At 60.6% G+C, this 45,243-nt stretch carries 44 protein-coding genes (1 of these 44 only partly in view); 29 read left to right on the forward strand and 15 right to left on the reverse strand.

From position 1 onward, the window contains the following. From mnmE to glmS, 17 genes are all read left to right on the forward strand, one after another. On the forward strand, positions 1-305 hold the final stretch of the coding sequence (mnmE, locus tag CAG18_RS19780) for a tRNA uridine-5-carboxymethylaminomethyl(34) synthesis GTPase MnmE (RefSeq protein WP_015268404.1). The gene continues 1,066 nt to the left of window position 1, outside the view; the window shows 305 of its 1,371 coding nt (coding positions 1,067-1,371); its start codon lies off the left edge, out of view; its stop codon occupies positions 303-305. A gap of 570 nt (positions 306-875) precedes the next feature. Next, positions 876-2,768: a tRNA uridine-5-carboxymethylaminomethyl(34) synthesis enzyme MnmG gene (mnmG, locus tag CAG18_RS19785; RefSeq protein WP_015268403.1), complete on the forward strand. Its 1,893-nt coding sequence runs from the start codon at positions 876-878 to the stop codon at positions 2,766-2,768. Further along, positions 2,765-3,415, forward strand: coding sequence for a 16S rRNA (guanine(527)-N(7))-methyltransferase RsmG (gene rsmG, locus CAG18_RS19790; RefSeq protein WP_015268402.1), 651 nt, complete (start codon positions 2,765-2,767; stop codon positions 3,413-3,415). The genes mnmG and rsmG overlap by 4 nt, the downstream gene beginning before the upstream one ends. A gap of 18 nt (positions 3,416-3,433) precedes the next feature. Then, positions 3,434-4,225, forward strand: a complete 792-nt coding sequence (locus CAG18_RS19795; RefSeq protein WP_085721406.1) for a ParA family protein — start codon at positions 3,434-3,436, stop codon at positions 4,223-4,225. A gap of 9 nt (positions 4,226-4,234) precedes the next feature. Beyond that, positions 4,235-5,107, forward strand: a complete 873-nt coding sequence (locus tag CAG18_RS19800; RefSeq protein ID WP_003260029.1) for a ParB/RepB/Spo0J family partition protein — start codon at positions 4,235-4,237, stop codon at positions 5,105-5,107. A 149-nt stretch (positions 5,108-5,256) separates the two neighbouring features. Further along, complete coding sequence (locus CAG18_RS19805) at positions 5,257-5,664, forward strand: F0F1 ATP synthase subunit I (RefSeq protein WP_008092225.1); 408 nt, start codon at positions 5,257-5,259, stop codon at positions 5,662-5,664. A gap of 16 nt (positions 5,665-5,680) precedes the next feature. Further along, a complete protein-coding gene (gene atpB, locus CAG18_RS19810) occupies positions 5,681-6,550 on the forward strand; it encodes a F0F1 ATP synthase subunit A (RefSeq protein WP_003260030.1) in 870 nt (289 codons plus the stop codon). A gap of 144 nt (positions 6,551-6,694) precedes the next feature. After that, positions 6,695-6,952, forward strand: a complete 258-nt coding sequence (atpE, locus tag CAG18_RS19815; protein ID WP_003097235.1) for a F0F1 ATP synthase subunit C — start codon at positions 6,695-6,697, stop codon at positions 6,950-6,952. 56 nt (positions 6,953-7,008) lie between these two features. Then, the gene (locus tag CAG18_RS19820) at positions 7,009-7,479 is read left to right on the forward strand and encodes a F0F1 ATP synthase subunit B (RefSeq protein ID WP_003260032.1); all 471 of its coding nucleotides are present in this window, start codon (positions 7,009-7,011) and stop codon (positions 7,477-7,479) included. Between the two features lie 12 nt (positions 7,480-7,491). Further along, entirely contained in the window at positions 7,492-8,028 is a 537-nt protein-coding gene (locus tag CAG18_RS19825) for a F0F1 ATP synthase subunit delta (protein WP_003260034.1), read from the forward strand. Positions 8,029-8,049: 21 nt separating this feature from the next. Next, positions 8,050-9,594, forward strand: coding sequence for a F0F1 ATP synthase subunit alpha (gene atpA, locus CAG18_RS19830; protein ID WP_013974906.1), 1,545 nt, complete (start codon positions 8,050-8,052; stop codon positions 9,592-9,594). Between the two features lie 48 nt (positions 9,595-9,642). Continuing rightward, a complete protein-coding gene (gene atpG, locus CAG18_RS19835; protein WP_013974905.1) occupies positions 9,643-10,503 on the forward strand; it encodes a F0F1 ATP synthase subunit gamma in 861 nt (286 codons plus the stop codon). Positions 10,504-10,530: 27 nt separating this feature from the next. Further along, positions 10,531-11,907 carry a F0F1 ATP synthase subunit beta gene (gene atpD / locus CAG18_RS19840; RefSeq protein ID WP_013974904.1) on the forward strand — a complete coding sequence of 459 codons (1,377 nt, stop codon included), beginning with the start codon at positions 10,531-10,533 and terminating at the stop codon, positions 11,905-11,907. A 43-nt stretch (positions 11,908-11,950) separates the two neighbouring features. Further along, complete coding sequence (locus tag CAG18_RS19845) at positions 11,951-12,370, forward strand: F0F1 ATP synthase subunit epsilon (RefSeq protein ID WP_003260039.1); 420 nt, start codon at positions 11,951-11,953, stop codon at positions 12,368-12,370. 122 nt (positions 12,371-12,492) lie between these two features. Then, a complete protein-coding gene (gene glmU / locus CAG18_RS19850; protein WP_085721407.1) occupies positions 12,493-13,860 on the forward strand; it encodes a bifunctional UDP-N-acetylglucosamine diphosphorylase/glucosamine-1-phosphate N-acetyltransferase GlmU in 1,368 nt (455 codons plus the stop codon). Between the two features lie 306 nt (positions 13,861-14,166). Next, complete coding sequence (locus CAG18_RS19855) at positions 14,167-14,943, forward strand: DeoR/GlpR family DNA-binding transcription regulator (protein ID WP_015268400.1); 777 nt, start codon at positions 14,167-14,169, stop codon at positions 14,941-14,943. A 3-nt stretch (positions 14,944-14,946) separates the two neighbouring features. Further along, the gene (gene glmS / locus CAG18_RS19860) at positions 14,947-16,782 is read left to right on the forward strand and encodes a glutamine--fructose-6-phosphate transaminase (isomerizing) (protein ID WP_015268399.1); all 1,836 of its coding nucleotides are present in this window, start codon (positions 14,947-14,949) and stop codon (positions 16,780-16,782) included. Positions 16,783-16,824: 42 nt separating this feature from the next. On the opposite strand, the gene lpdA is transcribed toward glmS, so the two are convergent. Further along, entirely contained in the window at positions 16,825-18,225 is a 1,401-nt protein-coding gene (lpdA, locus tag CAG18_RS19865; protein WP_085721408.1) for a dihydrolipoyl dehydrogenase, read from the reverse strand. A 207-nt stretch (positions 18,226-18,432) separates the two neighbouring features. Here lpdA and cfaB point away from each other — a divergent pair, with 207 nt between their 5' ends. Continuing rightward, positions 18,433-19,617 (forward strand): C17 cyclopropane fatty acid synthase CfaB, encoded by a 1,185-nt coding sequence (cfaB, locus tag CAG18_RS19870; protein ID WP_015272376.1) that lies wholly within the window; start codon positions 18,433-18,435, stop codon positions 19,615-19,617. A 140-nt stretch (positions 19,618-19,757) separates the two neighbouring features. On the opposite strand, the gene cls is transcribed toward cfaB, so the two are convergent. Continuing rightward, positions 19,758-21,197 carry a cardiolipin synthase gene (gene cls / locus CAG18_RS19875; RefSeq protein WP_015272375.1) on the reverse strand — a complete coding sequence of 480 codons (1,440 nt, stop codon included), beginning with the start codon at positions 21,195-21,197 and terminating at the stop codon, positions 19,758-19,760. Between the two features lie 131 nt (positions 21,198-21,328). Here cls and CAG18_RS19880 point away from each other — a divergent pair, with 131 nt between their 5' ends. Then, positions 21,329-21,856, forward strand: coding sequence for a DUF3617 domain-containing protein (locus CAG18_RS19880; RefSeq protein ID WP_015272374.1), 528 nt, complete (start codon positions 21,329-21,331; stop codon positions 21,854-21,856). Here the strand turns inward: CAG18_RS19880 and folE2 are convergent. Further along, positions 21,840-22,745 (reverse strand): GTP cyclohydrolase FolE2, encoded by a 906-nt coding sequence (gene folE2, locus CAG18_RS19885; RefSeq protein WP_015272373.1) that lies wholly within the window; start codon positions 22,743-22,745, stop codon positions 21,840-21,842. The genes CAG18_RS19880 and folE2 overlap by 17 nt on opposite strands. Positions 22,746-22,947: 202 nt before the next feature. Between folE2 and zigA the strand changes: the two genes are divergently transcribed. From zigA to CAG18_RS19900, 3 genes are read left to right on the forward strand one after another with little or no spacing between them, the layout of a single operon-like run. Then, positions 22,948-24,156: a zinc metallochaperone GTPase ZigA gene (zigA, locus tag CAG18_RS19890; RefSeq protein ID WP_054572034.1), complete on the forward strand. Its 1,209-nt coding sequence runs from the start codon at positions 22,948-22,950 to the stop codon at positions 24,154-24,156. Beyond that, positions 24,153-24,779, forward strand: a complete 627-nt coding sequence (locus tag CAG18_RS19895) for a DUF1826 domain-containing protein (protein WP_054572033.1) — start codon at positions 24,153-24,155, stop codon at positions 24,777-24,779. The genes zigA and CAG18_RS19895 overlap by 4 nt, the downstream gene beginning before the upstream one ends. A 40-nt stretch (positions 24,780-24,819) precedes the next feature. Beyond that, on the forward strand, positions 24,820-25,791 hold the full coding sequence (locus CAG18_RS19900; protein WP_085721409.1) for a GTP-binding protein: 972 nt from the start codon (positions 24,820-24,822) through the stop codon (positions 25,789-25,791). On the opposite strand, the gene CAG18_RS19905 is transcribed toward CAG18_RS19900, so the two are convergent. Continuing rightward, positions 25,792-26,184 carry a DUF3301 domain-containing protein gene (locus CAG18_RS19905; protein ID WP_015272369.1) on the reverse strand — a complete coding sequence of 131 codons (393 nt, stop codon included), beginning with the start codon at positions 26,182-26,184 and terminating at the stop codon, positions 25,792-25,794. A gap of 120 nt (positions 26,185-26,304) precedes the next feature. On the opposite strand from CAG18_RS19905, the gene pdxY reads away from it, so the two are divergent. Further along, complete coding sequence (gene pdxY / locus CAG18_RS19910; protein WP_013974845.1) at positions 26,305-27,177, forward strand: pyridoxal kinase PdxY; 873 nt, start codon at positions 26,305-26,307, stop codon at positions 27,175-27,177. Here pdxY and CAG18_RS19915 read toward each other — a convergent pair. Then, on the reverse strand, positions 27,174-27,659 hold the full coding sequence (locus tag CAG18_RS19915; protein ID WP_003260046.1) for an acyl-CoA thioesterase: 486 nt from the start codon (positions 27,657-27,659) through the stop codon (positions 27,174-27,176). The genes pdxY and CAG18_RS19915 overlap by 4 nt on opposite strands. Before the next feature lie 343 nt (positions 27,660-28,002). Here CAG18_RS19915 and CAG18_RS19920 point away from each other — a divergent pair, with 343 nt between their 5' ends. Beyond that, entirely contained in the window at positions 28,003-29,763 is a 1,761-nt protein-coding gene (locus tag CAG18_RS19920; protein WP_085721410.1) for a cation:proton antiporter, read from the forward strand. Positions 29,764-30,024: 261 nt separating this feature from the next. On the opposite strand, the gene CAG18_RS19925 is transcribed toward CAG18_RS19920, so the two are convergent. The 5 genes from CAG18_RS19925 to zwf form a co-directional block, all read right to left on the reverse strand. Then, on the reverse strand, positions 30,025-30,432 hold the full coding sequence (locus CAG18_RS19925; protein ID WP_013974843.1) for an SMI1/KNR4 family protein: 408 nt from the start codon (positions 30,430-30,432) through the stop codon (positions 30,025-30,027). Positions 30,433-30,546: 114 nt separating this feature from the next. Then, positions 30,547-31,401, reverse strand: a complete 855-nt coding sequence (locus CAG18_RS19930; protein WP_061550218.1) for a Tim44 domain-containing protein — start codon at positions 31,399-31,401, stop codon at positions 30,547-30,549. A 292-nt stretch (positions 31,402-31,693) separates the two neighbouring features. Then, entirely contained in the window at positions 31,694-33,880 is a 2,187-nt protein-coding gene (gene uvrD / locus CAG18_RS19935; RefSeq protein WP_061550219.1) for a DNA helicase II, read from the reverse strand. 130 nt (positions 33,881-34,010) lie between these two features. After that, positions 34,011-34,325, reverse strand: coding sequence for a hypothetical protein (locus CAG18_RS19940; protein ID WP_061550220.1), 315 nt, complete (start codon positions 34,323-34,325; stop codon positions 34,011-34,013). 87 nt (positions 34,326-34,412) lie between these two features. Then, complete coding sequence (zwf, locus tag CAG18_RS19945) at positions 34,413-35,855, reverse strand: glucose-6-phosphate dehydrogenase (protein ID WP_061550221.1); 1,443 nt, start codon at positions 35,853-35,855, stop codon at positions 34,413-34,415. Between the two features lie 103 nt (positions 35,856-35,958). Here zwf and hexR point away from each other — a divergent pair, with 103 nt between their 5' ends. Together hexR and CAG18_RS27345 are read left to right on the forward strand one after the other, a co-directional pair. Then, entirely contained in the window at positions 35,959-36,825 is an 867-nt protein-coding gene (hexR, locus tag CAG18_RS19950; protein WP_011536461.1) for a transcriptional regulator HexR, read from the forward strand. Between the two features lie 149 nt (positions 36,826-36,974). After that, complete coding sequence (locus CAG18_RS27345; protein ID WP_080563834.1) at positions 36,975-37,193, forward strand: PA3496 family putative envelope integrity protein; 219 nt, start codon at positions 36,975-36,977, stop codon at positions 37,191-37,193. Here the strand turns inward: CAG18_RS27345 and CAG18_RS19960 are convergent. Further along, positions 37,135-38,097, reverse strand: coding sequence for a LysR family transcriptional regulator (locus CAG18_RS19960; RefSeq protein ID WP_015272364.1), 963 nt, complete (start codon positions 38,095-38,097; stop codon positions 37,135-37,137). The genes CAG18_RS27345 and CAG18_RS19960 overlap by 59 nt on opposite strands. A 189-nt stretch (positions 38,098-38,286) precedes the next feature. Here CAG18_RS19960 and CAG18_RS19965 point away from each other — a divergent pair, with 189 nt between their 5' ends. Together CAG18_RS19965 and oadA are read left to right on the forward strand one after the other, a co-directional pair. Next, positions 38,287-39,702 (forward strand): acetyl-CoA carboxylase biotin carboxylase subunit, encoded by a 1,416-nt coding sequence (locus CAG18_RS19965; RefSeq protein WP_013974837.1) that lies wholly within the window; start codon positions 38,287-38,289, stop codon positions 39,700-39,702. Positions 39,703-39,713: 11 nt separating this feature from the next. Continuing rightward, the gene (gene oadA / locus CAG18_RS19970) at positions 39,714-41,522 is read left to right on the forward strand and encodes a sodium-extruding oxaloacetate decarboxylase subunit alpha (RefSeq protein WP_013974836.1); all 1,809 of its coding nucleotides are present in this window, start codon (positions 39,714-39,716) and stop codon (positions 41,520-41,522) included. Between the two features lie 160 nt (positions 41,523-41,682). On the opposite strand, the gene CAG18_RS19975 is transcribed toward oadA, so the two are convergent. The 3 genes from CAG18_RS19975 to CAG18_RS19985 are packed head-to-tail and all read right to left on the reverse strand — an operon-like array spanning position 41,683 to position 43,450. Beyond that, the gene (locus CAG18_RS19975; protein WP_061550222.1) at positions 41,683-42,354 is read right to left on the reverse strand and encodes a GNAT family N-acetyltransferase; all 672 of its coding nucleotides are present in this window, start codon (positions 42,352-42,354) and stop codon (positions 41,683-41,685) included. 8 nt (positions 42,355-42,362) lie between these two features. Then, complete coding sequence (locus CAG18_RS19980) at positions 42,363-42,809, reverse strand: GNAT family N-acetyltransferase (protein ID WP_061304772.1); 447 nt, start codon at positions 42,807-42,809, stop codon at positions 42,363-42,365. A gap of 11 nt (positions 42,810-42,820) precedes the next feature. After that, positions 42,821-43,450, reverse strand: coding sequence for an FMN-binding negative transcriptional regulator (locus CAG18_RS19985; protein ID WP_015272361.1), 630 nt, complete (start codon positions 43,448-43,450; stop codon positions 42,821-42,823). Between the two features lie 90 nt (positions 43,451-43,540). On the opposite strand from CAG18_RS19985, the gene CAG18_RS19990 reads away from it, so the two are divergent. Beyond that, on the forward strand, positions 43,541-45,085 hold the full coding sequence (locus CAG18_RS19990; protein ID WP_043936034.1) for a PLP-dependent aminotransferase family protein: 1,545 nt from the start codon (positions 43,541-43,543) through the stop codon (positions 45,083-45,085). A gap of 86 nt (positions 45,086-45,171) precedes the next feature. Here the strand turns inward: CAG18_RS19990 and CAG18_RS27540 are convergent. Next, positions 45,172-45,243, reverse strand: a 72-nt coding sequence (locus CAG18_RS27540) for an IS3 family transposase (protein WP_371807316.1), incomplete at its 5' end; no start/stop codon positions are given.

Raw genomic sequence — 45,243 nt, forward strand, 5'->3', positions numbered from 1 at the left:
TCACCCTCAGTGCCAAAGGGGACGATGCAGGGCTGCAGTTGCTGCGTGACCACCTGAAGGCCTGCATGGGTTATGAACAGACGGCCGAGAGTGGCTTCAGCGCTCGCCGGCGCCATCTGGATGCCCTGCGCCAGGCCAGTGAGCACCTGGAACATGGCCGTGCACAACTGACCCTGGCTGGCGCGGGTGAGCTGTTGGCGGAAGACCTTCGGCAGGCGCAGCAGGCCCTGGGTGAGATTACCGGGGCATTCAGCTCTGATGACCTGCTGGGGCGGATTTTCTCCAGCTTCTGCATCGGTAAGTAATCCACAGCCGGGTAACACCAAGAGCCGCTCCTTCGGGAGCGGCTTTTTTTTTCCTCAAATTTCGCAGCTCTCACGGAAATCGCGCCACACCTGAAGACTCTGCAGATTCCTGTGGGAGCGGGTTCACCCGCGAAGAGGCCGGTGCAGGTTCACATTCTTTTCATTCACCTACCCCAATCTGCTCTCAGGAGCCCTGTGGAAAACTCGCCTTCAGCCCCGTTGATAAGCAGGCTTTTTTTCTGAGGACAAACGTGCTTGTGGGTAAACAGCCATTTAATCCACAGGCTAAATCGTGTTATCCATAACCCTCATGGTACTCCAGCCACAGGGTTTAATTTTGCTCTACACAGCATGGATAAAGGCCTGCATAAGCTTATCCACAGAAAGGCTTGTGCATAAGAATAAACATAAAAACAAAGCTTTTTTAAATTTCTCCTCTTTGATTTCTGTTGGCTGCCACTCATCCACAGACTGGTCAAAATTTGCTCAGACGGTTTCTTTAAAGGGTGTGAAGTCCCTATACTTGTCCGCTTACCTTCTCTATTCGCAAAAACAGGCACGAGGTGCGTGGTGGATTTCCCTTCCCGTTTTGAAGTGATCGTCATCGGCGGCGGCCATGCCGGTACCGAGGCTGCGCTTGCGTCTGCACGTATGGGTGTGAAAACCCTGCTGCTGACCCATAACGTGGAAACCCTCGGTCACATGAGCTGCAACCCCGCCATTGGCGGTATTGGCAAAAGCCATCTGGTCAAAGAGATCGATGCCCTCGGCGGCGCCATGGCGCTGGCCACCGACAAGAGCGGCATCCAGTTCCGCGTTCTGAACAACCGCAAGGGCCCGGCTGTACGCGCTACCCGTGCACAGGCCGACCGCGCCATCTACAAGGCAGTGGTGCGTGAAATCCTGGAAAACCAGCCGAACCTGTGGATATTCCAGCAGTCCTGCGACGACCTGATCGTCGAGCAGGACCAGGTCAAAGGCGTGGTGACCCAGATGGGCCTGCGTTTCTTCGCCGAATCGGTGGTACTGACCACCGGTACTTTCCTCGGCGGGCTTATTCACATTGGTTTGCAAAACCATTCCGGTGGTCGCGCCGGCGATCCGCCTTCGATCGCCTTGGCCCACCGCATGCGTGAACTGCCGCTGCGCGTCGGCCGCCTGAAAACCGGTACCCCGCCCCGCATCGACGGCCGTTCGGTGGACTTCTCGGTGATGACCGAGCAGCCAGGCGATACGCCGATTCCGGTTATGTCGTTCATGGGCAATGCCCAGATGCACCCGCGCCAAGTGAGCTGTTGGATCACCCACACCAATGCGCGCACCCACGAGATCATCGCCTCGAACCTCGACCGTTCGCCGATGTACTCGGGTGTCATCGAAGGTGTCGGCCCGCGCTACTGCCCGTCGATCGAAGACAAGATCCACCGCTTCGCCGACAAGGAAAGCCACCAGGTGTTCATCGAGCCGGAAGGCCTGACCACCCATGAGCTGTACCCCAACGGTATTTCCACTTCGCTGCCGTTCGACGTGCAGCTGGAGCTGGTGCGGTCGATCCGTGGCATGGAGAACGCCCACATCGTGCGCCCGGGCTATGCCATCGAATACGACTACTTCGACCCGCGTGACCTCAAGTACAGCCTCGAGACCAAAGTCATCGGCGGCCTGTTCTTCGCCGGCCAGATCAACGGCACCACCGGTTACGAAGAAGCCGGCGCCCAAGGTTTGCTGGCCGGGACCAACGCGGCCCTGCGGGCGCAGGGCCGAGACAGCTGGTGCCCGCGCCGCGACGAGGCATACATCGGCGTACTGGTCGACGACCTGATTACCCTGGGTACCCAGGAGCCGTACCGCATGTTCACTTCGCGTGCCGAGTACCGCCTGATCCTGCGCGAAGACAACGCCGACCTGCGGCTGACCGAAAAGGGCCGTGAACTCGGCCTGATCGACGACCAGCGTTGGGCCGCCTTCTGCGCCAAGCGCGACGGCATCGAACGCGAGGAGCAGCGCCTGAAGTCGACCTGGGTACGCCCGAACACCGAGCAAGGCCAGGCGATTGTGGATAAGTTCGGTACCCCGCTCAGCCACGAGTACAGCCTGCTCAACCTGCTGGCGCGCCCGGAAATCGACTACGCCGGCCTGATCGAGGCAACCGGCGGCGAAGCGATCGATCCACAGGTCGCCGAGCAGGTCGAAATTCGCACCAAGTACGCCGGCTACATCGACCGCCAGCAGGATGAAATCGCACGTCTGCGCGCCAGCGAAGACACCCGCCTGCCTGTGGATATCGATTACTCGACGATTTCCGGCCTGTCCAAGGAAATCCAGGGCAAGCTGGGCCAGACCCGTCCGGAAACCCTGGGTCAGGCTTCGCGTATCCCGGGCGTGACCCCGGCGGCGATTTCCCTGTTGCTGATTCACTTGAAAAAACGCGGCGCTGGCCGCGAATTGGAGCAAAGCGCTTGAGTTCCCTGGTCACCCCGCAACACGCTGAAGAGTTGTCCACAGGTGCGCGTCAGCTCGGTGTCGAGCTGAGCGCCGAGCATCACGAGATGCTGCTCGGCTACCTGGCCCTGTTGATCAAATGGAACAAAGCCTACAACCTCACCGCCGTGCGTGACCCCAACGAGATGGTGTCGCGTCACCTGCTCGACAGCCTCAGTGTCATGCCGTTTATCCACAGCGAGCGTGATAATTGGCTGGATGTCGGCAGTGGCGGTGGCATGCCCGGTATCCCGTTGGCTATCCTGCATCCACACAAGCGCGTGACGGTGCTGGACGCCAATGGCAAGAAGACCCGCTTCCTGACCCAGGTGAAAATGGAGCTCAAGTTGGACAACCTCACGGTTATCCACAGCCGGGTCGAAGCCTTCCAGCCGGCACAACCTTTCAGCGGAATCATCTCTCGCGCCTTCAGCAGCATGGAGAACTTCACCAACTGGACCCGCCACCTGGGCGACACCGGGACGCAATGGCTTGCAATGAAGGGGCTGCATCCTGCCGATGAACTGGTAGCATTGCCCGCAGACTTCACAGTGGAAAGCGAGCAGGCCCTGACCGTTCCAGGTTGCCAGGGCCAGCGCCATCTGCTGATACTGCGCCGCAAGGCATGACTGGGAACACACGCAACAATGGCTAAGGTATTCGCAATCGCGAACCAGAAAGGTGGTGTGGGCAAGACCACCACCTGTATCAATCTCGCTGCCTCGCTGTCCGCGACCAAGCGTCGTGTGCTGCTGATCGACCTCGATCCGCAGGGCAACGCCACCATGGGCAGCGGTGTGGACAAGCACGAGCTCGAGCACTCGGTCTACGACCTGTTGATCGGGGAATGCGACCTGGCCCAGGCCATGCATTACTCCGAGCACGGTGGTTTCCAGTTGCTGCCGGCCAACCGTGACCTGACAGCCGCCGAAGTGGTGCTGCTGGAAATGCAGGTCAAGGAGAGCCGCCTGCGCAACGCCTTGGCGCCTATCCGCGAGAACTACGACTACATCCTCATCGATTGCCCTCCGTCGCTGTCGATGCTGACGCTCAACGCACTGGTCGCTTCAGATGGCGTGATCATCCCGATGCAGTGCGAGTATTACGCACTGGAAGGTCTCAGCGACCTTGTGGATAACATCAAGCGCATCGCCGCCCGGTTGAACCCGGAGCTGAAGATCGAGGGCCTGCTGCGGACCATGTACGATCCGCGCCTGAGCCTGAACAACGATGTCTCGGCGCAGCTGAAGGAGCACTTTGGCCCGCAGCTGTACGACACGGTCATTCCGCGCAACATTCGCCTGGCCGAGGCCCCGAGCTTCGGCATGCCGGCCCTGGCCTACGACAAGCAATCGCGAGGCGCGCTGGCTTATCTGGCCCTGGCTGGGGAACTGGTACGCCGTCAACGCCGTCAATCACGCACTGCACAAACAACTTAAGGAATCCGTATGGCCGTCAAGAAACGGGGTCTCGGACGTGGGTTGGATGCACTGCTCAGTGGTCCTTCCGTCAGCGCGCTCGAAGAGCAGGCTGTGAAGATCGACCAGAAAGAACTGCAACACCTGCCGGTCGAGCTGATCCAGCGTGGCAAATACCAGCCGCGTCGGGACATGGACCCGGAGGCGCTGGAAGAGCTCGCGCACTCGATTCGCAACCATGGCGTGATGCAACCGATCGTGGTGCGCCCGATCGATGGCAACCGCTACGAGATCATCGCCGGTGAGCGCCGCTGGCGCGCCACCCAGCAGGCTGGCCTGGACAAGATCCCGGCGATGGTCCGCGAAGTGCCCGACGAAGCCGCCATCGCCATGGCGCTGATCGAGAACATCCAGCGTGAAGACCTTAACCCGCTGGAAGAGGCGCTGGCCCTGCAGCGCCTGCAGCAGGAGTTCGAACTCACCCAGCAACAGGTGGCCGATGCCGTAGGCAAGTCGCGGGTAACCGTGGCCAACCTGCTGCGCCTGATCACCCTGCCTGACGCGATCAAGACCATGCTTGCCCATGGCGACCTGGAGATGGGCCACGCCCGAGCATTGCTCGGCCTGGAAGAACACCGGCAGGAGGAGGGGGCGCGTCATGTTGTCGCACGTGGCCTCACCGTGCGCCAAACCGAGGCACTGGTTCGCCAGTGGCTCAGTGACAAACCTGATCCGGTCGAACCGAGCAAACCTGATCCGGATATCGCACGCCTTGAACAGCGGCTCGCAGAGCGCCTGGGCTCGGCCGTGCAGATACGCCATGGCAACAAGGGCAAAGGCCAATTGGTTATTCGCTACAACTCGCTTGACGAGTTGCAAGGCGTGCTTGCTCACATCCGCTGAAACAATTCCCGTTGTAGCGCGCAGTCGGAAATCACTACCGAATAGTTGAATAGGGGTTAATCCACCCCTATACTCTGCGCGCATTTTGTCGGCACAAATTATGCCAAGTCATAACTGACTTGCTGGTCGACTTCCGAGGAGCAGTTGTGATGGAAATCCGCACGCCAAACCGCCTGCCTTTCCATCGCTGGGCGGTTTTCCCGGTACTGCTGGCTCAATTCGTCGTACTGCTGCTGGCAACGTTGGTGTTGTGGCAGTGGAAAGGGGCGGTCAGTGGATATTCAGGCCTTTGCGGAGGTTTGATTGCCTGGCTACCCAATGTGTATTTCGCCTGGAAGGCTTTTCGCTTCAGTGGGGCCCGGGCGGCACAAGCCATCGTCAAGTCGTTCTACGCTGGCGAGGCAGGCAAGATGATTTTGACGGCAGTGCTTTTTGCACTGACCTTCGCAGGAGTGAAGCCACTGGCGCCGCTAGCAGTATTCGGCGTCTTCGTGTTGACCCTTTTGGTCAGCTGGTTCGCGCCCCTGCTGATGAATAAAAGACTTTCGAGACCTTAGGGCGTTTGAGGCAACCATGGCAGCAGAAACCGCTTCGGGCTATATCCAGCACCACTTGCAGAACCTGACCTACGGTCAACTACCAGACGGCAGCTGGGGCTTCGCCCATTCGGCTGCAGAAGCCAAGGCAATGGGCTTCTGGGCGTTCCACCTGGACACCCTGGGTTGGTCCGTCGCGCTGGGTCTGATCTTCCTGTTCATCTTCCGCATGGCGGCCAAGAAGGCGACTTCCGGCCAACCTGGCGGCCTGCAGAACTTCGTAGAAGTGATGGTGGACTTCGTCAACGGCAGCGTGAAGGACTCCTTCCACGGCCGTAGCCCAGTAATCGCTCCGCTGGCGCTGACCATTTTCGTCTGGGTATTCCTGATGAACGCCGTCGACCTGGTACCGGTCGACTGGATTCCTCAGCTGGCCATCCTGATCTCCGGTGACCCGCACATTCCGTTCCGCGCCGTGTCGACCACCGACCCGAACGCGACCCTGGCCATGGCCTTCTGCGTGTTCGCCCTGATCATCTTCTACAGCATCAAGGTCAAGGGCCTGGGCGGCTTCATCGGTGAGTTGACCCTGCACCCGTTCGGCAGCAAGAACATCTTCGTTCAGATCCTGCTGATTCCGGTCAACTTCCTGCTGGAATTCGTCACCCTGATCGCCAAGCCGATCTCGCTGGCACTGCGTCTGTTCGGCAACATGTACGCCGGCGAACTGGTGTTCATCCTGATCGCTGTAATGTTCGGCTCCGGCCTGCTGTGGCTCAGCGGCCTGGGTGTGGTGCTGCAATGGGCGTGGGCTGTGTTCCACATCCTGATCATCACCCTGCAAGCTTTCATCTTCATGATGCTGACCATCGTCTACCTGTCGATGGCTCACGAAGATAACCATTAAGACCGCCTGGCGTGTCTGATAGCCTTCCCCGCCTGTTCGGGGGGAGGGCTTAAAAAGTCCGCAAGGGCATGCTGTACCAAACGATTTGTTTTACCGCTTCAAACTAAAAACCTAACCAATACGACGTAAAAGTCGGGAGGAAAGATGGAAACTGTAGTTGGTCTGACCGCTATCGCTGTTGCTCTGCTGATCGGCCTGGGTGCTCTGGGTACCGCCATTGGTTTCGGCCTGCTGGGCGGCAAGTTCCTGGAAGGCGCTGCTCGTCAACCAGAAATGGTTCCGATGCTGCAGGTTAAAATGTTCATCGTTGCCGGTCTGCTCGACGCCGTAACCATGATCGGTGTTGGTATCGCTCTGTTCTTCACCTTCGCGAATCCGTTCGTTGGTCAGATCGCCGGCTAATCACTCGTCACCACGAGTTGATGGCTGTATGAATTAAGACCGAGCGAGGTGTTGGCGTGAACATTAATGCAACCCTGATTGGCCAATCCGTTGCTTTTCTGATTTTTGTACTCTTCTGCATGAAGTATGTGTGGCCTCCGGTCATCACTGCCCTGCAAGAGCGCCAAAAGAAGATTGCCGACGGCTTGGACGCTGCCAACCGCGCAGCTCGCGACCTGGAGCTGGCCCAAGAGAAAGCGGGTCAGCAACTGCGCGAAGCTAAAGCACAGGCAGCCGAAATCATCGAGCAAAGCAAGAAACGCGCTGCTCAGCTTGTCGAGGAAGCCCGTGATCAGGCCCGCGTCGAAGCTGACCGTGTGAAGGCTCAGGCTCTGGCCGAGATCGAACAGGAACTGAACAGCGCTAAAGACGCCCTGCGCGCCCAAGTGGGTGCCCTGGCCGTTGGTGGTGCTGAAAAGATCCTTGGCGCCACAATCGATCAAAACGCGCATGCGGAGCTGGTTAACAAACTGGCCGCTGAAATTTAAGCGAGGGCGATCATGGCAGAACTGACCACGTTGGCCCGACCTTACGCTAAGGCTGCCTTTGAGCATGCCCAGGCCCATCAGCAACTGGCCAATTGGTCAGCCATGCTCGGCCTGGCTGCTGCGGTGTCGCAAGACGACACCATGCAGCGCCTGCTCAAGGCCCCGCGACTGACGAGCGCAGAAAAGGCCGCCACGTTCATTGACGTGTGCGGTGACAAGTTCAATGCACAGGCACGGAATTTCATTCATGTTGCCGCGGAAAACGACCGTCTCCTGCTTCTGCCGGAGATTGCCGCCCTGTTCGACCTGTACAAGGCCGAGCAAGAGAAATCCGTGGACGTGGAAGTCACCAGTGCCTTCGCGTTGAACCAAGAACAGCAAGACAAACTCGCCAAGGTTCTCAGTGCACGGTTAGGCCAGGAAGTGCGCCTGCACGCGTCGGAGGATGCCAGCCTGATTGGCGGCGTCGTCATCCGCGCCGGTGACCTGGTAATCGATGGCTCTGTTCGCGGCAAAATCGCGAAACTGGCCGAAGCATTGAAATCTTGAGTTTGAAGGGGCAGCAGAGCAATGCAGCAACTCAATCCTTCCGAAATTAGTGAAATCATCAAGGGCCGCATCGACAACCTCGATGTGAGCTCCCAAGCCCGTAACGAAGGTACCGTTGTTTCGGTATCCGACGGTATCGTGCGGATCCACGGTCTGGCCGACGTCATGTACGGCGAAATGATCGAGTTCCCTGGCAGCGTATTCGGCATGGCCCTGAACCTGGAGCAAGACTCCGTAGGTGCAGTGATCCTGGGTGCCTATGACACCCTCGCCGAAGGCATGAGCGCCAAGTGTACCGGTCGCATCCTGGAAGTTCCGGTCGGCAAAGGCCTGCTGGGCCGCGTCGTCGACGCTCTGGGTAACCCGATCGATGGCAAAGGTCCTCTGACCACCACCGAAACCGACGCGGTCGAAAAGGTCGCTCCAGGCGTGATCTGGCGTAAGTCGGTAGACCAGCCTGTACAGACTGGCTACAAGTCCGTCGACGCCATGATCCCTGTCGGCCGTGGCCAGCGCGAGCTGATCATCGGTGACCGTCAGATCGGCAAGACCGCCATGGCCATCGACGCCATCATCAACCAGAAAGACTCCGGTATTTTCTGTGTTTATGTTGCTGTCGGCCAGAAGCGTTCCACCGTTGCCAACATCGTTCGCAAGCTGGAAGAAGCCGGCGCCCTGGCCAACACCATCGTGGTCGTTGCCAGTGCTTCGGAATCCGCCGCACTGCAGTTCCTGGCGCCATACGCCGGCTGCACCATGGGCGAGTTCTTCCGTGACCGCGGTGAAGACGCCCTGATCGTTTACGATGACCTGTCCAAGCAGGCCGTTGCCTACCGTCAGATCTCCCTGCTGCTGCGTCGTCCACCAGGACGTGAAGCGTACCCAGGTGACGTGTTCTATCTCCACTCCCGTCTGCTGGAGCGTGCATCGCGCGTTTCGGAAGAGTATGTCGAGAAGTTCACCAACGGCGCAGTCACTGGCAAGACCGGTTCCCTGACCGCCCTGCCGATCATCGAAACCCAGGCTGGCGACGTTTCCGCGTTCGTTCCGACCAACGTGATTTCCATCACCGACGGTCAGATCTTCCTGGAATCGGCCATGTTCAACTCGGGCATCCGCCCAGCAGTGAACGCCGGTGTTTCGGTATCCCGCGTAGGTGGTGCCGCTCAGACCAAGATCATCAAGAAGCTGTCCGGTGGTATCCGTACCGCTCTGGCTCAGTACCGTGAACTGGCTGCATTCGCCCAGTTCGCTTCCGATCTGGACGAAGCGACCCGCAAGCAGCTGGAGCATGGTCAGCGCGTTACCGAGCTGATGAAGCAGAAGCAGTACGCGCCGATGTCCATCGCGGACATGGCTCTGTCGCTGTACGCCGCTGAGCGTGGCTTCCTGACTGACGTAGAAGTCTCCAAGATCGGTAGCTTCGAGCAAGCACTGATCGCCTTCTTCAACCGTGATCACGCTGAACTGATGGCGAAGATCAACGTGAAGGGTGACTTCAACGACGAAATCGACGCAGGCCTGAAAGCCGGTATCGAGAAGTTCAAGGCCACCCAGACCTGGTAAGCCGCAGCGGGGGCTCAGGCCCCCGCTTGCTAACCTGATAGGTGATACATGGCAGGCGCAAAAGAGATTCGCAGTAAGATTGCGAGCATCAAAAGCACGCAAAAAATTACCAGCGCCATGGAGAAAGTGGCGGTCAGCAAGATGCGCAAGGCACAAATGCGCATGGCTGCTAGCCGTCCTTACGCGGAGCGTATCCGCCAGGTGATCGGTCATCTGGCCAACGCCAACCCGGAATACCGCCACCCGTTCATGATCGAGCGCCCTGTAAAGCGCGCCGGTTATATCGTGGTGAGCAGTGACCGTGGTCTGTGCGGTGGCTTGAACACCAACCTGTTCAAGGCCCTGGTCAAGGACATGAACGAAAACCGCGAACAGGGCGTGGAAATCGACCTGTGCGTGATCGGCAGCAAGGGTGCGACTTTCTTCCGCATCTTTGGCGGCAACGTCGTAGCCGCGATCAGCCACTTGGGCGAAGAGCCATCGATCAACGATCTGATCGGCTCCGTCAAAGTGATGCTGGACGCCTACCTGGACGGCCGTATCGATCGCCTCTCGGTGGTTTCGAACAAGTTCATCAACACCATGACCCAGAAGCCAACGGTCGAGCAATTGGTACCGTTGGTGGCAACCCCGGATCAGGATCTCAAGCATCACTGGGACTACCTGTACGAACCCGACGCAAAAGAGCTGCTGGACGGCTTGATGGTGCGTTACGTGGAGTCGCAGGTGTACCAGGCGGTGGTCGAGAACAACGCTGCTGAACAAGCGGCCCGGATGATCGCCATGAAGAACGCCACAGACAACGCCGGTGATTTGATCAAAGAGCTTCAGTTGATCTACAACAAGGCGCGTCAGGCTGCGATCACCCAGGAGATCTCGGAAATCGTCGGCGGCGCTGCCGCGGTTTAACGGTTCAAATATTCAGAGGATCCAGCTATGAGTAGCGGACGTATCGTTCAAATCATCGGCGCCGTCATCGACGTGGAATTCCCACGTGACGTCGTGCCGAGTGTTTACAACGCGCTGAAAGTACAAGGCGCGGAAACCACCCTGGAAGTTCAGCAGCAGCTGGGCGACGGCGTGGTTCGTACCATTGCGATGGGCTCGACCGAAGGCCTGAAGCGCGGTCTGGAAGTCGTTGACTCCGGCGCTGCCATTTCCGTTCCTGTTGGTAAGGCCACCCTGGGCCGTATCATGGACGTACTGGGCAACCCGATCGACGAGGCCGGCCCGATCGGCGAAGAAGAGCGTCGCGGTATCCACCAGCCAGCGCCTTCGTTCGCTGACCAGGCAGGCGGCAACGACCTGCTGGAAACCGGCATCAAGGTTATCGACCTGGTTTGCCCGTTCGCCAAGGGTGGTAAGGTTGGTCTGTTCGGTGGTGCCGGTGTCGGCAAGACCGTAAACATGATGGAACTGATCCGTAACATCGCCATGGAACACAGTGGTTACTCCGTGTTCGCTGGTGTGGGTGAGCGTACTCGTGAGGGTAACGACTTCTACCACGAGATGAAGGACTCCAACGTTCTCGACAAGGTAGCGCTGGTCTACGGTCAGATGAACGAGCCACCAGGAAACCGTCTGCGCGTAGCGCTGACCGGCCTGACCATGGCCGAGAAGTTCCGTGACGAAGGTAACGACGTTCTGCTGTTCGTCGACAACATCTATCGTTACACCCTGGCCGGTACCGAAGTATCCGCACTGCTGGGCCGTATGCCTTCGGCAGTAGGTTACCAGCCGACCCTGGCTGAAGAGATGGGCGTTCTGCAAGAGCGTATCACCTCCACCAAGGAAGGTTCGATCACCTCCGTTCAGGCCGTATACGTACCTGCGGACGACTTGACCGACCCGTCGCCTGCGACCACCTTCGCCCACTTGGACGCCACCGTCGTTCTGTCCCGTGACATCGCCTCCCTGGGTATCTACCCAGCGGTCGACCCACTGGACTCGACTTCGCGCCAGCTGGACCCGAACGTGATCGGCAACGAGCACTACGAGACCGCTCGTGGCGTTCAGTATGTTCTGCAGCGCTACAAAGAGCTGAAAGACATCATCGCGATCCTGGGTATGGACGAACTGTCCGAAGCCGACAAGCAACTGGTAGCCCGCGCTCGTAAGATCCAGCGCTTCCTGTCGCAGCCGTTCTTCGTGGCCGAAGTCTTCACCGGTTCGCCAGGCAAGTACGTTTCCCTGAAAGACACCATCGCTGGCTTCAGCGGCATCCTCAAAGGTGACTACGACCACCTGCCAGAACAAGCGTTCTACATGGTCGGCAGCATCGACGAAGCGATCGAGAAAGCCAAGAAACTGTAATTCCTGCGCCCCGCAAGGGGCGCTATCAGGTTGAGGCAAGCAGATGGCTATGACAGTCCATTGCGATATCGTCAGCGCGGAAGGAGAGATCTTCTCCGGCCTGGTCGAGATGGTAGTTGCGCACGGTAACCTGGGTGATCTTGGTATCGCTCCGGGTCACGCGCCGCTGATCACCAATCTCAAGCCTGGTCCGATCACGCTGACCAAGCAGGGTGGCGCCCAAGAGGTGTTCTACATCTCTGGTGGTTTCCTCGAGGTTCAGCCGAACATGGTCAAGGTGCTTGCCGATACCGTGCAACGTGCTGCAGACCTGGATGAAGCTCAGGCTCAGGAAGCCCTCAAGGCTGCCGAGAACGCCCTGAATCTGAAAGGCGCGGACTTCGACTACGGCGCCGCCGCCGCACGTCTGGCCGAGGCCGCAGCTCAGCTGCGTACCGTCCAGCAAATGCGCAGAGGCAAGTAATCGGCCCTCGGCTGATAACTTCTGTTGCGATTGAGTAAAAGGGTAGCCTCGGCTACCCTTTTTCTTTTTCTGATTTCTCTCCCCCGGTCATTTCACTGACCACCCAGGATTGGTAGCCAGTAATGTCACTCGATATCGTTATTCTCGCCGCCGGCCAAGGCACCCGCATGCGCTCGGCGCTGCCCAAGGTGCTGCACCCGGTTGCCGGCAACTCCATGCTCGGCCATGTTATCCACAGCGCGCGCCAGCTGCAGCCGCAAGGTATTCATGTGGTCATTGGCCATGGTGCCGAGCTGGTTCGCGAGCGCCTGGCCGCCGACGACCTGAACTTCGTCATGCAGGATAAGCAGCTGGGTACCGGCCATGCGGTTGCCCAGGCATTGCCGGCCTTGACCGCCGAAACCGTGCTGGTGCTGTACGGTGATGTGCCGTTGATTGAAGTGGAAACCCTGCAGCGCCTGCTGGCGAAGGCCAACGAGCAGCAGCTGGGCCTGCTCACGGTGACCCTCGACGACCCGACCGGTTATGGCCGTATCGTGCGTGACGAGCAGGGGAAGGTGACCGCCATCGTTGAGCACAAGGACGCCAACGATGCGCAGAAAGCGATCAAGGAAGGCAACACCGGTATTCTGGCCCTGCCGGTCGCGCGTCTGGCCGACTGGATGGGTCGCCTGTCGAACAACAATGCCCAGGGTGAGTATTACCTGACCGATGTCATCGCCATGGCTGTAGCTGACGGCCTGGTAGTGGCTACTGAACAGCCGCACGACCCGATGGAAGTGCAAGGTGCCAACGACCGTCGCCAGCTGTCCGAACTGGAGCGCCACTACCAGTTGCGTGAAGGCCGTCGCCTGATGGCCCAGGGCGTAACTTTGCGCGACCCGTCGCGCTTCGATGTCCGCGGTGAAGTGACCGTTGGCCGTGACGTGCTGATCGATATCAACGTGATTCTCGAAGGCAAGGTGGTCATCGAGGACGATGTGCAGATCGGCCCTAACTGCGTGATCAAGAACACCACCCTGCGCAAAGGCGCAGTGGTCAAGGCCAACAGCCACCTTGAAGGCGCCGTGATGGGCGAGGGCAGCGATGCCGGCCCGTTCGCCCGCCTGCGCCCGGGTAGCGTGCTGGACGCCAAGGCACATGTGGGTAACTTCGTCGAACTGAAGAACGCTCACCTGGGTGAGGGCGCCAAGGCCGGTCACCTGACTTATCTGGGCGATGCCGAAATCGGTGCTCGTACCAACATCGGCGCCGGCACCATCACCTGCAACTACGATGGCGCGAACAAGTTCAAGACCGTGATGGGCGAGGATGTATTCATCGGCTCGAACAACTCGTTGGTAGCGCCTGTGGAAATCAAGGCTGGTGCGACCACTGCAGCCGGTTCGACCATCACTCAGACCGTTGAGGCAGGCGATCTGGCGGTGGCTCGTGCACGTCAGCGCAACATCTCGGGTTGGAAGCGGCCGGAAAAGATCAAGAAGAGCTGAGTTATACACAGCTGTTTCGATCGAAAGCCGACTTATGTGAATAAGTCGGCTTTTTATTTTGCGGCATATCGCAGCCTCTGTAGGAGCGACCTTGTGTCGCGATGGACTGCAAAGTAGGCCCGACAATTTCTGTTTTGCCTCGAAAACCCTGGGGCCGCGCTGCGGCCCATCGCGACACAAGGCCGCTCCTACAGGGGCCGCGCCAGTGCAGAGAGAATCTATCCACAGGGCAGTGACGACTTGACGAATCGCTCATCTTAGGTTTTGATTGCCATCATTATCTTTCGAATCGAAACTTAAGCGCTCATGTCGAAACGAAACACCCCGCAGCGGCGGCACAACATCCTGGCTTTGCTCAGCGAGCAGGGCGAGGTGAGTGTGGACGCGTTGGCCAAGCGTTTCGCTACCTCGGAGGTCACCATCCGCAAGGACCTCGCTGCCCTGGAAACCAATGGCCTGTTGCTACGGCGTTATGGTGGCGCGGTCCCGGTGCCTCAAGAGCTGCTCGGTGAACCTGCCCAGCCGGTGTCTTCCTATAAAAAGGCCATCGCCCGCGCTGCTGTGGCGCGTATCCGCGAACATGCGCGCATCATCATCGACAGCGGCAGCACCACGGCAGCCATGATCCCTGAACTGGGCCGCCATCCTGGCCTGGTGGTGATGACCAATTCGATGAACGTGGCCCGCGCCATCTGCGACCTCGAACACGAGCCGGTGCTGCTGATGACCGGTGGCACCTGGGACCCGCATTCCGAGTCGTTCCAGGGCCAGGTGGCCGAGCAGGTGTTGCGCTCCTACGATTTCGACCAACTGTTCATCGGCGCCGACGGCATCGACCTCGGCCGCGGTACCACCACCTTCAACGAACTTCTCGGGCTGAGCCGGGTCATGGCCGAAGTCGCCCGTGAAGTGATCGTGATGGTCGAATCGGACAAGGTAGGGCGCAAGATCCCCAACCTCGAGCTGCCCTGGGGCAGCGTGCACACCCTTATTACTGACGAACGCCTGCCCGCAGCGGCACGCGAACAAATTCAAGCCCGCGGCATCAACCTGATCTGCGCCGCGATCAGCCAGGAGCAATAAACCATGTGTGGAATCGTTGGTGCCGTCGCCGAGCGCAACATCACAGCCATCCTGATCGAAGGCCTCAAGCGTCTTGAGTACCGCGGGTACGACAGCGCCGGCCTGGCCGTCCTCACCCAGAACGGTGAACTGCAGCGCCGTCGCCGTATCGGCAAGGTCAGTGAACTGGAAGCCGCTGTTGCCGCCGAGCCACTGGCCGGCCAGCTGGGCATCGCCCACACTCGCTGGGCCACCCACGGTGCGCCGACCGAGGGCAACGCCCACCCGCACTTCTCGGGCCATGAAGTGGCCGTGGTGCACAACGGCATCATCGAGAACCACGAAGAACTGCGCGAAGAGCTGAAGGGCCTTGGCTATGTCTTCACTTCGCAGACTGATACCGAAGTCATCGTCCACCTGATCCACCACACCCTGAAGAGCATTCCGGACCTGACCGATGCCCTGAAGGCTGCGGTGAAGCGCCTGCATGGTGCTTACGGCCTGGCGCTGATCAGTGCCAAGCAGCCTGACCGCCTGGTAGCCGCACGCAGTGGCAGCCCGCTGGTGATCGGCCTGGGCCTGGGCGAGAACTTCCTGGCGTCCGACCAGCTGGCCCTGCGCCAGGTCACCGACCGCTTCATGTACCTGGAAGAAGGCGACATCGCCGAAATCCGCCGTGACCAAGTCTCCATCTGGGACCAGGATGGCCACAAGGTCCAGCGCGAAACCGTGCAGTACCACGAAGGTGCCGAAGCTGCCGACAAAGGTACCTACCGCCACTTCATGCTCAAGGAAATCCACGAGCAGCCAAGCGTGGTGCAGCGCACCCTGGAAGGCCGCCTGGGCAAGGACAACGTTATGGTCCAGGCCTTCGGCCCGCAGGCTGCCGAACTGTTCGCCAAGGTGCGTAACGTGCAGATCGTTGCCTGCGGTACCAGCTACCACGCCGGCATGGTCGCCCGTTACTGGCTGGAAAGCCTGGCCGGGATCCCGTGCCAGGTCGAAGTGGCCAGCGAGTTCCGTTACCGCAAGGTGGTAGTGCAGCCGGACACCCTGTTCGTCTCCATCTCGCAGTCTGGCGAAACCGCCGACACCCTGGCCGCACTGCGCAACGCCAAGGAGCTGGGCTTCCTCGGCAGCCTGGCGATCTGCAACGTCGGTATCAGTTCGCTGGTGCGTGAGTCGGACCTGACCCTGCTGACTCTGGCCGGCCCGGAAATCGGCGTGGCTTCGACCAAGGCTTTCACCACCCAGCTTGTTTCGCTGATGCTGCTGACCCTGGCTCTGGGCCAGGTGCGCGGTACCCTGGAAGCCGGCGTCGAAGCCGAGCTGGTTGATGAACTGCGCCGCCTACCGGCCCGCCTGGGCGAAGCCCTGGCCATGGACGCCACCGTCGAGAAAATCGCCGAGCTGTTCGCCGACAAGCACCACACCCTGTTCCTCGGCCGTGGTGCGCAGTACCCGGTGGCGATGGAAGGTGCGCTCAAGCTCAAGGAAATCTCCTACATCCACGCCGAAGCCTACCCGGCAGGCGAGCTGAAGCACGGCCCGCTGGCTCTGGTGGACAACGACATGCCAGTGGTAACCGTTGCGCCGAATAACGAACTGCTGGAGAAGCTGAAGTCCAACCTGCAGGAAGTACGCGCCCGTGGTGGCGAGCTGGTAGTGTTTGCAGACGAGCAGGCCGGCATGACCAATGGCGAAGGTACCCACGTGATCAAGGTGCCGCACATCGCCGACGCCCTGGCACCAATCCTGTACACCATCCCGCTGCAGCTGCTGTCTTACTACGTGGCCGTGCTCAAGGGCACCGACGTGGACCAGCCGCGTAACCTAGCCAAGTCGGTTACGGTCGAGTAAGCCAGAAGCCAGGGGCGCTTTGCAGCCCCCGGCTATCTCACATCAAATCTGCATCGCCATCCCGTCCACATTCATCGCTGCCTGGCGCAAGGCCTCGGAGCGGGTCGGGTGGGGGTGGCAGGTGAGGGCGATGTCTTCCGCCGAGGCCGAGAACTCCATGGCCACGCAGAACTCACCAATCATCTCGCTGACACTTGGGCCTACCAGGTGCACACCCAGCACTTCGTCGGTCTCGGCATCGGCGATGACCTTGGCGAAGCCTTCGGTCTCGTGGTTGATCTTGGCCCGGCTGTTGGCCGTGAACGGGAACTTGCCGACTTTATAGGCACGCCCTTCGGCCTTGAGCTGCTCTTCGGTCTTGCCCACGGTGGCCAACTCGGGGCGGGTGTAGATCACGCCAGGGATAAGGTTGTAGTTGACCTCGTGGGGCTTGCCAGCGATGCGTTCGATGCAGGCCACCGCTTCGTCTTCGGCTTTGTGCGCCAGCATCGGGCCGGAGGTGACGTCGCCAATCACCCAGATACCCGGCACGGAAGTGCGGTGGTGGTCATTGCCGAGCATGCCGCGCTTGTCGGTTTCCAGGCCCACGCTTTCCAGGTTCAGCCCTCTGGTATAGGGGCGGCGACCGATGGCGACCAGTACATAGTCAGCCTGCAGCGTTTCTGCGGTGCCACCAGCTGCTGGCTCCAGGGTCAGGTTCACGCCATCGGCGCTGGCGTTCGCCTGGGTCACCTTGCTACCCAGCTTGAACACCATGCCTTGTTTGGCCAAGGCCTTCTGCAGGGTCTTGGCGGTTTCTTCGTCGGTGCCCGGACAGATGCGGTCGAGGTATTCGATGACCGTGACCTGGCTGCCCAGGCGGCGCCATACCGAACCCAACTCGAGGCCGATCACGCCAGCTCCGATGACGACCAAATGTTTGGGCACCTGTGGCAGCGACAGCGCGCCGGTCGAGTCGATGATGCGCTGGTTGTCGATGGTCACGCCCGGCAGGGCCGTAGGTTCGGAGCCGGTGGCAATGACGATATCTTTGGCCCGCAGTGCGGTTTCGCTGCCATCCTCAGCCTTGACCACGACCTTGCCGACGCCATCCAGGCGACCCCAGCCCTTGATCCAGTCGACTTTGTTCTTGCGGAACAGGTACTCGATGCCCTTGGTCAGGCCGGTCACGCTCTCGTCCTTCTGTTTCATCATCTGGGCGAGGTTGAGGGTAGGTTTGACTTCGATACCGAGGTGGGCGAACTCGTCACCACTGGCAGCTTCGTACAGCTCGGAAGCATGCAACAGTGCCTTGGAGGGCATGCAGCCCACGTTCAGGCAGGTGCCGCCCAAGGTCGAGCGGCCTTCCACGCAGGCTACGCTCAGGCCCAGTTGGCCGGCGCGGATGGCTGCGTTGTAGCCGCCAGGGCCACCGCCGATGATCACCACGTCATAGGATTTCATGGGTTCAACTCCAGGATGAAGAAGCGCAAGAGGGGCACAAGGTTAAGCTGAGATGCAAGAATTGTATACAATCCGAGGTGTGCATAAGACTAGTTGGTTCTAGACCATGGTCTCGTTTAGAGGAAACATCCCACGAATGAACTACTCTGATCCGGCGACGTTCGAAATATCAGGCGTCGTGGCCAAATACGGACAGGAGGGTCGTTCATGCTTGCGCAACTTCCACCGGCACTGCAGAGCCTGCATCTGCCGCTGCGGCTGAAACTGTGGGACGGTAACCAGTTCGATCTGGGGCCTAGCCCGCAGGTCACTATCCTGGTCAAGGAGCCACAGCTGATCAGCCAGTTGAGCCACCCGAGCATGGACCAACTGGGCACGGCATTCGTCGAAGGCAAGCTGGAGCTTGAAGGCGATATTGGTGAAGCCATCCGCGTATGCGATGAGCTGAGCGAAGCGCTAATGACCGACGAAGACGACACCCCACCGCAGCGTCAGGCCCACGACAAGAGCACCGACGCCGAAGCGATTTCCTACCATTACGATGTTTCAAACGCGTTCTACCAGCTATGGCTGGATCAGGACATGGCCTACTCGTGCGCCTACTTCCGTGAGCCGGACAACACGCTGGATCAGGCACAGCAGGACAAATTCGATCATCTGTGCCGCAAGCTACGCCTGGAAGCGGGTGATTACCTGCTCGACGTTGGCTGCGGCTGGGGTGGGCTGGCGCGTTTCGCTGCTCGCGAATATGGCGCCAAGGTGTTTGGTATCACCTTGAGCAAGGAGCAGCTCAAGCTCGGTCGCGAGCGGGTGAAGGCAGAGGGGTTGGCCGACAAGGTCGACCTGCAGATTCTCGACTACCGCGACCTGCCTCAGGACGGCCGCTTCGACAAGGTTGTCAGCGTTGGCATGTTCGAGCATGTCGGGCATGCCAACTTGGCGCTGTATAGCCAGAAGCTGTTCGGTGCCGTGAGGGAAGGGGGCCTGGTGATGAATCACGGTATTACCGCCAAGCATGTGGATGGTCGCCCGGTCGGGCGTGGCGCTGGCGAGTTCATCGATCGCTACGTGTTCCCCCATGGCGAGCTGCCGCACCTGTCGATGATCAGTGCCAGCATCTGTGAAGCGGGATTGGAGGTAGTAGACGTGGAGAGCCTGCGTTTGCACTACGCCAAGACCTTGCACCACTGGAGCGAGAACCTGGAGAACCAGCTGCACAAGGCGGCGGCGCTGGTGCCCGAGAAGACCTTGCGCATCTGGCGCCTGTACCTGGCCGGGTGTGCCTATGCCTTCCAGAAGGGCTGGATCAACCTGCATCAGATCCTGGCCGTGAAGCCGTACGCCGATGGGCACCATGACCTGCCTTGGACGCGTGAAGACCTGTATCGCTGAATTGCAACAAAGCACGCAAGCGCGACACCATACCCTGTGGAGCGGGTTTACCCGCGAATGCGTCGGTACAGCCACTGACGTCTTCGCGGGTAAACCCGCTCCCACAAGGTCCGCGATACCCTGCAACGGGCGCAGGCGCATCAGAGAATCGGCGAAATCAGCCGAGCAATCCGCATCCCCAGTTGCTGCAGCCGATGAGTATCGCGGCTGTCCTCCGCAGTAATTTCCCGTGCCTGTTCAAAGTCATTGTTCAGCATGTTCTCGACCTGGTCAGCGAAGCCGCGATCGACTGTCAACAGGGTGATTTCGAAGTTCAGGCGGAACGAGCGGTTGTCCAGGTTGGCACTGCCTATAGCGCTGACATCGTCATCCACCAGCACCACCTTCTGATGCAGGAAACCCGGTTGGTAGCGGAACATGCGTACACCCGCACGTACCGCTTCGAAGGCGAAAAGGCTGGAGGCGGCATAGACGATGCGATGGTCTGGGCGTGACGGAATCAGCACTCGCACATCGACCCCACGCAGTACCGCCAAACGCAACGCGGCGAACACCGCCTCGTCGGGGATGAAGTACGGGCTGGTGATCCACACGCGCCGGGTGGCTGAATGGATCGCCTCAAGGAAGAACAGCGAGCAGGTTTCCTGTGGATCGGCCGGGCCGCTGGCCAAGGCTTGGCACAGCACGCCGTTGTCAGGGTAGGCGTCCGGCAGAATCAGCGGCGGTAGTTGGCGCGTGGCCCAGTACCAGTCCTCGGCGAACGACTCCTGCAGGCAGGCTAGCACCGGCCCGCTGATCTGCACGTGGGTGTCGCGCCAAGGTGAAAGCTGCGGATGGCCACCGAGGTACTCATCGCCCACGTTGTGCCCGCCGATGAAACCGAGCAAGCCATCCACCACCACGATTTTGCGGTGGTTACGGAAATTAACCTGGAAGCGGTTGAACCAGCCCCGACGGGTTGCGAAGGCATGAATCTGTACACCACCGTCGCGCATCAACTGGCTGTAGCTTGCCGGCAAGGCATGGCTGCCGACACGGTCATACAGCACGAACACCCGCACCCCCTCGGCGGCTTTGCGAAGCAGCAGTTGCTGCAATGCTTTGCCAAGGTTGTCGTCATGGATGATGAAGAACTGCACCAACACCACGTCGCGGGCTTTTTCGATGGCGGCAAATATTGCATCGAATGTTGCCTTGCCATCGATCAGCAGCTTCACCTCGTTATTGGCAAGGCAGGGCATCCGCCCGAGTTTGGGCATGGCGCGCAAGGCCGCATAGCTTTCCGACTCGCGGGCGGTAAGGGCTTCTTCTACCCAAGGCCGCCAGTTGAGGTTGGCCATGGCCACATGCATTTCCTGGTTGGCCTGGCGCCGAGCCTTGATGTAGGCATAGAACGAGCGCGCACCGAAGATCAGGTAAGGGATCAGGGTGAGGTAGGGGATGAAGAACAACGGCATGGCCCAGGCGATTGCGCCCTGGGCAGTGCGCACGGTGAACAGTGCGTGTAATGCGGCGACAATACCCAGCAAATGAACCAGGCCGAGTAGGTAACCGAAGAAGTAGGGGCTGTGGTAGTCCATATGCATCCTGCTTGCCGAGTACACTTGAGTAACAGAACACGTTCCCGGTCCGCCTTGCAACCTGCAGGTGGATTTGGCGTCTAAGGCACAGACCGGCCCGCTTGGCCGGCTTTTTCCAGGAGCGTTCGTCCATGAAGATTCGTCTGCCACTGTTGGCGTTGGCCCTAGGTGTGAGCAGCCCGCTGGTGCATGCTCAGATGCTACAGCCAGGTTTGTGGGAGCTGACCACCAGCAACATGCAGGTCGATGGCAAGCCGTTACCCGATATGGAGTTCATGCTCGGCCAGTTGAAGAACCTGCCGCCAGAGCAGCGCGCGATGATGGAAGGGGTGCTGGCCAAGCAGGGAGTGACTGTTGGGGGTAAGGGGGTGCGCTCGTGCCTGACGCCAGAACAGGTGGCAACCAACGATATCCCCCTGCAGGACCCGAAGTCAGGTTGTACACAAAAGATAACCGACCGCACCGGCAATGTATGGAAGTTCCAGTTCAGCTGCCCCAAAGCGCAGGGCAGTGGCCAGGCGACTTTCCTCAGTGACCGGGAATTCACCACCCAGGTCAACGGTACATTCAACGCTTCGGGTGTACAGCAGCAAGGCAGCATGAACACCCGTGCCGTGTGGTTGGGTAATGACTGCGGCTCGGTCAAGCCGCGCAGCTGACATCCCATTGCCACTGGCTGGTCGCGACAGCATCGTGGGCATGCAGGCTTTCTGCATGTTCCACGCGCAGCTTGAAGGCCGTGCTCCATTCCATTTGCCGTAGCGCCTTGTGCAGGCGTCGTGCGGCGTCTTCGCAGAACATCAGATTCTGGCCGTTGGCCAAGGCAAAGGCTTGTTCGTCTGCGCGCTTAACTGCGGTCTGCACCGCTGTCCCCAGGCTTGCTTCTATGCGGTCGATCAACTCGGTGATTGGCAGAACCTGCTGATTGCTGCGCAGCCTTACCTGGATTTGCGCGCTACTACGTTGGCTATGGGGCGTCGCTACGATGCCTTCGGCGCTGCCAAGCCACTGCAGCACTGCAGATTTGTCGACCTGCTCTGCACTGAAATGCGCCTGGAACTGCTGCTGAATCAGTTGCCGTGCAAGTGCAGCCGAGCATGGGCAGGTCGAGGAGTAAGGGACAGAAACGGATAGTTCCACGTGGAACATTTCATTTTCGATCCTTGCATCGACTGTGACGGCATAGCTTTTCCAACCCTGCAGCGGGCTGATCAATGCAGGCCTTTTTAGCAAATGCTCGAAGCGCAGACGCAAATAGGCTGAGGAAGAAAGGCCTTCATGGCTGCTGAGGAAGTCAGTCAGCAGCTGGTGGATGGTGAGCGGCGTCAGGGGCTGGTGCTCCAACGACTCCAGGGCGAGATAAAGCCGTGACATATGGATACCGCGTGAGCTGCCGTCTACCAGGCTAACGCCGGCATCGACCGTGGCAGCTGCTGTGCGCCCCTCGAACTGCACAGGTTGGGCGATCCCGCACATACCCACCCAGTTCAAAGGTAAGGCGTATTCATGGGTTTGTGCGGCTATGTCGGGGAGCTTGAGCTGAGTCATCTGCTATTCCAAACAAAAGGGAGATCAGCGGCCACCACCGATCAAGCTGCAATGCCGGGAGGGGCACCCTGGCACGTGGCGGGTTCACTTTTCCTCCCGGTGGGCACTCATTCGTCACGAACGGCTTGGCGAAATTGTATTGTTACTTTATAACATTGTGCAATGCATCGTTTCGAATGCGCTCGCCTGAAGAGGTTTCGCCATGTCCAACCGTCTCCCTGTCACCGTGCTATCCGGCTTCCTTGGCGCCGGCAAGAGCACCTTGCTCAACCATGTGCTGCGTAACCGCGACAACCTGCGAGTCGCGGTCATCGTCAATGACATGAGCGAAATCAACATCGATGCGAGCGAGGTGCAGCGCAACGTAAGCCTCAACCGTGCCGAGGAGAAGTTGGTGGAAATGAGCAATGGCTGCATCTGCTGCACGCTGCGTGAAGACCTGCTCGAGGAAGTGGCGCGGCTGGCTGAAGAAGGGCGTTTCGATTATTTGCTGATCGAGTCCACGGGGATCTCGGAGCCACTGCCTGTGGCCGAGACCTTCACCTTCCGCGACGAACAGGGCCGTAGCCTGTCCGACATGGCGCGCCTGGACACCATGGTCACTGTGGTCGATGGCCTGAACTTCCTGCGTGATTACCAGGCAGCAGACAGCCTGGCCAGCCGTGGCGAAACCCTGGGTGAGGAAGACGAGCGCTCAATCAGTGACTTGCTGATCGAGCAGATCGAGTTCGCCGATGTACTGTTGCTGAGCAAGATCGACCTGATCAGCCAGCACGAGCGCGAAGAGCTCATGGCCATTCTGCGCAGCCTCAATGCTCGGGCGCAGATCGTGCCCATGGTCATGGGCCAGGTACCGCTGGACCGCATCCTCGACACCGGCCTGTTCGACTTCGACCAGGCCGCCCAGGCACCGGGCTGGCTGCAAGAGTTGCGCGGCGAGCATGTGCCGGAAACCGAAGAGTATGGCATTGCCGCCACCACCTGGCAGGCCCGGCGCCCCTTTCATCCACAGCGCTTTTTCGACTTTATCCACAAGCCCTGGAGCAATGGCCGCCTGCTGCGTTCGAAAGGTTTTTTCTGGCTGGCCAGCAAATACCAGGAAGCTGGAAGCTGGTCGCAGGCAGGCGGCATGATGCGCCATGGCTTGGCGGGCCGCTGGTGGCGTTTCGTGCCGCGCGAGCAGTGGCCACAGGATGTGGATAACACTGCCGCGATCTTGAAGAACTGGGTTGCCGAGAGCGGTGACTGCCGCCAGGAACTGGTGTTCATCGGGCAGAATATCGACTTCGAAAAATTATCCACAGCACTCGATGCATGCCTTTTGACCGATCAGGAAATGGAATTGGGGCACATGGGCTGGTTGCGCCTGCCCGATCCGTTCGGTTCATGGCATGAGGAGGCCGCAGCATGAACCCTGCACGCAAGCCTGTGGATATTTTCCAGGTATTTGGCGAGACACCGCAGGTGCTGACCGATGTGCTGCAGGATGGCGTAAACCTGGCGGTATGGCGCCGACGTTTGCCGCCGCAACTGGAGGACTTTGCCGCGCTGGTGGTTAGCCTCGGCCAGCCCTTGGCAGACCAGCGCGTCATCGATGTGGACGAGCGGCACATGCCGGTATTCACCGAACTCTTGCGCGAAGCGGCCGACTTGCACGGCTATGAGGCATTCGTGGCAGATGTGGCCTGGCTGGTGGCGGCCTATACCTGCCTGGTGGGTGCGCAGCGGGTTGGTTTGCGCCTGCGGGTACTGACCGGCCCTATGTGCCCGCGCTTCCATGTGGATAACGTACCGCTGCGTCTGCTCACTACCTACGCAGGTCCAGGTAGCGAGTGGTTGAAAGAGGACGCGAGCCCTCGTGGCAACTTACACACAGCAATACTTCCTGTGGATAACGTTCAGTACTTGCAAGCTGGCGATGTGGCGGTGCTCAAAGGTGAAAAGTGGCAGGGCAACGGAGGCGCGGGTCTGGTGCATCGGTCGCCATCGGGGCAGCAGGGGCGCCTGCTGCTCAGCCTTGACTGGCTGGCCTGACGGCGCATAGTGAGGCATCGCCATCGCCCGAAGCCTCCCCATGCTGCAGAACATTCCCACCCACGTGATTGCCGGCCCGCTGGGGGCCGGCAAGACCACCCTGATCCGTAACCTGCTGGCCCAGCGCCCGGCCAATGAGCGCTGGGCGGTATTGATCAACGAATTCGGCCTGGTAGGCCTGGATGCGGCCTTGCTCAGCCGTGACGAAGACGGCATCGCCATCGGCGAGGTCGCAGGTGGCTGCCTGTGCTGCGTCAATGGCATGCCGTTCCAGGTGGGCCTGGGCCGACTGCTGCGCAAATCCCGCCCTGACCGGCTGTTCATAGAGCCGTCCGGACTGGGTCATCCCTTGCAGTTGCTTGCTCAGTTGCAAAAAGCCCATTGGACTGGAGTGCTGACAATACAGCCATTGCTGATGGTCGTCGACGCGCAGTCGATGGTCCGGAACGAACAGCTTCCGGAGGCTCAACAGCAGGCGTTCGATGCTGCTGAGAGCGTTGTCTTGAACAAATCAGAGGCTGTGGATGAAAACACTAAGTTGTTGATAAATAAGAAATTTAATGAAAAGAAAATATTCTGGACCGTCCAAGGTTGGCTGCCCTTGTCGGACCTTCCGGCTGTACCCCATGGCATTGTCGACAGCTCGCTTGTGGATAACAGTATTGTCGACAATCTTGTAAATCCACCGGCAGCGCTATGGGCAGACCCCGGGCAGCCGATCTGTCTTGCACAGCAGGGAGAGGGGGGTTGGAGCATCGGCTGGCGCTGGCACCCTGGCCAGCAGTTTTATCCACAGCGGCTGCAGGCGTTCTTGCGGGCTTGGCCGTGGCGGCGCGCGAAAGGGGTTATCCACAGCGTGGAGGGCTGGCAATCATTCAATGGCCTGAATGGGGACATGCCCGCCTGGCAGGCCAGCGACTGGCGCAGGGATACGCGTATCGAGCTGATTTTCGACCAGCCGCAATCGCAATCCGCGCTGCAGGCCGGGTTGAGCGAATGTCGTGTCAACTGATCAGTTGCGCCAGCGGTTGTGCTCCTGGCGCCACTGCTGCATCTCGATGACATTGTCGGTGCGCGGTGGGGTCTTGATCTCGAACGGGTAGGGCGCCAGTTCAATCTGCACGCTGTGGGCGCCGAACTGGGTCACGGTACCGGGGTGGCGCTGCTCGCCCGTGACGGTGAACTCGAAGGCGTAGACGCGCGCCAGGCGCTTGCGGCCGTTGGCGTCACGGACAAAGGCGATACGCTTGAGTGCGACCGCGTCGTCGAGCAGTTCGAGGTCGAGCTTGGCGCAATGCTGTTTGACCCGTTCCAGGGCTTTCTCGCGCAACCCGTGGTTGTGCCACAACCAGGCGCCTGCCGTGGCGACCAGCATCAGGACGAAGAGGTTTTCCAGGGTCAACATTTGCATATGCTCCAAACAGGTCGATCCAGCTTAACTGCGTCCCTGGCCTGTCGTACAGGTGGCAATCGAGTTCATACTGCGTCGCGCACAATCCCTGAAACAGCTTTGGAAACCTCCCGCATGAAACGTACCCCGCACCTGCTCGCCATCCAGTCCCACGTGGTGTTCGGCCACGCCGGCAACAGCGCCGCGGTGTTTCCCATGCAGCGTATCGGGGTCAATGTGTGGCCGCTCAATACCGTGCAGTTCTCCAATCACACACAGTATGGCCAGTGGGCAGGTGAAGTGCTTGCCCCTGCGCAAATTCCTGCGTTGGTGGAAGGCATTTCCAACATCGGCGAGCTGGGCCATTGCGACGCGGTGCTGTCCGGTTACCTGGGCAGTGCCGAACAAGGTCGGGCGATTCTGGCCGGCGTCGAGCGGATCAAGGCAGTCAACCCAAAGGCTTTGTACCTTTGCGACCCGGTCATGGGGCACCCTGAGAAGGGCTGTATCGTGCCAGCGGAAGTGAGCGAGTTCCTGCTCGATGAGGCGGCTACCAGGGCCGACATCCTGTGCCCCAACCAGCTGGAGCTGGACAGCTTCTGTGGCCGCCGAGCGCAGTCGCTGGAGGACTGCGTGAACATGGCGCGCAGCCTGTTGCAGCGCGGGCCGCAGGTGGTGCTGGTCAAGCACCTTGCTTACCCCGGGCGCGCCGAGGACCAGTTCGAGATGCTGCTGGTGACCGCCGAGCAAAGCTGGCACCTGCGCCGCCCTCTGCTGGCGTTCCCGCGGCAGCCGGTAGGGGTGGGTGACCTGACCTCAGGCCTGTTCCTGGCCCGCGTCCTACTCGGCGACAGCTGGGTGCAGGCGTTCGAATTCACCGCTGCGGCCGTACACGAAGTGCTGCTCGAAACCCAGGCCTGCTCCAGCTATGAACTGCAACTGGTGCGGGCCCAGGACCGCATTGCGCACCCAAGGGTACGCTTCGAGGCACAGCTGCTGGCGCTTTAAATCGCGTCGGTTTTCAGGTCCTGGTAGCGCTTTTCCAGCTCCTGGCGGATCTGTCGGCGCTGCTGGCCCTGCAGGAAACGGCGCTTTTCTTCACTGCTTTGCGGCTGGCGCGGCGGCACCTGCACCGGGCGACGGTTGTCGTCGACCGCGACCATGGTGAAGAAGCAGCTGTTGGAATGGCGCACCGAGCGCTCGCGGATGTTCTCGGTCACCACCTTGATGCCCACCTCCATCGAGGTGTTGCCGGTGTAGTTTACCGACGCCAGGAAGGTCACAAGTTCACCCACGTGCACCGGCTCACGGAAGATCACCTGGTCGACCGACAGGGTGACTACATAGCTGCCGGCATAGCGGCTGGCGCACGCATAGGCCACTTCGTCGAGGTACTTGAGCAGGGTGCCGCCATGTACGTTGCCAGAAAAGTTGGCCATGTCCGGGGTCATCAGGACGGTCATGCTCAGCTGGGCGTTTCCAGGTTCCATAGTGTGCTCACGGTGAGGTTGCGCGGAATCGGGCGAATGGGGGGCATTATCTGCAGACACTTCTGTTCCCCTCTTTTGAATTTGCCTTCCTGGTACGGGACGTTGGCTGACGCTCCATCGTCACGCCGATCATGCCATCAGCGGCGCTTTTCCAGCCGATCTGTTTCTGCATATTGCACCGCCTCTTTGCGGCGGGGTGCGATGTTAACCTGACTGCACCCATGCAACATGGGCTTTTCCTGCATTCAAAACAGTATGTACTTGCTGCTCGCTCAGGGTTGCCTTGGCAGAGGAGCGGTCTGCCCAGGCATCCAGCAACGGACGAGAAAAGGAGTATCACGCCATGCATGCCATCAGCTTCATCCAGGACCTGGCAGTCATCATGCTGGTTGCTGGCGTGGTCACCATTCTCTTTCACCGCCTCAAGCAGCCCGTGGTGTTGGGCTACATCGTCGCCGGCTTCATCATCGGCCCGCACACCCCACCGTTCGGCCTGATCCACGATGAAGACACCATCAAGACCCTCGCCGAGCTGGGGGTGATCTTCCTGATGTTCTGCCTGGGGCTCGAATTCAGCCTGCGCAAGCTGTTCAAGGTAGGCGCCACGGCGTTCATCGCGGCATTCCTGGAAATCGTGCTGATGATCTGGATCGGTTTCGAGATAGGGCGCTGGTTCGGCTGGAGCACCATGGATTCGCTGTTCCTCGGTGCCATCCTGGCGATTTCCTCGACGACCATCATCGTCAAGGCGCTCAACGACCTGAAGATGAAGAACGAGCGTTTCGCCCAGCTGATATTCGGCGTGCTGATCGTCGAGGACATCCTCGGTATCGGCATCATCGCCCTGCTATCGGGCATCGCCGTCAGCGGCACGGTCAGCTCGGGCGAGGTGTTCTCCACTGTCGGCAAGCTGTCGCTGTTCATGATCGTCGCGCTGGTCATCGGCATCCTGCTGGTGCCGCGCCTGCTGGCCTACGTGGCCAAGTTCGAAAGCAACGAGATGCTGCTGATAACCGTATTGGGCCTGTGCTTCGGCTTCTGCCTGCTGGTGGTGAAGCTCGAGTACAGCATGGTGCTTGGCGCCTTCCTGATTGGCGCGATCATGGCCGAATCGCGCCAGTTGCTGAAGATCGAGAGCCTGATCGAACCGGTACGCGACCTGTTCAGCGCCATCTTCTTCGTCGCCATCGGCCTGATGATCGACCCTCAGGTGCTGATCGACTACGCCTGGCCAATCGTGGTCATTACCCTGGCGGTGGTGTTGGGCAAGATGTTGTCGTGTGGCATGGGCGCGTTCATTGCCGGAAATGACGGGCGCACATCACTGCGGGTGGGCATGGGGCTTTCGCAGATTGGCGAGTTTTCCTTCATCATCGCCGCGCTGGGCATGACTCTGCAGGTGACCAGCGACTTCCTCTACCCGGTGGCTGTGGCGGTATCGGCAATCACGACGCTGCTGACACCCTACCTGATCCGTGCCGCCGACCCGCTGTCGCTCAAGCTGGGCAAGGTGGTACCCAACCGCCTGGCGCGGGTGTTGTCGTTGTATGGCGAATGGTTGCGCAGCATCCAGCCGCAAGGCGAGAGCGCCATGCTCGCGGCGATGATCCGGCGCATCCTGTTGCAGGTTGGGGTGAACCTGGCGCTGGTGATCGCCATCTTCTTCAGTGGGGGCTATTTCGCCGAGCGGATCGGCAACTGGCTCAGCGAGTGGGTCAGCGATACCAGCCAACAGAAAGCGCTGATCTGGGGCGCAGCGCTATTGCTGTCGCTGCCATTCCTGATTGCCGCCTATCGAAAGCTCAAGGCGCTGTCGATGCTGTTGGCAGAGATGGGCGTCAAACCGGAAACGGCCGGACGGCATACTCAGCGCGTGCGCCGAGTTATTGCCGAGGTGATCCCGTTGTTGTCGCTGCTGGTGATTTTCCTGCTGCTGTCGGCGCTGTCGGCGAGCATTCTACCGACCAGCGAGCTGCTGCTGGTGATCGCCGTGGTGGCTGCGGTGGTGGTGGCCTTGCTGTGGCGCTGGTTTATCCGCGTGCATACGCGCATGCAGATTGCCTTGCTGGAGACGCTGGAGAACAGCCGCGAGAATACGCACTGAAGAGAGCAATGCTCCCTGCGCAAGATTTCACCGTCGTCCGAGGGGATGGAGCGGTAGCGATGTCGCCAGGCGCAGAAAGCCTGGCGATATTAACTATACCAGTGGCACTAGGCCATAAGTTTCCCATTTCTGGGCCGGCCTCTTCGCGGGTAAACCCGCTCCCACAGGTACTGCACAATGATCAGCACCTGTGCAAGACCTGTGGGAGCGGGTTTACCCGCGAAGAGGCCGGCACAAGCAGCACCAGATCAGAGATCGAAATCAGCTCTCCAGCCAGACATCCCGCGCCCAGTGCCACACCGATTCCCAGCTGTCTTCACCGACGATTTCCTCTTCGGCATCCCACAGCACCACGGTCCCATCCTCTTCGACGCAGTAGTAGTTGTCGCCGTCTTGGCACAGTGGAATCAGGTCACGCGGTACGCCGGCATCCCAGGCGTTGGCGGCGACGTCGGGCAGGTAGGTATGTGACTGTGGGTCGGTAACGGTCACCGGCTCCAGTGAGCCATACACCACGTCACTGACGGTCAGCAGGAACTCCTTGAACACGAAAGGAATGTTAATGAACAGCTCTTCTTCGATTTCGACCAGCAGGTCCTCGTCGGGAAGCTCAAGGGGCACCGGCACTGGCTCGTTGGCTTCACGGAGTTGTTCGATCACTTCTTCCACGGTTCACTTCCTCTGACCTAGATGACAACGCTGCGCGTTATACCCTAGTAGGCCACTCTGGCAAAAGCAAAAACCCCGGGACAGGCCCGGGGTTTTTTGTGCAGCACGCAGCGGTTAGCCGTTTTGACGGATACCGGCCACCAGCCAAGGCTGGTTTTCGCCCTGGGCGCGAACCATGTGCCAGCTTTCGCTGAACACTTCGCCCTGGTCGAAGCGCGAGTTCTTCGACACGCCACGGAAGGTCAGGGTGGCGTCGGTACGGTCGGCGCGGTCGTCAACACCGTCCAGCTGTACCTCGAGGTTGTCGATGTAGGTGGACTGGAAGCCATCACCCAGTTCGGCGCGCTCGCGCTTGAGGAACTCGAGCATCTGCGGGGTGACGAACTCGGCGATCATGTCCATCTCGTTGGCGTCCCAGTGCTGCTGCAGCGCCTGGAAGTGGTTACGGGCAGCAGCCAGGAAGTTCTGCTCGTTGAACCAGGCCGGGGCGTTGATCACCGGGGCGGCTGCGGCAGCAGGTGCGGCCGAACCACCGAAGATCGACGGCTGGGCCGGCTGCGCGTGAGTTTCACGCTGCATCGGCGCATGGCCCGGCATGGCCATTTGCGGCTGCTGCTGGCGACGGCGCGCGGCGATGAAGCGGAACACCAGGAAGGCGATGAGCGCCACGATCAGGAAGTCCATGATCTGGAAGCCTTCGAAACCGTCGCCCATGAACATGGAAGCCAGCAGGCCACCGGCGGCGAGGCCGGCCAGAGGGCCTAACCAGCGCGAAGCACCGCTGGCGGCCGGAGCGGCACGGCCAGGTGCGGTCGGCGCGGCGGCAGGCGTGGTTGGCGTGGCCTGGCGGGTCTGGTGAATAGGCGCGGAGCCCGAGCTCTTGCCGCCGCCAAAACGCTTGGCGTTGGCGTCCAGGCTCAGCGTCAGGCCGACGCAGAGCGCCAGAGCGATGCTAAGAAAACGTTGCATAAGTGGGATATCCCCTGTTGTGGATTGCACGCGCGTCATGGTGCACAGGTTCCCGGGCACATGACCAGCGACATAATGTTTCGAGCTTTTGCCTGAATGTTACAAACCCGGCACGACCTGCCCTCGGAATGCTGGCGCAATACTTGTGGGAGCGGCCTTGTGTCGCGATAGGGCTGCGAAGCAGCCCCGAGATATCAGCGTCAAAGCCACAATCGTGGGGCCGCTTTGCGGCCCTTTCGCGACACAAGGCCGCTCCCACAAAGGCCGCTCCTACAAGGGACCGCGCAGGCTTTCAGATGGCCTCGAGCTTGGCATACCCCAGCATCAGCCACTTGCTGCCTTCGGCAAAATTCACCTGCACACGCGCCTGGGCGCCGGAGCCCTCGAAGTTGAGGATCACACCCTCGCCAAACACCGCGTGCTGCACACGTTGGCCAAGGTTGAACGCGGTCTGCGGAATGCTGGCATTGGCGAACAGGTTGCTGTTCGTGGCCGTCTTGGCCCCGCCGAACGGTCGGCTGACGCTGTTGGACAGGCGCACTTCCTGAACCAGGCCTGCCGGAATTTCGCGTATGAAACGTGACACCTTGTTGTAGGTCTCGCTGCCATACAGGCGACGCGTTTCGGCGTAGGTCATGACCAGCTGGCGCATGGCGCGGGTGATACCCACATAAGCCAGGCGGCGTTCCTCTTCCAGGCGACCAGGCTCTTCCAGGCTCATCTTGTGCGGGAACAGGCCTTCTTCCATGCCCACCAGGAACACATACGGAAACTCCAGGCCCTTGGCACTGTGCAAGGTCATCAGCTGGACGCTGTCTTCATGCTCGTCGGCCTGTGTATCGCCTGCTTCGAGCGAGGCGTGGCCAAGGAATGCCGAGAGAGGCGAGAGGTCGGCGTCTTCGTCGGTAGACTCGAAGTTGCGCGCTGCGCTGACCAGTTCCTCAAGGTTTTCTACCCGTGCCTGGCCCTTCTCACCCTTTTCTTCCTGATGGTAGATGATCAGCCCGGACTGCTCGATGGTGGTTTGGGTCATGGTATGCAGCGGCATGTCCACGACCTTGGCAGCTAACCCTTCGATCAGCTCGATAAATGCACCCAGGGCACTGGCAGCGCGGCCTTTCAGGGCTTTGGCGGCAAGCAGCTGGCACATTGCTTCCCACATCGAAAGCTGGCTGTGGCGGGCGTGCTCGCGTATGGCTTCGACAGTTTTTTCGCCAATGCCACGTGGCGGCACGTTGATCACCCGTTCCAGGGCAGCATCGTTACCGCGGCCTTCTATCAGCCGCAGGTAAGCCATGGCGTTCTTGATTTCGGCGCGCTCGAAGAAGCGCTGGCCACCGTAGATGCGGTAGGGGATGCGTTCGCGCAGCAGGGCTTCTTCCAGCACCCGCGACTGGGCGTTGGAACGGTACAGTATGGCGATCTCGTTGCGCGCATTGCCCTTCTTGACCAGGCTCTCGATGGTTTCCACCACGTAGCGCGCTTCGTCGTGCTCGTTGTAGGCCGCATACAGGGTCAGCGGTTCGCCTTCACCCATGTCGGTCCACAGCTCTTTGCCCAGGCGCCCGCTGTTGTTGGCGATCAGTGCGTTCGCCGCCTTGAGGATGCCACCGGTGGAGCGGTAGTTCTGCTCCAGGCGGATCATCTCGGCGTCGGGGAAGTCGGCAGTGTACTGGTGAATGTTCTCGATCTTGGCACCGCGCCAGCCGTAGATCGACTGGTCGTCATCGCCCACCGCCATCAGGCTGTCACCGCCGCGCGCCAGCAGGCGCAGCCAGGCGTACTGCACGGCGTTGGTATCCTGGAACTCGTCCACCAGCACGTGGCGGAAGCGCCGCTGGTAGTGCTCCAGCAGGCCCGGGTGGTCGCGCCACAAGTCCAAGGCGCGCAGCAGCAGCTCGGAGAAGTCGATGACCCCGGCGCGCTCGCAGGCCTGCTCATAGGCGGTATAGACGTCGCGCATGGTCGACAGGAACAGGTCGCCCCCGGCCTGGATATGCTGTGGACGCAGGCCTTCGTCCTTTTGCCCGTTGATGAACCACTGGGCCTGGCGTGCCGGCCATTTCTGCTCGTCCAGGCCCAACTCGCGCATCACCCGCTTGATCAGGCGCTGCTGGTCGTCGCTGTCGAGGATCTGGAAGTTCTGCACCAGCCTCGCTTCCTGCCAATGGGCCCGCAGTAGGCGATGGGCCAGGCCGTGGAAGGTGCCGACCCACATGCCCGCCGGGTTGATACCCAGCAGTTGCTCGATACGCTGGCGCATTTCTGCCGCGGCCTTGTTGGTGAAGGTCACCGACAGGATCGAGTGCGGCGATGCCTGCTCCACCTGGATCAGCCAGGCAATGCGGTGCACCAGCACGCGGGTTTTACCGGAACCGGCGCCAGCAAGCACCAGTTGACGCCCGAGCGTGGCCGCTACGGCCTGGCGTTGGGCATCGTTGAGGGAGTTCAGCAGGAGGGAGAGGTCGTCTGTGCGCATCGGGCCATTCTAGGGCGCGGCAGGAAATGGGGCAAACCTCTACTGTATAAATATTCACCTGCCACATGTCCGTTCATCGAGCCGATGGAAGGTGCCAGGCCACCGCTCGGGCGACCTGGCCGGCAGCGGCTCAGTCAATCGCCTCGATGGTACGAATTTCGCAGCGCTGCGAACCGTCTGCATGAATGATCTCCACGGTTTTCCAGCCAGTGCCGCCTGCACGCTCGAAAGCCACGGTTTTTTCCGTCAGCACCTGCGGAGTGATTGCGCCGCTATCCAGAAGTTGAAGCTCAAGCACTTCCCAGCCACCCCTGTGGCGCAGCTTGGGTTCGACCAGCACCGGTTCTATGGCCGGGGAGGCGACCGTAACGGTGCCGTGAACCCTGAAAACCTGCTTGCCGTGGGCGATGTCGTTGATTGCAACGAGGTTGGTGATAGTAGCCATTGTCTGCTCCTGTCTCGGGTTGAAAGTAGCGCCAGTGCGCTGGGCTACTTTCTGCCCTTTGGCCTACCAGGGGAGCAGGGCAGTGCTTCAGCTATGCCAGTGCCTGCCGTGCCTGGCGAGCAGGCTGTTGGCTTGCTCTGGCCCATTACAGCCTGCCGGGTACGGTCGCGGCGCCTGGAAGTGCTCTTCACAGCCCTTGATGATCGGGTCGATCCAGGCCCAGGCCGCTTCCACTTCATCGCGGCGCATGAACAGCGTCGAGTCGCCCTCCAGCACATCCAGCAGCAGGCGCTCGTAGGCGTCCCAGCGGCGGGTCTGGCTGAACACCTGGGCCAGGTTCAGGTCCAGGTCCACAGGTTCCAGGCGCATGCCCTTGCCCGGGCTCTTGGTCATCATGCGCAGGCTGATGCGCTCGTCCGGTTGCAGCTGAATCAGCAGCTGGTTGACCTGGCCACCATTGAAAAGCTCGTGGGGCACCGGCTTGAACTGGATGACGATCTGCGATGAGCGCCGTGCCATGCGCTTGCCGGTACGCAGGTAGAAGGGCACGCCCGCCCAGCGCCAATTGTCGATGTGCGCCTCGATGGCGATGAAGGTTTCGGTGTCGCTGTCGTTGTCGACGTCCTTTTCGAAGTAATAAGCCGGCACTTCCTGGCCGCCGATGCGCCCGGCGCCATACTGGCCGCGTACGGTCTTGTCCTGCACGTCCTGGCCAGTGATGGGCTTGAGGGCCCGCAGGATCTTCACTTTCTCGTCACGCACCGCTTCGGCCTCGAACTGCGCGGGGGGCTCCATGGCCACCAGGCATAGCAGTTGAAGCAGGTGGTTCTGCAACATGTCGCGGGTCGCCCCGGCGCGGTCGTAGTAGGCACCACGGTTCTCTACACCCAGGGTCTCGCAAACGCTGATCTGAACGTGATCAACCTGGTTGTTGCGCCACACCGGCTCCAGTAGGGCGTTGGCAAAACGCAGGGCCATGAGGTTCTGCACGGTTTCCTTGCCCAGGTAGTGGTCGATGCGAAATACCTGGTTTTCCTCCAGCACTGCGCCAATCGCTTCGTTGATGGCGGTAGCCGATTCCAGCGAGTGGCCGATCGGCTTTTCCAGCACGATGCGCGCCTCAGTGTCTGCCAGGCCGGCGTTATGCAGGTGCTTGGCAATCGGCACGAACAGATTGGGGGCGGTGGCCAGGTAGAAGATGCGCGTCAAGCCGCCGGGTTCGCCCAGGTAGCGCGCCAGGCGACCGAAGTCGGCGCTTTGCGAAGCATCCATGGAGAAATAGTCGACCCGCGCGGAAAACCGCTGCCAGACCTCTTCGTCGAAGTCGTTGCGGGCAATCTGTGCCCGGCAATGGCGTTCGGCGAGCTTGAGATAATCGTTACGTGGCAAGTTGCGTCGTGCCAGCGCGATGATCCGCACGGCGTTGTTCAGACGGGCCTCGCGAAACAGGTGGTAGAGCGCCGGAAGCAGTTTGTGCAGGGCCAGATCGCCGGTGCCGCCGAAGACCAGAATGTCGCAAGGAATAGTCAAACCACCACTCTCCACGTTCGTTTAACTGGGCGGGTTGGCGTCCATGTAGTATAACTACAAGAAAGCTACAACCCGGCCAGCCGATCATAACCGAGTCCAGCCTGTGAATCTGTTGCAACATATCGCCCAATCGCGCCACCTGCTGCGCAAATCGGAACTCAAGGTAGCCGACCACGTGCTACTCGACCCGGCTGCCGTCATGCACAGCTCCATGGCCGATCTGGCGCACAGCGTGGGTATCAGCGAACCGACCATCGTGCGTTTCTGCCGCGCGATCGGTTGCTCGGGCTTCCAGGACCTGAAGCTGAAGCTGGCGCAGAGCCTGGCTGCGGGGGCGAGTTTCGGCCAGTTCGCCATCCATGAAGACGACTCGGTCGCCGACTACAGCCTGAAGATCTTCGACACCACGCTGCACACCCTGATGGAAGTGCGCGAGCACCTCGACCCACAGGCGCTGCAGCAGGCGGTGACTGCCATGGCCCAGGCGCAGCGTGTGGAGTTCTATGGCTTTGGCGCCTCCGGTGCGGTGGCGGCCGATGCTCAGCACAAATTCTTCCGTCTGTTGCTCAGCGCGGCAGCCTATTCCGACCCGCACATGCAGGCGATGTCGGCGGTGACCCTGAAACCAGGTGATGTCGCGGTATGCATTTCCCAGTCGGGCCGTTCCAAGGACCTGCTGATTACCGCCAACCTGGTCCGTGAGAGCGGCGCCAACCTGATTACCCTGTGCCCAAGCCAGACACCGCTGGCGGAGCTTTCGACTGTCAACCTGGCGATCGATGTGCATGAAGACACCGAAATCTACACCCCGCTGACCTCGCGTATCGCCCACCTGGTGGTGATCGACGTGCTGGCCATGGGCGTAGCCATGGCGCGCGGGCCGAGCCTGGTCAACCACCTGAAGAGCGTGAAGCGCAGCTTGCGCAGCCTGCGCTTGTCGCCCAAGTCGATCAAGGCTACCGACGACTGAATTCTCCCTGCGCCGGCCTCTTCGCGGGCTTGCTAGCGAATGGGCCGGTACAGGGAGTGAAAATTCACGATTCTGTCACCATTCCACAGCCAAACCGTAAACCACTCAAGCCAGTCTGAAACTCCCGCATCCTATCTGGGAGACAGGCAATGGCTCGTGACTTCGACGGTACGTACCAACCCAGCGCCAAGGCTCGCAAGCAGCAGGAAAAGGATCAGCGCCGCATGGAATACCGCCGCGCGATCGAGAGCTATTGCGACCAACGTCAACTGCTCCGCGAACTAGTAGACTACCCCGAACTGCAAGAGCTCACGGTCTGGCAGGCGTCGGCAGCAGCTTCCCCGAAAAACGCTCAACCAGCGCGCTGATCAGCGCACGTTCGCTGCGGATGAACGCCAGGAAAGCCAAGGCCACCGGCGACTGCCGTTTGGCCTTGGACTGCACCACGCACCAGCTGCGGTACAGCGGCAGTTCTTCCACCGGCAGCTCCCTCAATACACCGGTAGCCAGCTCCAGGTTGACCGCATGGCGGGTAAGCATGGCAATGCCCAGCCCGGCAATTACGCACTCGCGCTGGGCGTCGGCCGAGGCCACCTCCAGGGTCTGGGTGAAATGCACGCGCTTGTCCTTGAAGTATTCCTCGCAAGCCTTGCGCGTGCCCGAACCCTGTTCGCGGACCAGCAGGGTATGAGGCTCCAGGTCCTGCAGGCGCAGTTGCTCCAGCTTGCACAGCGGGTGCTCGGGCGGCGCCACCGCGATGATCGGGTTGTTGAGGAACGGCAGAAACTCCAGGCCCATGTCCTGCGGCACCATGGACATGATGATCAGGTCGTCGCGGTTGTCCGACAGGCGGCGGATGGCCTGGGCGCGATTGACCACCGTCAGGGTCAGGTTGACCTCCGGGTGACGCTGCTTGAAAGCCGCGAACAGGTGTGGCACGAAGTACTTGGCACTGGACTCGATCGCCAGTTTCAACTGCCCCTGCAATGAGCCCTGCATGTCCGAAAGCTGCATGTCCAGGCTCTCCAGGCGCCCGAAGATATCGCGGCTGGCGCGTTGCAGGGCCTCGGCAGCTTCGGTCAGGTAAAGCTTCTTACCCACGTACTCGAACAGCGGCTGACCGATCAGCTCTTCGAGCTGACGGATCTGTAGACTAACGGCGGGTTGCGTAAGCGCCATCTCTTCTGCCGCACGGCTGTATGAACGCAAATCGCACACCTCGTTGAAGATCTGCAGTTGACGCAAAGTCATACGCATCAAGGACTTACGCATTTTTATCCGCCCTTCGGCAACACCTTGTTACCGCACTATAAGCTTTTGCTAATACAGCCCCTAACAAATATTGATTTTTGTTTATCAACCTACAGCGCTAGGGTGAATGTGCGACTGGCCAGCAACGTCTGGTCACGCGCCGACCGGGAGAACCGGCTCGACTGTTCCTACGGCTTTGGGAAGACTCCAGTGATAAAAAAAATCCTGATCGCCAACCGAGGTGAAATTGCAGTTCGGATCGTGCGTGCGTGCGCCGAAATGGGCATTCGCTCGGTGGCGATCTATTCCGACGCCGACCGCCATGCGTTGCACGTCAAGCGTGCCGATGAAGCCCACAGCATTGGTGCCGAGCCGCTGGCCGGTTACCTGAACCCGCGCAAGCTGGTGAACCTGGCTGTGGAAACCGGCTGTGATGCCCTGCACCCAGGTTATGGTTTCCTGTCGGAAAATGCTGAACTGGCAGAGATCTGCGCCGAGCGCGGGATCAAGTTCATCGGCCCGGCCGCCGAGGTCATCCGCCGCATGGGCGACAAGACCGAAGCGCGTCGCACCATGATCGCCGCTGGTGTGCCGGTAACCCCGGGTACAGAAGGCAACGTTGCCGATATTCACGAAGCCCTGAGCGAAGGTGACCGCATCGGTTACCCGGTCATGCTCAAGGCCACCTCTGGTGGTGGCGGCCGTGGTATTCGCCGTTGCAACAGCCGTGAAGAACTGGAACAGAATTTCCCCCGCGTCATCTCCGAGGCTACCAAGGCCTTTGGTTCTGCGGAAGTGTTCCTGGAAAAGTGCATCGTCAACCCCAAGCACATCGAGGCGCAGATCCTCGGTGACAGCTTTGGCAACGTCGTGCACCTGTTCGAGCGCGACTGCTCGATCCAGCGCCGCAACCAGAAACTCATCGAAATTGCTCCGAGCCCCCAGCTCACCCCCGAACAGCGCGCCTACATCGGCGACCTGGCGGTGCGTGCGGCCAAGGCGGTGAACTACGAGAACGCCGGTACCGTGGAGTTCCTGCTCGCCGATGGCGAGGTGTACTTCATGGAAATGAACACCCGGGTGCAGGTGGAACACACCATCACCGAGGAAATCACCGGTATCGACATCGTCCGTGAGCAGATCCGCATTGCCTCGGGCCTGCCGCTGTCGGTCAAGCAGGAAGACATCCAGCACCGCGGTTACGCGCTGCAGTTCCGCATCAACGCCGAAGATCCGAAGAACAACTTCCTGCCCAGCTTCGGCAAGATCACCCGTTACTACGCACCCGGCGGCCCAGGCGTGCGTACCGACACAGCGATCTACACCGGCTACACCATCCCGCCGTTCTACGACTCCATGTGCCTGAAACTGGTGGTGTGGGCGTTGACCTGGGAAGAAGCCATGGACCGCGGCCTGCGGGCCCTGGACGACATGCGCGTGCAAGGGGTGAAGACCACCGCCGCGTACTACCAGGAAATCCTGCGCAATCCGGAATTCCGTAGCGGCCAGTTCAACACCAGCTTCGTCGAAAGCCACCCGGAACTGACCAATTACTCGATCAAGCGCAAACCCGAAGAGCTGGCCCTGGCCATCGCCGCCGCCATCGCCGCCCACGCAGGCCTGTGAGGAACCCCATAATGTCCAAGAAAATTCACGTAACCGACACGATCCTGCGCGACGCCCACCAGTCCCTGCTGGCCACCCGCATGCGTACCGAAGACATGCTGCCGATCTGCGACAAGCTCGACAAGGTCGGCTACTGGTCGCTGGAAGTCTGGGGTGGCGCCACCTTCGACGCCTGCGTGCGCTTCCTCAAGGAAGACCCGTGGGAGCGCCTGCGCAAGCTGCGCGCAGCGCTGCCCAACACCCGCCTGCAAATGCTGCTGCGCGGCCAGAACCTGCTGGGCTACCGCCACTACAGCGACGACGTGGTCAAGGCGTTCGTCGCCAAGGCCGCAGTCAACGGTATCGACGTATTCCGTATCTTCGATGCCATGAACGACGTGCGTAACCTGCGCGTGGCCATTGAAGCGGTCAAGGCTGCCGGCAAGCACGCTCAGGGCACCATCGCCTACACCACCAGCCCGGTGCACACCATCGAAGCCTTCGTGAACCAGGCCAAGCAGATGGAAGCCATGGGTTGCGACTCGATCGCGATCAAGGACATGGCCGGCCTGCTGACCCCGTTCGCCACCGGCGAACTGGTCAAGGCGCTGAAAGCCGAGCAGTCGCTGCCGGTGTTCATCCACTCCCACGACACTGCCGGCCTGGCCGCAATGTGTCAGCTGAAGGCTGTGGAAAACGGCGCCGATCACATCGACACCGCCATCTCCAGCTTCGCTTGGGGCACCAGCCACCCGGGTACCGAGTCGATGGTTGCCGCGCTCAAGGGCAGCGAATTCGATACTGGTCTGGACCTGGAACTGCTGCAGGAAATCGGCCTGTACTTCTATGCCGTGCGCAAGAAGTACCACCAGTTCGAAAGCGAGTTCACCGCCGTGGACACCCGCGTGCAGGTCAACCAGGTACCGGGCGGCATGATTTCCAACCTGGCCAACCAGCTCAAGGAACAGGGCGCCCTCAACCGCATGAACGAAGTGCTGGCTGAGATCCCGCGCGTGCGTGAAGACCTCGGCTTCCCACCGCTGGTGACCCCGACCTCGCAGATCGTCGGTACCCAGGCATTCTTCAACGTGTTGGCCGGCGAGCGCTACAAGACCATCACCAACGAGGTGAAGCTGTACCTGCAAGGCGGTTACGGCAAGGCTCCGGGCGTGGTCAATGAGCAGCTGCGCCGTCAGGCGATCGGCAGTGAAGAAGTGATCGACGTGCGCCCAGCCGACCTGTTGAAGCCGGAAATGGCCAAGCTGCGTGCCGATATCGGCGCCCTGGCCCGATGCGAAGAAGACGTGCTGACTTTCGCCATGTTCCCTGACATTGGCCGCAAGTTCCTCGAAGAGCGTGAAGCCGGCACCCTGACTCCCGAGGTTCTGCTGCCAATTCCTGAAGCGGGCGCAGTGGCGTCCCACAGCGGTGAAGGCGTACCGACCGAGTTCGTCATCGATGTGCACGGCGAAACCTACCGTGTCGACATCACCGGTGTGGGCGTGAAGGCCGAAGGCAAGCGCCACTTCTACCTGTCGATCGACGGCATGCCGGAAGAAGTGGTGTTCGAGCCGCTCAACGAATTCGTCGGCGGCGGCAGCAGCAAGCGCAAGCAGGCCAGTGCCCCGGGCCACGTCAGCACCACCATGCCAGGCAACATCGTCGATGTGCTGGTCAAGGAAGGCGACATGGTCAAGACCGGCCAGGCCGTGCTGATCACCGAAGCCATGAAGATGGAGACCGAAGTGCAGGCGGGTATCGCTGGCAAGGTCGTGGCCATCCACGTGGCCAAGGGCGACCGTGTGACTCCGGGCGAGATCCTGATCGAGATCGAGGGCTGAGATAAGCCCTCATCTACAAGCGGTTAACCTCTGGGGAGCGGATGCTCCCCTTTTTTTGCGTTGAATCTGACGGCCTCTTCGCAGCACAAGGCTGCTCCTACAGGCCCCCGCAAGCCTGAGGTCAGTACCCGCGAAGAGGCCGGCGGATCCAACACAACTCTCAACCTTTACGGCATGCCTCAAGTGTTTCTACCTGACCTCCAGGTTGTTGGTTGGTATCGCTCAACCACCGCTCGAACCCGGCGGCCACCGCTGGCCACTCATCATCGGTAATCGAATACCACGCCGTATCCCGATTGTGGTCCTTCACCACAAGGTGCTTGCGGAACACTCCTTCATAGACAAAGCCAAACCGCTCCGCAGCACGCTTGGAGCGGGCGTTGGCGTTGTTGCACTTCCACTCCAGCCGGCGGTTGCCCAGCTCGAAGCCCAGCTTGCCCAGCAGGTACACCGCCTCGGTGCCCTTGGGTGTACGCTGCATGGCGGCGCCGAAGGCGATGTGGCCAATTTCGATGCGACCGTGGTCGGGCACGATCGACATCAGGCTGAGGATGCCCTGGGCCTGGCCGCTGGTGCGGTCGATGACGGTGTAGAACAGCGGGTCGCGGCCGGCGGCGTTGCCTTCCAGCCAACGGTCGAAGGCGGCACGCTCGGCAAATGGGCCATAGGGCAAGTAGTCCCACAGTACCGGATCGGCAGCCGGGCCTTGCAACACCTCCCAGAGGTCGTCGCCATGTCGCGCCGGGTCAAGCTTTTCGAGGCGGATGAAACGGCCGTCGATAGGGTCGGCCTGTGGGACTGCGGCGGGTTTCCAGTTCAATGCGTCGGTCATGTTCGGCCTTAGAACTCTTTGCGGAATTGGATGAAGCCCGAGCGCTCGGCAACCTGTTGGTACAGGCTGATGGCGGTGGCGTTGGTCTCATGGGTCACCCAGTACACCTTGATGCAGTTGTCGGTCTTGGCTTGGGCGTAGACGTGCTCGATCAGCTGGCGGCCGATGCCCAGGCAGCGCTGCCCGCTTTCCACGTACAGGTCCTGCAGGTAGCAGGCGTTGCCAATGCTCCAGTTGGAACGATGGTAGATGAAGTTGACCATGCCCACCGCCTTGCCATCGACCCAGGCCAAGGCTGAATGGGTCGGTTCGTTTGGGTCGAGCAGGCGTTGCCAGGTGCTGAGGCTGACCTCATCGGCCAATTCGGATTCATAGAAGTGCAAGTAGGCCTGCCACAGGGCGAGCCAGGCAGCATGGTCTTGGGTGGTGACAGGACGCAGGGTAACGCTGGACATGGGCTATTCCTTCAGAGTTGGCGCATATGCGCCGCGAGTTGGTTATCCAGGTAATCGGGGCTGGCGCTAAGGCCTTCACGCACGCCGGCAATGTCTTGCTCAGAGCGGTTCTGGCTTAGCTTGCGCGCGCCTTGCAGGCGGGTGATGGGCAAGCGAACACCGACGATGGCGCGGAGCATGCCATCGAGGTAATCACGCGGGGCGTCGGTGACTTTCCACGGTTCGTCGCGGCCTTGTTCGTGGCGCTCGGTCAGTCGGCTGACAATGGCCAGCAAGGTTTCGGCTTCGTGGATCACTTCGGCTGGGCCATAGGCGTGCACCGCCAGGTAGTTCCAGGTTGGCACCACCTTGGGGTTGTCGGTCTTGCTCGGGTAGTAACCGGGGCTGACATAGGCATCGGCGCCGGGGAACACCAGCAGGGCTTCGCCACCTTGCCTCAGGTCGTGCCATTGGGGGTTGGCCCGCGCCAGGTGGGCATAGACGGTGCCGAATTCGCCTTCGGCAATATCGACCAGCACTGGCAGGTGCGTGGCCAGCAGGCCTTGTTCGCCCTGGCTGACCAGGATGGCCAGGCGGGTGTCGAGCATGTGCTGGTGCAGGCGCCCGAGGTCGTGTTCCTGATGGGGTTTGCTGTTGTACATGCTCGGTTTCCTTGTGCGATGGCTCCATCCTAGGCAGGCTATTGGTTCATAGTAAGAGCCATTAACAGCTGTTTTTATAGGTCCAATGCCATGAGCGAGCGCCCCCTCGTGTTGCCTTTCGACCCTGCCGGGATCGACCTCGATCGCCGCCGCGGGCTCAGCCAGCAGCTGTACCAGGCGCTACGTGCGCGGGTGCTGGACGGGCGCCTGAGCAGTGGCACGCGGCTACCGGCCACTCGTGATCTGGCCGCCATGCTGGCGCTGTCACGCAATAGTGTGGTGCGGGCCTATGACCAGCTATATGCCGAGGGCTACATCGAAAGCCGGGTAGGCGATGGCACCTATGTCAGCCAGTTACCGAAGCTCTCCACTGCAAAACTATCCACACAAGTATCCACAGGGTTATCCCGTGGGTTATCAACAGACTTATCCACATCTCCCTCAGAAAATACTGAGGATTTATCCAGCAAGCGTCGTTCCAGCGAGCCTTTGCAGCGCCTGAAAAGTAACCATCTGCCGCCCCCAAGAAGCGGTGCACCGCGTGCTTTTCGCGTCGGTATTCCGGCGTTCGACCTGTTCCCGTTCGACGTCTGGGCCAAGCTGCAGGCGGGTTTCTGGCGCAACCCGGCTCCGGCGCAGTTGGGTTATGGTGACCCGGCAGGCGAGCCGCTGCTGCGCGAACTGATCGCGGCCTACCTGCGTCGCTCGCGTGGGCTGAGTTGTACCGCTGAACAAATTGTGATCACCAGTGGTGCGCAGCAGGCAATCAGCCTTTGTGCACAGTTGCTGTTGCAGCCGGGCGACGGTGTGGCTGTGGAAAACCCGGGTTACCGCGCAGCCGGGCATGCCTTTGCGCTGGCCGGTGGCAGGCTGTGTGGCGTGCCGGTGGACGAGGACGGCATGGACTGTCGCCGGCTCGGGCAACTGACGGATTGCCGGCTGGCCTATGTCACGCCAGCCCACCAGTACCCGACCGGGGTGACCATGAGCCTGGCGCGACGCCTGGAGCTGCTGGCATGGGCCGAGCGCAGCGAAGGCTGGATCATCGAAGACGACTACGACGGCGAGTACCGGTACAGCGGTGCGCCCTTGGCCCCGCTAGCGGCGCTCGACCGGCACGGGCGGGTGCTGTACGTCGGTACCTTCGGCAAGATCGCCTTTCCGGCGTTGCGCCTGGGCTATCTGGTACTGCCACCACAACTGGCGCAGCCGTTCAGCCAGGGCAGGGCGCTGGCGGTGCGGCATTCGGAGGTCAGTAGCCAGTGCGTGATGGCAGAGTTCATGGCACGGGGGCACTTCCAGCGGCATATTCGGCGCATGCGCAAGGCGGCGTTGAGCCGGCGCAATGTGCTGAAGGCTGGCTGGCCCGTGGATATTCCGGGTTTGAGCGGCATGCCGGAGGTGGCGGCCGGGCTGCATGTGAAGGTCGATGTGGATAACTTTGCGCGGGAGCAGGAGTTGGTGGCCAAGGCTGAAGCGGTGGGGGTGGAGGTGACGCCGCTGAGCAATTTCTGGCTGGCTGACAGCGAGGTGCCTGTGGATAAAAGGGCAGGGCTGGTGCTGGGGTTTGCAGCGGTGCCGGAGGGGGAGATTGCCGAGGCGTTGATGCGCTTGCGCAAGGCCTGGAGGAAGTGAATAGGGCCGCTAGTCGGCCAAATCGCCGGCAAGCCAGCTCCCACAGGTAGTGGAGATCCTGGACTGCCCCCAAAAAGTTGGACAGTTTAAGCTGCCGCCTGGGTCCTGTACTCGACAGGGCTCAGGCCATTGAGCCTCAGCTTGATGCGGTCATGGTT

The organism is Pseudomonas sp. B22(2017) (genome assembly GCF_002113105.1).
In the GTDB taxonomy this organism is placed as follows: Bacteria; Pseudomonadota; Gammaproteobacteria; order Pseudomonadales; family Pseudomonadaceae; genus Aquipseudomonas; species Aquipseudomonas asiatica.

Bases quoted from the DNA above. Each gene is read 5' to 3' on its own strand.
- CAG18_RS19795 (WP_085721406.1), top strand. From the start codon at position 3,434: ATGGCTAAGGTATTCGCAATCGCGAACCAGAAAGGTGGTGTGGGCAAG.
- CAG18_RS19800 (WP_003260029.1), top strand. From the start codon at position 4,235: ATGGCCGTCAAGAAACGGGGTCTCGGACGTGGGTTGGATGCACTGCTC.
- CAG18_RS19805 (WP_008092225.1), top strand. From the start codon at position 5,257: ATGGAAATCCGCACGCCAAACCGCCTGCCTTTCCATCGCTGGGCGGTT.
- atpB (WP_003260030.1), top strand. From the start codon at position 5,681: ATGGCAGCAGAAACCGCTTCGGGCTATATCCAGCACCACTTGCAGAAC.
- atpE (WP_003097235.1), top strand. From the start codon at position 6,695: ATGGAAACTGTAGTTGGTCTGACCGCTATCGCTGTTGCTCTGCTGATC.
- CAG18_RS19825 (WP_003260034.1), top strand. From the start codon at position 7,492: ATGGCAGAACTGACCACGTTGGCCCGACCTTACGCTAAGGCTGCCTTT.
- atpA (WP_013974906.1), top strand. From the start codon at position 8,050: ATGCAGCAACTCAATCCTTCCGAAATTAGTGAAATCATCAAGGGCCGC.
- atpG (WP_013974905.1), top strand. From the start codon at position 9,643: ATGGCAGGCGCAAAAGAGATTCGCAGTAAGATTGCGAGCATCAAAAGC.
- atpD (WP_013974904.1), top strand. From the start codon at position 10,531: ATGAGTAGCGGACGTATCGTTCAAATCATCGGCGCCGTCATCGACGTG.
- CAG18_RS19845 (WP_003260039.1), top strand. From the start codon at position 11,951: ATGGCTATGACAGTCCATTGCGATATCGTCAGCGCGGAAGGAGAGATC.
- glmU (WP_085721407.1), top strand. From the start codon at position 12,493: ATGTCACTCGATATCGTTATTCTCGCCGCCGGCCAAGGCACCCGCATG.
- CAG18_RS19855 (WP_015268400.1), top strand. From the start codon at position 14,167: ATGTCGAAACGAAACACCCCGCAGCGGCGGCACAACATCCTGGCTTTG.
- glmS (WP_015268399.1), top strand. From the start codon at position 14,947: ATGTGTGGAATCGTTGGTGCCGTCGCCGAGCGCAACATCACAGCCATC.
- lpdA (WP_085721408.1), bottom strand. From the start codon at position 18,225: ATGAAATCCTATGACGTGGTGATCATCGGCGGTGGCCCTGGCGGCTAC.
- cfaB (WP_015272376.1), top strand. From the start codon at position 18,433: ATGCTTGCGCAACTTCCACCGGCACTGCAGAGCCTGCATCTGCCGCTG.
- cls (WP_015272375.1), bottom strand. From the start codon at position 21,197: ATGGACTACCACAGCCCCTACTTCTTCGGTTACCTACTCGGCCTGGTT.
- CAG18_RS19880 (WP_015272374.1), top strand. From the start codon at position 21,329: ATGAAGATTCGTCTGCCACTGTTGGCGTTGGCCCTAGGTGTGAGCAGC.
- folE2 (WP_015272373.1), bottom strand. From the start codon at position 22,745: ATGACTCAGCTCAAGCTCCCCGACATAGCCGCACAAACCCATGAATAC.
- zigA (WP_054572034.1), top strand. From the start codon at position 22,948: ATGTCCAACCGTCTCCCTGTCACCGTGCTATCCGGCTTCCTTGGCGCC.
- CAG18_RS19895 (WP_054572033.1), top strand. From the start codon at position 24,153: ATGAACCCTGCACGCAAGCCTGTGGATATTTTCCAGGTATTTGGCGAG.
- CAG18_RS19900 (WP_085721409.1), top strand. From the start codon at position 24,820: ATGCTGCAGAACATTCCCACCCACGTGATTGCCGGCCCGCTGGGGGCC.
- CAG18_RS19905 (WP_015272369.1), bottom strand. From the start codon at position 26,184: ATGTTGACCCTGGAAAACCTCTTCGTCCTGATGCTGGTCGCCACGGCA.
- pdxY (WP_013974845.1), top strand. From the start codon at position 26,305: ATGAAACGTACCCCGCACCTGCTCGCCATCCAGTCCCACGTGGTGTTC.
- CAG18_RS19915 (WP_003260046.1), bottom strand. From the start codon at position 27,659: ATGGAACCTGGAAACGCCCAGCTGAGCATGACCGTCCTGATGACCCCG.
- CAG18_RS19920 (WP_085721410.1), top strand. From the start codon at position 28,003: ATGCATGCCATCAGCTTCATCCAGGACCTGGCAGTCATCATGCTGGTT.
- CAG18_RS19930 (WP_061550218.1), bottom strand. From the start codon at position 31,401: ATGCAACGTTTTCTTAGCATCGCTCTGGCGCTCTGCGTCGGCCTGACG.
- uvrD (WP_061550219.1), bottom strand. From the start codon at position 33,880: ATGCGCACAGACGACCTCTCCCTCCTGCTGAACTCCCTCAACGATGCC.
- CAG18_RS19940 (WP_061550220.1), bottom strand. From the start codon at position 34,325: ATGGCTACTATCACCAACCTCGTTGCAATCAACGACATCGCCCACGGC.
- CAG18_RS27345 (WP_080563834.1), top strand. From the start codon at position 36,975: ATGGCTCGTGACTTCGACGGTACGTACCAACCCAGCGCCAAGGCTCGC.
- CAG18_RS19960 (WP_015272364.1), bottom strand. From the start codon at position 38,097: ATGCGTAAGTCCTTGATGCGTATGACTTTGCGTCAACTGCAGATCTTC.
- oadA (WP_013974836.1), top strand. From the start codon at position 39,714: ATGTCCAAGAAAATTCACGTAACCGACACGATCCTGCGCGACGCCCAC.
- CAG18_RS19975 (WP_061550222.1), bottom strand. From the start codon at position 42,354: ATGACCGACGCATTGAACTGGAAACCCGCCGCAGTCCCACAGGCCGAC.
- CAG18_RS19980 (WP_061304772.1), bottom strand. From the start codon at position 42,809: ATGTCCAGCGTTACCCTGCGTCCTGTCACCACCCAAGACCATGCTGCC.
- CAG18_RS19985 (WP_015272361.1), bottom strand. From the start codon at position 43,450: ATGTACAACAGCAAACCCCATCAGGAACACGACCTCGGGCGCCTGCAC.
- CAG18_RS19990 (WP_043936034.1), top strand. From the start codon at position 43,541: ATGAGCGAGCGCCCCCTCGTGTTGCCTTTCGACCCTGCCGGGATCGAC.